Raw genomic sequence first — 41,087 nt, 5'->3', positions numbered from 1 at the left:
GCTCTGACGAACATGATCGCCACTGTCGTCTCCACCTCACCCGAGCACGTCGCGACAGCGACGTATATTGCGCCCTCAAACCAATCGGAACGCAGGGCCGATGCCGCTTTTGCCGCTGCAGGTTAACGTATTTTACTACTTTATTCTAGTTAGTATGTTGGCTGGCATCGCTCATCGAAAACAAAAGGAACAGTAGGATGGTGAGGTCTTCCATGGTCAGGGTGAAGGCTTCTCGCGCCATCTAAGCTGGGGCAACCGAAACGGTCGAACGCGGGAAAGCGGGCGCGTCAGATTGCAGCGTCGACCGCTGATCGGGCCGCACGACTACCCAGTCGAAAATATTGGGTCGAGCAGATCATCACCCAGGATCTTAGTCGATCGCTACGCATGAGCGGACTACGTCTGGCAAAAAGATACTGATGGTTTTGCTTGGGTCTAGCCGGAAGGCTAACTGCACCGGCAGTCGAGCACACCACGGTCTGGAGGGGAAGCGCCAGGAGTCGGGACGCTGCTTATGGCAGCTTGTCATCAACTGCTCCTCGGCCATAAACGACACGGGCGGCATCAACCGGAATTCCGGTTTGCTGCCGGATGCCCTTTGTTGACTTCGACGACGACGCCAGTGTCCGCGGTCAGCGTGGTGATTCAGTCGCCGCAGTTGACGCAATATTCATGCGTATCGAAATCGATCTCGAGACCGTCCAGCAGATTGATGCTGAAGCGCCTGATCTCTTTCTCGCCGGCTGGATGATCGTGAAGCTCTTGCGAAGCGGTTTCAGAGACGACGAGCCGAAGCAGCAAGCTTGGTATAGGGCATCAGGCTTAGATCGGTTGTCATAATGTGACATCCTTCGTTGATGGCGGAGATTGGCCACTCCGTTGCAGAGAGGGTCAAGGACCGCGGACGCGGCTCGCAAGCGGGAGAACCCATTTTTCTAAGAAGCGCAGCTGCGGAAAAATGCGGAGAGCCCGGGCCGTCCTTGACGCCGGATTTGCTGGAGTAGAATAGGACGCCAGAGAGAGAAGAGACCCGCGTCCCTGAAGGGAACGCGACCCTATCCGGCGCGAGGTGGCGGGAGTGTCGAGGGGTGGAAACCCCTGACAGCCTGGCGGCCGGTCGATCTGGCCGGTCAGGCTCATGGACACGGCGATAAGCCTCCGTCAGAACGGAGGCTCGACGTCGATGCGGCCATCCTGTTCGGCCTCGATGATTTCCCGCTCGGCCAGTGCCAGTTCGAGTTCGCTCTCGATCTGCCGGCGCTCGACAGGATCGGCATTCCCGAGTTCTGCGCGCAGCAGCTCGATGACTTCGTCGATGCAAATGGTCATTGTCGTCTCCTTGACGTTGTGAAAGACGAGCGTCCCGGTCATGGCGGGATGGAGGGGTCAAGGATCGCGTCAGCGACCGGCGAAGCCGGCGAGTGGGGGAGCCGATTTTGTCGGAGTGGAGGGAACCGCAGCGGAGGCAAAATTGGGGGAACCACGAAGTGCTTGAGGCATTTATGCCGCCATGGCACCCTCGGATCGACTGAGCAGACTTTCCCTCTCCGTATGGCACCAGAATAGCCGTCAATGGGCTCGACGCCCTTGACGGCTCGAACAACAACAAGGCTCGCGGCAGAGACACGCTCGGAGCCGGCCCCGCTTTCGGGGCCGGCCTGTAGGCCTCAGGCGGGGCTGTTCCAGAGGATAACCTTCCGGTTCGGCTCGCCGCCGGGGGCTTGTGCGAGATTGCCGAAGATTACGCCGATCTCCGGAGCCTCCAGCTTGACCGAGAGGTATTCCTCGCCGGTCAGGCGAGCGATGCGGTTCCAGCCCGCGCCGATCTCGAAGCCGGTCTTACGGTGGATGATGCGGTAGTCGGGTGCTTCATCGTTCGCCTTGCTGGCGTTCGGGACGATGGCGATCGGGGCGTTGACCCGGATGGTGGCGAAGATGCCTTCGAGGGTGCCGTCGCTCTTTGCGGTGAGGGTTGCGATCGTGGTGGCCATGGTATTGTCTCCTTCGGTTGCTCGGGACCATTCCCGATGGCGCCCGAAGAAGGGGCCGAGCCGCAGGCGTCACCGGAGCGCAGCGCAGGGGAACCCCTTGCGGGTTGACGCTGATGGCGGCCGGTCCCTTAGAAAGGCGGCATGGTGAACGGGAATAGTCCTGAACAGCGACCGTAAACGGAGACAGCAATCCATGGCTATCCGATTGCCGTCTCGTGCGGGAGCCCTGCCCCGGATGTCCACACGAGCTGGATGGGTCTTCCTTCCGCGTATCTGCGTCGGGCAGCAAGCCATCTCGCGCGCGACAGCCGGCTGCGATCGGTAAGATCGGTTCTCTCATCGCCATCGTCGGCAAGAGCTCTTCACAGGGTGTTGAAGAAACCGTCAGGCGGTAGCGTGCATCAAGAACATGAATCGATCCGCCACGACCGATTCAGGAAACTCGTTGGACGGCCAATTGGTGAGCGCGCATGATCCGATCATGGATACAACGGCTGACATTATGCTGCTCTATCGGATCGATCCGTCCCGAAATATGGCGCGTTTCTATCGTCTGTCGATCCAGCCGACGTTGCTCGGAGGCAGCTCTCTCGTGCGCAATTGGGGCCAGATCGGTACCGATGGCCGGCTAATTGTGGAACTGTACGATATGCCCGAAGAGGCTGATACTGCCTTTGAGCGCGTGATCGGCCGCAAGCTACGTCGGAGCTATCGGTACGACGGTGCACCATGCTGCGCCCAGGAGATCGTCACGCCGAAAGGTGCGAAGACTGCTTCAGCAGGTTTCGAAGCTACGGCGACGGCGACGCCGGCGGAATGGAGCCCTGTCCGGACGATATGCTCCCAGCGGGCCTGGAAATTCCTGAGAGTAAACCAGGGCAGCCCCAGTGCCTCGGCGAACCTTAAGCCTGCGTCGGCAGGGCCGACTAAAGTGCACTTATTCCGACGCAAACCTAGGGTCGTACAATGTGAAATCTGCGGCTGGACGGTGCAGGATCTTTCGCCTATCGATTGCTCATGAAGTCGTCGCTCGATCATATGCCGCTTCGCAAGCAGCGAGAAATAGGCCGGGTTCTCGAAATCCTCCACGAGGAGTTCGAGGATGCGCTGAAGGAAGGCACGGCCGATTTCAAGAAGCGCGGCAGGATCTTGAAGATCATCCTCTTCGGCTCCTACGCCAAGGGTGGATGGGTCGATGAACCTTTTACCATGAAAGGTTATCGGTCGGATTTCGATCTCTTGATCATCGTCAACAACCGCAAGCTCTGCGAGTTCGCCGAATATTGGCACAAGGCGGCAGAACGGCTGATCCACGAGGCCTCGATCGAAACGCCGGTGAGCTTCATCGTCCACTCCAGGCGGGAGGTGAACACCTATCTCAAGGAAGGACAGTATTTTTTCTCCGACATCCGCAAGGAAGGTATCGTTCTCTACGAACTGGACGATGAGCCGCTGGCCGAGCCGGAGCCCCTTTCGCCGGCCGATCGGTTTCGGTTAGCGAGAGACCACTTTGAACATCGGTTCAGGAGTGCCTCGAAGCTCCACAAGGTATCGATGTTCTGCCTGAGCGAGAAGGACTACAACGAAGCCGCGTTCATTATGCATCAATCGCTCGAACAAGCCTATTCCTGCGTCCTGCTAACCCTAACAAACTACGGCCCGCCTTCTCACAACATCAAATTCCTCCGTTCCCTTGCCGAAGAACAGGATCGGCGATTGGCCGAAGCTTTTCCTCGCGATCAGCATCGTGAGCGCGCCTGGTTCAACACACTGAACGAGGCCTATGTGAAGGCGCGCTACTCCAAACATTACGAGATCAGTGAGGAGGCTCTTGGCTGGCTTGCAGAGAAAACCGCTTTGCTGCTTGAGCTGGTCAAGACGGCGTGCGCCGAGCATCTGGAGACACTTGAGCGGATCAGTGGCAACGATGTCGAAACGTGAGTCGGCACTACGATTTCCCACGCTCGCCTTGGAGCCGGCTTTTCCCCTTCGGAGACCTATCAGGGCTGAATAGTGGCGCGCACCGTGACCAAGCGAGGATTCTAATAAGCCTGGCTGAATTCATCCGAGATGGCTGGTGGTTTGGAACTTTGAAACGGTCGGAAGACCAGCCGAAGCCGGACAGGCAACGGGGCTAAGCTTATCACAGACCGGCGCAAGGTTATTGGAGTAGGATAAGTCTCCGACCGGCTTTAACCGCCCACCGGTTCCAGATCGACCAGCGCCTTGATCGGCAGGTGATCGGAGGCGATGCGCGCAAGCGGCGTATCATGCGCTTCCACCTGCGAGATAATCCCCTTGCGGTTGGCGATGATCCGGTCGAGCGCCAGAAGCGGCAGGCCGGCCGGAAAACTCGGGACAGCGGGCGGCAGCGGTCCGAAGGCGGATTGGAAGGTATTGAGCGAAGACCGGTCGCCGAGCCGCCATTCGTTGAGGTCGCCGAGCAGGATGGTCGGCATCTCGTGCCTGTCGTTGATGAGTTCGACCAGGGTGCGAGCCTGCTGGGCTCTGCTATGGCGCAGCAATCCGAAATGCGCGGCAATGATGCGCAGCACCCCGCCCTGCTCGAGTTCGATTTCGGCAACCAGCGCGCCGCGCGGCTCCAGCCCCGGCAGCTTGACCAGATGCACGTCGTGCACCAGTCCCTTCTTGAAGAGCACGACGTTGCCGTGCCAGCCATGCGCCTTCGCCATGCCGGCCACCGGCACCGGGATCAGCCCCGTCTCCCGCTCCAGCCGGCCGAGATCGAGAATGCCGGTGCGTTCGCCAAAGCGCGTATCGGCCTCCTGCAGCGCGATCACGTCGGCGCCGATTTCATGGATCACCCGGCTGGTGCGCTCCGGATCGAAGCGGCGGTCGGTGCCGATGCACTTATGCACGTTGTAGGAGGCAATGAGCGTTCCGGCACTGCGCGGCCTTGCCTCGGTATAGGCTGCATCGAGCCGCTTTTTCCTGCTCCTGATCGAGGCGAGAATGCTGGCGGGAAGGCTGTCTTTTCTGGCGTGCATCGGCAGGCGCACTTGTTCCGTTGATCGAAAAGGCTTGTCTCAGCAGTATAGGCAGCCAAGTCGAACTTGCCACGTCCGATCACAAAAAATCAGAGATAGGGCGACCCTAGCCATAGCACCTTCTCGAGCAGCCGCACCGCGAAGGGTCGCGCCTGCAGCCCCTCAAGCGTCACCGGCGTTGCCGATCTCAAGGTTTCCTCGATATGCTCGTCGATCTCGCCGGCGAAGCCCTCATTCAGCACTTCGAGATCGACCTCGAAATTCAGCCGCAGCGAACGCGGGTCGAGATTGGAAGAGCCGACATAGGCCCAGGTGCCGTCGATCGTCAGCAGCTTCGAATGGCTGAAACTGCCGGTGGACCGCCAGATGCGGCAATAATTCTTGAGGATTTGATCGAATTGCCCCGTCATCGCCCGGTCGACCAGCACGAGGTTGTTGACCGCAGGCACGACGATATCGACTTCGACGCCGCGCCGCGCCGCCGTCACCAGCGCACTGATGAGTTCGCGGTCCGGCAGGAAATAGGGCGACATGATGCGGATCGATTGGCGCGCCACGGAAAAAGCGCCCATCAGCATCTTGTGGTTGGTCTCGACGCTGCGGTCCGGGCCGGAGGCGACGACACGCATTAAGATGGGATCACCGGGGCTGCGCTCTGGCGGTTCGATGTGCCAGGGCTCGTCGTTCAACAACTCCTGTGTGGAGAAGCGCCAGTCTTCGGCGGCGAGGTCGAAAAGGTCGGCAACGACAGGGCCGGTGACGCTGAAATGCGTGTCGTGGGCAAAGCTCTCGCCTGTTGCCTCCTCGCTGAAGCCTGCCCTGATGTTCATTCCGCCCGTCAGCGCAATTTTCCCATCGACGATCAGGATCTTGCGGTGGGTGCGCAGATTGGCATAGGGCAGCCGCAAGCCCATGATGACGTTGCCGTTGAAGACGGCAACGGTGACGCCGCCTTCCCTGAGATGGCCGAGAATGCTCGGCACCGAATAACGCGCACCGACCGCGTCGATCAGCACCCGGACTTCCACACCGCGGCGGGCCGCCGCAATCAGCGCATCGGCGATGCGAAGACCGACAGCATCGCGGTCGAAGATATAGGTTTCGAGCAGAATGCTGCGTGTCGCCTCGTCGATATTTGATTTCATCGCCGCATAGGCCTCGTCGCCGGTCTCCAGCACATCGATCGTATTGCCTGTCGTCAGCGGATTGCGCGTCACCCGGTCGCCCAGCGTCTGCAGCGCCGCAAAGCGGCGGCCGAACTGGCTGATCACCGTCTCGGCCTCGGCATCGAATGTCTCCAGTTCGTCGAATTCGGCAGCAAGCAGCAGCGCGTCGCGCCGGACGCTCAGCGATTTGCGGCGGATGCGGTTGATGCCGGCAATTGCATAGAGCAGCGCACCGATGATCGGAGACAGAATGATGACGCCGACCCAGCCGATCGCCGCGCGCACCTCCTCCTTGGTCATGGCGGCATGGATCGCCGCCGCGGCCCCCATGGCGATCGAAACGACAAAGAGGATATGCGGCCAGTAGGTTGATAGGAGATAGAACATCGCAGGCGAATATAGCCGCGAAATGGCGACGTTCAATCACGCCGCCGCTCTCCCATGACGCGAAATTTCTTACCGTGATCATTTTGCCGGCCCGGGATCGATCGCGAAAAGTTCAGGAAGGGGCCTGCGATTTCGAAAGCGCGCGGCCCATTCCCGAACGGGAACAATGCCGGCACAGATGGATTGATCCCGAGGAAATGAGGATCGCCATCATGAACATCGCCGCAAGTGTCGGCCCTGCCTTGGCGCTCGAAGTCGCGGATGCCGCAAGCATTGCCGAACTCCGGCATCAGGCGGAAGGCTGCACCCGTTGTGATCTCTATAGGAATGCCACGCAAATCGTCTTCGGCGAAGGTTCTGTGAAAGCCGAGATCGTCCTCATCGGAGAGCAGCCGGGCGATCAGGAGGATCTGACCGGCAGGCCCTTCGTCGGTCCCGCCGGCCAACTGCTCGATCGCTGCCTGGAAGAGGCCGGTCTCGACCGGCAGCGCTGCTACGTCACCAATGCCGTCAAGCACTTCAAGTTCACGCCGCGCGGCAAACGGCGGCTGCATTCAAAACCGAATGCCGGCGAGATCAGGCGTTGCGCCTGGTGGCTCGGCGCCGAACTCAACATCCTGCAGCCGAAACTTATCGTGACGCTCGGCGCAAGCGCACTTTATGCGGTGCTCGGGCCAAAGGCGAAGCTGACGCCGCAGCGCGGCCATATCCTGCATCCGACAAACCGTCCACCCGTTCTGGTCACCATCCACCCCTCCTATCTCTTGCGCATCCGCGACGAGGCGGAGCGGCGCCGGCAGCGCCGGGATTTCGTGTCAGATCTGCACAAGGCGGGGGAGTTTCGGCCCCAATGAAAGGTCGATTCTCAACCCTAATATGCTGCAACGCGAAATATTCGCGGGTGCAGCGCGATTTCGCTTGAAAGAGTTCCCCTCCTCTGGAACCATCCAAGCAGTATCGCGTTCGAACGACGGCATCATGTGACTGGAGATCAGCGATGGCAGAAACTCGGGAAGAGTGGATCAAAAAACGTGCATACGCCCTCTGGGAAGAAGAGGGCTATCCGACAGGGCGAGATTCCATCCATTGGGAACAGGCACGACACGAGCGCGACAGGCTCGAAGGTTCTGCTGCGTCTTCCGACGGCAAGGAAGTCAAGCCCAAGACGAAGCGCAGCGTGACGGGCAGCAAGACGAACGGCGTCGTGACACCGGCACCGAAACGGACTGCGAGCCGCAAGACGGCGTCCTGAACACCGAAATACCGAGCACGTCGAGAAAAAAGGGCGTCGTCGCGACGCCCTTTGGTCCCCGTTTGTCATATGCCTGAATTAGTTGTGCTTTATGGAATTTCAGAGGTGGGGCTTCCATGCGGGGGTGAACAGAGGCCGGATGACGCTGCAAGCTTTGAGGCTTCCGAAAAAAGTTGAACCTTCGTCCGATAACCGGGAACGAGAAGATATGATGACTGTTTATGGCGGGACGGGGAAGCTGCCATGAACGACGGTCATACCGAAATCCTCTTTTTAGCCAGCAACCGCGCTTCGACTGCGATCGTGTGAGGGATGGAGATGTCGCTCCTCGTCATCGCCGCGCTGCTCTACCTCGGTCTCGCGCTCGGGTTCATCCTTGTCGTCGATAACCTCGTGGGACTGGTTTTCCGCGATCCGCGCGCGCCGGTGCAGTTGGTCTCCGTCTATATCGGCCGTGCCTTCGCCGCATCGCAGAAACTCTATCGAAAATAACAGCCCGCAGGCGCCGTCCGCAGACGGCTAAAAGTGTTGAACGCCCTGGCGCATCGAGCTTTGCGCGTGCGAAAGGACGCACAAAGCTCTGGGTTAAGGATATTTCGACCGCGCCCTTTCCCTGCTATCGGAAGCCTCTATGTTGACGGTTTGGAAGGGCTGAACCCCAGGTGGCCAACACTCCGGCGCAGCGGACGACAAGGAAGCGATTTTGAATGGGAAGCGTCGGGAACGGCTGGCCGAGAGGCGGCGGCGAAATCGGCGAATTGTTACGGCATCCGGCTTTCCACGCCGTCGGTCTCGGTCCGGTCGAAAGCTGGCCCGCTTCCCTCAAACATATCGCCGAAATGGTGTTGAATTCCCGCCAGCCCAAATTCGTAGCCTGGGGTCCGGATCTCGCCTTTCTCTACAATGACGCCTACGTGCCTGTTTTCCCGCAGCGCCATCCCGACGCACTCGGAAGACCTTTCCGCGAGGTCTGGGCGGATATTTGGGAACAGTTCTCGCCGATCGTCGCCAGCACGCTCGACGGCAGTTCGCAGCTGTTCAAAGAGCTGCTCATCCCGATGCGCCGCGACGGCCGCACCGAGGACACCTGGTTCACCTTCTCATACACGCCGCTGCGCGACGATGACGGCACAGTTGCCGGCATCCTCTGTGCGGCCCTTGATGTCACCGACCAGGTGTCGGCCAAGCGCGGCGAAGAGACGGCGCTGGAAGAGCTGCGTGTGAAATCGGAGGCGCTTGCGGTCGTCAACCGGGCGGGAGCCGCCATCACCGCCGAGCCCAGTGTCGAACGCCTTACCCAGATTGTCGTCGATGCCGGCGTGACGCTGACCGGCGCGGAATTCGGCGCCTTCTTCTACAATGTCGACGATGGCGAGGGCGGCAGCTATATGCTCTATGCGCTATCCGGTGTCGATCGGAAGAACTTCGAGAAATTCCCGATGCCGCGCAACACCAAGGTCTTCGCGCCGACCTTCGACGGCGAAGGCATCGTGCGCTCCGACGACATCCTGCTCGACCCGCGCTACGGGCAGAATGCGCCACATACAGGCATGCCCAAGGGGCATCTGCCGGTCAGGAGCTATCTTGCCGTGCCGGTGAAATCACGCGACGGCAGCGTCATCGGCGGCTTGTTCTTCGGCCACGGCCAGCCCGGCCGTTTTTCCCAAGCGGCCGAGTCGAGCCTCGTCAGCCTCGCCGGCCAATCAGCCGTCGCGATCGACAATATCCGGCTCTTCCGTGCTGCCAAAGTCGAAATCGACCAGCGCCGCGGCATGGAAGATCAGCTGCGGAAACTCAATGAAATGCTCGAGGTCCGCGTCGCGGCCGAGATTGCCGAGCGTCAGCAGGCCGAAGCAGCACTCCAGCAATCGCAGAAGATGGAATCGATCGGCAAGCTTACCGGCGGCGTCGCCCATGATTTCAACAATCTGCTGCAAGTGATCTCAGGCAACCTGCAGCTTCTCGGCAAGGACGTGGCAGAGAGCGGCCGGGCCAAGGAACGCATTTCCAACGCGCTTGCCGCCGTCGAACGCGGCTCGCGGCTGGCAAGCCAACTGCTCGCCTTCGGCCGTCGCCAACCGTTGGAACCGAAGGTCGTCAATATCGGCCGTCTCGTCACCGGCATGGACGACATGCTGCGCCGCGCGCTCGGCGAGGAGATCGAAGTTGAGACCATGGTTTCCGGCGGTCTCTGGAATAGCTTTGCCGATCCCACCCAGATCGAGAACGCCCTGCTCAACCTTGCGATCAACTCCCGCGACGCGATGGATGGCGCCGGCAAGCTGACGATCGAGGTCGGCAACGCCTTCCTCGACGATTCCTACAGCCGCACCCATCCCGAAGTCACCGCCGGCCAATATGTCGTGCTGGCGGTCACCGATACCGGTTCCGGCATGATGCAGGAGGTAATAGAACAGGCATTCGAGCCCTTCTTCTCGACCAAGCCGGAAGGCAAGGGTACCGGTCTTGGCCTGTCGATGGTCTATGGCTTCGTCAAGCAGTCCGGCGGCCACGTGAAGATCTACAGCGAGATCGGCGAAGGCACGACCGTCAAGCTCTATCTGCCCCGCTCGTTCCAGAGCGAGGATCGCATCACCAATGTCGACAGTGTGCCGGCAACCGGGGGCACGGAAACCATCCTCGTCGCCGAGGATGACGAGGGTGTGCGCACGACTGTCATCGAGATGCTGACGGATCTCGGCTACCACGTGCTGAAAGCCAAGGATGCGCAAAGCGCGCTCACCGTTATCGAAAGCGGCGCCCATATCGACCTGCTCTTTACCGATGTCGTCATGCCCGGCCCATTGAGAAGCCCGGAGCTTGCGCGCATGGCGCGCGAGCGCCTGCCTGATATCGCCGTGCTCTACACATCGGGCTATACCGAAAATTCGATCGTCCATGGCGGCAGGCTCGATCCTGGTCTGGAACTGCTCTCCAAGCCCTATACGCGCGAGGAACTCGCCCGCAAGATCCGCCACGTGCTTGCCAGCCGGACGCAACGCCGCCAGGGGGTGAGCGATGCCGCAGCGCCCGTTCCCAAACCTCCCGATATCACCGGTGAAAAGTTGAAGCTGCTGCTTGTGGAAGACGACGCCTTCATCCGCATGGATACTGCCGAGATTCTCCAGGATCTCGGTTATGACGTCATCGAGGCTGATAGCGGCGAACGGGGCGTGGAAATCCTCGGACACACCATCGTCGACATCATCGTCGCCGATGTCAGCCTGCCTGGCATGTCGGGTCCGGTCTTTGCCGCCAAGGCGCGCGAGGCCTTTCCATCGGTCGGCCTGGTGTTTGCGACCGGCCACAGCAGCCTGCCGGATGCAAGCCGCCTGTCCGGCTCGGTGCTGCTGTCAAAACCGTTCAGCAGCATCGCGCTCGAACGGGCGGTAAAGACCGCCGTCCAGCAACGGCCTGTTGGCTAGAACAATTCCAGCAAAAGTGCGCAGCAGTTTTGCGTCCGGAATTGCGTGGAAAAAAGGAGGATAGAGCATTTCCGTGATTCGGAGAAAAACGGAAATGCGCTAGCCGTCGAACTCGGGAAATTTGCGCATCAGATCCACCTCGCTGGTGCAGCTGTCGTCGCGCGCCGCCAGTTCGATCGAGATCGTGTCGGCAGGATCGAGCCGGCCATCATCGTGATGACTGTCATCATCGTGATGATTGCCATCATCGTGATAGACGGGAATGCGCGCACCGCTCTGGCTGACCAGCACGGCATCCCGCTCGAAACCCCTCTGCAGCAGCCAGTCGCGCGGCGCCATCAGGCGGATGCCAACCTCGTAGGAGTGCCCCTTCCCTTGCTTGAGGCTGACGGTATAGGTGACCGGCGACACCTGGCCGTTCACGTCGATCGCGCCGTTTCCATCGCCTTTGACGATGTGTTTTCCCATGTTCTCGGCTCCTTCTCATGTGCGGCCTGTGCGCAGGCTTTCCCATCGGGAACCTGACAAAACCGGCTTTCGTTCCCGAATCCGGGCTTGCAAGCCATGCCCGCAGCCGGAACTTTTGGGCGCCGTACCGGTTCAATCCCTTTGAAAACCAGAGGAGGCTGAGATGCCGAAAGGTGACAAATCCGACTATACCGACAAGCAGAAGCGCAAAGCCGAGCACATCGAGGAAAGCTACGAAGAGCGCGGCGTCTCCGACAAGGAAGCCGAACGGCGTGCCTGGGCAACCGTCAACAAGGAAAGCGGCGGCGGCAATAAATCCGGTTCCGGCCGGGGCAAGAAGGACACGCATGAATCCTCCGAAAAGGGCGGCCGCATCGGCGGCGCGGCATCCGCCGCACGCTCGAAAGAGGATCGGTCCACCTCTGCGAAGAAGGCCGCCGCGACGCGCAAGCGCAACGAACACCATACCCACCACTGATTGGAAATAGGACAGGCGGTGACTTTGCCGCCCACCGCACCCGGCAAAAGGATTTTCGACATGGCCAAATCGCAGAAGAAATGGTCGCAGGACATTACCGAACATAGCGATGCGATGGACCTGAAGGAAGGCGTGTTCAAATCGGACGATCCGAAGAAGATTGCCCGTTCCGTCAAGCACTCCGCCGAAGAGAGCGATCGCCGCAATTCGAGCCCTTATCGCGCCGCCATGTCGATGCTGACCTTCTACATCAACCGTGCTGGCGACCAACTGACGAAAAAGCGACGCGGCACTCTTGAAAAAGCCAAGGACGAATTGCGAAAAGACTTCGGTCGTCAACCGAAGGATTGAGCAGCCATGGCATACGAGCTTTATTATTGGGACGGCATTCAAGGTCGCGGCGAATTCGTGCGGTTGGCTCTGGAAGAAGCCTGCGCCGACTATATCGATATCACCCGCCAGCCCGGGCGTGGTACCAGCGCCATGATCGACGTCATGGAGAGTGAAAGCGAACCGCATATTCCTTTTGCACCACCCTTCCTGAAGGACGGCGACCTCATCATCCCGCATGTCGCCAACATATTATTTTACCTCGGTCCGAAGCTCGGCCTTGCGCCTGAGGACGAAGGCCTTCGCCACGTCATCAACGGCCTGCAGCTGACCGTCACCGATTTCGTCGCCGAAGTGCACGATACGCACCATCCGATCGACACGTCGCTCTATTACGAGGACCAGAAGCCGGAGGCAAAAGCCCGCTCAGCCGCCTTCATCCGCGAACGCATTCCGAAATTCCTCGGCTATTTCGAGCGTGTGCTGCGGCAGAACCCGAAGGGTCGCAATCATATAGTCGGCGATGCGCTGACCTATGTCGACCTCTCGCTCTTCCAGGTGATCGAGGGGCTGACCTATGCCTTTCCGAAAGCCATGGCAAACCGCAAGGCGGAATATCCCGCGCTGCTGGCTCTGCATGATGCGGTGGCGAAACGTCCGAACATTGCCCGCTATCTCGCCTCCCCCCGCCGCCTCGCCTTCAACGAGGAAGGGATTTTCAGGCATTATCCTGAGCTCGACAGCGCGGGATGAGGCAAGAGCAATTCCAGGAAAAGTGCGAAGCGGTTTTCCCAGGCAAAGCGCGAAGCGGTTTTGCCGGGAATTGCGTAAAGCAAAAGGATAGAGCCGTTCATTCGAGTGGCACGGCCGTATCAAAGAAATTTCCCCACGGGTCCTTCGGCCGGGTCTGCAGCCGATGCGGCACGTTGCCGAGCGTAAAGGCGGCCGGACCGCTGACCTCGTCCAAATCGGGCCAATCGAGCGGCATCGAAACCGGCGCACCCGATCGTGCCCGCGTCGAATAGGCCGCGACCGCCGTGTTGCCGCGGCCGTTGCGGAGATAGTCGATGTAGATATGCCCGCCGCGTTTTGCCTTCGTCGCGGTTGCCAGATATTTCTCCGGCGCATCGGCCGACATGCTTTCGGCCAGCGAATGGGCGAAATCCTTCACCTCCGCCCAGCCGGCCTTCGGCGCAAGCGGTGTCACCACATGCAGCCCCTTGCCACCTGATGTCTTGACGAAGGCCGCCAGGCCACGGGCTTCCAGCCGCGCCTTCAATTCAAGCGCTGCTGTTATGACAGCGCTCCAGGCTACGTCCTCGCCAGGATCGAGGTCCATGGTGATCATATCGGGTTTTTCCCAATTGTCGGTCGTTACGCCCCAGGGATGAATTTCGAGCACGGCTGATTGCACCAGCGCCACGAGCCCGTTGAAATCGGCGATGCGCAGCAGCTTTTCGCCGTCCGCATCCTGCGGGTCGGCGATCTCCTCGATATGCGGATTCATGCCCTTCCAGGCATGCTTCTGAAAAAACCGTTGTTGGCTTTTTATCCCGTCCGGCAGCCGCAGCAATGCCAACGGCCGATTGACGACATAAGGCGCTATGAATGGCCAGACCGCCGCGTAATAATCCGCCAGCGCCTGCTTGGTCACGCCCTCATCCGGCCAATAGAGCCGGTCGGGATGGGTCAGCGATACATCTACTGCCGGCGGATTTCTGGGGCTCATTCTTCGATCTCGCTTGTGAGGAAATCAAGTAGCCTGTTTTCCTCGGCCCGCAAGCCCCGCAGCGGCTCGTTGCCATTCTCGATCAGCGAATGATCGTTGCCGGCGAGCGCGATGATCGCGGGATGGATATAGCTCGTGCGCGAGATCGCAGGTGTGTTGTGCAGCGCCTCGGCGGCGGCTTCCGACATCTGCTTTACCGTCGGCCGGCCGCCGCCGACAATCGTCTCGCGCGCCGCTCCGAAGGCCGCCAGCGATCCGGCCCAGGTGCGGAAGGTCTTCGCCGAAATGGGAATCCCCGATATCTCGGCCAGATAGGCGTTCAACCGGCCGGAATCGATTGGCTTCAGCGCGCCGCTTTCATCCTTCCAGACGAAGAGCTGGCGGCCGGGCAGGTCCGCTATCTCCTCCAGGATCTTCTGCAGCCTGGGATGTTTGAGACTGCGCTGGACACGCTTGCCACCCTTGGCGCGGAATTTCAGCTCTATCTGCCCGTCGACGATCTTCAGGTGGCGCTTCAGCAGCGTCGTTGCGCCATAGGTGCCGTTCTCCCTGACATAGGCCTGGTTGCCGACGCGCAAATGTGCCTCGTCAAGCAGGGTCGTCAAAGCCGCAAGCACGCCGTTGACATCCTCCGCGCCGGTGTCGAGATGGCGCAACACGGTGCGGCGTATCCGAGGCAGGGCTCGGCCGAACTCGATCAGCTGATGGAATTTTCCCGCACTTCGGAAGGATTGCCATTCCTTGTGATAGCGGTATTGCTTGCGTCCGCGCGCATCGAAGCCTGTCGCCTGCAGATGGCCGTTCTCGTAGAGGCAGATCCAGACATTTTCATAGGCCGGCGGCAGACCGAGCGCGCCGATGCGCGCCCGCTGCAATTCGTCGGCAAGCGTCGTGCCGTCGGGCATCACGTAGCTGAAGCCCTTGCCCTTCCTTCGTCTGCGGATGCCTGGTTCGGTATCGCTGACATAGACGAGACCAAGGTCGGTGATGGCTTCGGCATTCATGGTCTCTGCTACTTGCTCCTGCGGCCGAACTGGAACCAGCGGCGGCGCTCGGCTTTTGTCGCGCCCTTCGGCGGCTCGGTCTGTCCCTTCGGTGCAAAGACCGCCACGCTCTGGGCATAGACGATGACCGGGTTCTCCGGCTCGTGCACCTCGAAGGCATCCGTCTCCGTCCCCGTGTCGAGAACCCTCGACCACTGCTTCAGCCCATTCACGACAGGCAGGTGCACCTCGCAATCGCCGCCGGCATTGAAGATGAGGAAGAGGTCGTCCATCGTCTCGGTGTCTGGGGCATTCACGCTCCTCGAGACATAGACGCCGAGCACCTGTAATCCTTCGTCGTTCCAGGCCCCATCGTCCATGAAATTGCCGTCCGGCTTGTACCAGGCGATCTCGATGCGGCCGTCCTCGGCGGTCTCGCCGGTCAGGAACCGCTCTTGCCGCAGGACGGGATGGGCTTTGCGGAAGGCGACGGCCTGCCGGCAGAAATCGAGGAAGGGGTCGTCGAGCCCCGACCAATCCGTCCAGCCGATCTCGTTATCCTGGCAATAGGCGTTGTTATTGCCGCCCTGGCTGTTGCCCACCTCGTCACCGGCAAGGATCATCGGAACGCCCTGGGAGAGCATCAGCGTCGCCATCATGTTGCGCCGCCGCCGTGCCCGAAGGCTGTTGATGTCCTCGTTATCCGTCACACCTTCGGCACCCATATTGTCCGAATGATTGTCCGAATGTCCGTCCCTGTTATCCTCGCCGTTCGCGTCATTGTGCTTGTCGTTGAAGGAGACCGTGTCCATCAGGGTGAAGCCGTCATGGGCCGACAGCAGATTGATCGATGAGGTCGCGCCGCGATCCGAGTGGTTGAACTGTACCGCCGAGCCGGTGATGCGCTGCGAGATCTCCGACACCATGCCGCCGTCGCCCTTCCAAAAGCGGCGCACGTCGTCACGAAATTTGTCGTTCCACTCGCGGAAGGGATGGGGAAAACCGCCAACCTGATAGCCGCCATCGCCCACGTCCCAGGGCTCGGCGATCAGCTTGACACCGGCGAGGATCGGATCCTGGCGGATGGCGCCGAAGAACAGGCCCTGCCGGTCGAATTCCATATCCTGGCGGCCGAGCGTGCTGGCAAGGTCGAAACGAAAGCCGTCGATATGCATGACGCCGACCCAATAGCGCAGGCTGTCGAGCACCATACGCATCACCATAGGATTGGCGGCATTCAGCGTATTGCCGGTGCCCGTCGTATCGAAGGTGTGGCGTGGATCATCAGGGGAGAGGATGTAGTAGCTGGCATTGTCGAGCCCGCGGAAGGAGAGCGTCGGGCCTTTTTCGCTGCCTTCGGCGGTGTGGTTGTAGACCACGTCCATGATGACTTCGATGCCGGCGGCATGGAACTTCTTCACCATGGTCTTGATCTCGGTGATCTTGTCGCCGGACATGTAGCGCGATTGCGGCGCGAAGAAGCCGAGTGTCTGGTAGCCCCAATAATTGCGTAGGTTGTTTTCCAGGAGATAGCGATCGTCGAGGAAATATTGGATGGGCAGAAGCTCGATCGCCGAGATGCCGAGCTTGACGAGATGGTCGATGATCGGATCGCTGCACATGCCGAGAAAGGTGCCGCGCAGCCGGTCCGGCACCTTCGGATGCGTCATCGTCAGGCCGCGCACATGCGCCTCATAGATGATCGTGTCGGGCCAGGGACGGCGGATCGCCTCTTCACCCGCCCAATCGAAATCCGGATCCTGCACCACGCCCTTGACCGTGAAGGGTGCACTGTCACGCTCGTCGAAGGACAGATCGTCTTCGCCGATCTGATAACCGAACAGCGCGTCATGCCATGTCAGCTCGCCCGTGACCTGCTTGGCATAGGGGTCGAGCAGCAGCTTGTTCGCATTGAAGCGATGGCCGGCGTTGGGATCATAGGGACCGTGAGCGCGATAGCCGTAGACGGTGCCCGGTCCAACGCCGGCGATATAGCCGGACCAGATATCGCCTTCGCGCTTCGGCAGCGGCAATCGCGCCACCTCCTTCTTGCCATCAGGCGAGAAGAGGCAGAGCTCCATCTGTTCTGCATGCGCTGAGAATACCGCGAAATGGGTGCCCGAACCCGTATATTCCGCCCCGAGCTCCGGTTTGAGGAAGTCGAGTTCCGAAAATGAATAGCTCATAATGCCCCGCTCGATAAAAAGACCATGCGGGAAACGTAACGGCGGCTCGAAAGTTCCCTTGGCTCGCAAGGGAAGATCTCTTGAGGAGGCGGAGATTAAGGCATCAACTGTCCGCCATTGACCTCGATAATCTGGCCGGTGATGTAACCCGACAGCGTCGGCGAGGCGAGGAAGAGATAGGCCCCGACGCAATCCTCCGATGTGCCGACGAAGCCCATCGGGATCGATTTGCGCTGCAGTTCCATCTGCTCGTCATTGGTATAACGCTCATGGAAGGGTGTTGCGATAACGCCCGGCGCCACCGCGTTGACACGGATCCTGTCGGCGACGAATTCCTTGGCATGGCCGCGGGTGATCGTCGAGACGAAGCCCTTGGACGCCGCATAAAGGATCGCACCATTGCCGCCGCCATTGCGCGCGGCGATCGAGGTGGTGTTGATGATGAAGCCGCCCTGCTTTTTCAGCCAGGGATGCGCCGCACGCGTGGCCGCCAGCACCGAGCGGGCGTTGAGGTCCATGACCGCGGCATAATGCGCGTCGGTATATTCCGAAGTCGGCTTACGCCCGAGCATGCCGCCGGCATTATTGATGAGCCCGTCGAGATGACCGAAGGTCTTCGCCGTCTCCTCGACGACACGCTCGGTCTCGCCTTCCCTCGACACGTCGCCCTGGATCAGATGCACCGTGCCGCCGGCAGCCCGGATCTCGTCTGCAAGCTTCTCCGCCGGTTCGCGGCTGGCATTGTAATGCACACCGACCTTGGCTCCTTGAGCCGCAAAGGCGCGGGCGAGTGCCGCGCCGATGCCGGTCGAGGCGCCGGTGATCAGCACAGCCTTGCCGGACAGGTCCGGCAGCTTGATGGATGCGAGCGATTGCGCAAGTTCGACCATGGCGACGATAGCCTCCCGAAAAACCAAGGACATAGGTGATGAAACGAATAGGAGAAGTATCTAGGGGAAATCGACGAAGGGCAATGCACGAAAGAGCGAGATTGCATCGCCATAAGAAGCACTACGCGGTCTGCATGCAAGCGGCCATCGTCACCGACGGCCGCCTGAGCTTGCCTGCGAGCACCGGAAGGGGTCTCGCTACGGCGCCACGCCAAAGGCCGGCTGTGGTTTCTGGTGGACGACAGGCGGGAATGCCAGCGCTATTGCCGCAGCCCCCAACCCGACCATTGCGGAGCCAATGAACAGCCAGGAATAATTGCCGAAAGTGTCGAATATCCAGCCGCCGATCAGAGGGCCGAAGGCCATGCCGAGGCTGGAGAGCATCGTTGCAGCACCGAAGACGGTGCCGATGATGCGCGGCCCGAAATATTCCCGCGCCAACACGGCGTAGAGCGGCATCACACCGCCATAGGCGCTGCCGAAGACGATGGCGAGCGCATAGAATTCGCCGAGCTGGCTGACCAAGAGATAGGTGGCAAGTGCTGCCGCCTGCACCAGCAGGCCGGCGACCAGCACCGGCTTCACCCCGATCCTGTCGGCAAGGCTGCCATAGAGAAGCCGGCCGCCCAGTCCCGCCAGGCCCTCGACGCTGTAGATGCTGACGGCCGCCATAGGTGCTACGCCGCAGATGGTCGCATAGTTGACCATGTGGAAGATCGGCCCGGAATGCGCTGCGCAGCAGGCCGAGAAGGTCAGGCCAAGCACGATGAATTGCGGCGATCGAAATACTTTCGACAGCTGCGGCCGGGCGCCGTCGGCTGCGAACTCGGTTCCGGTATCGGCGGTCTCGGCAGGCGGACGCCTGACAAGAAGCGCGGCCGGCACCAGCAGCACCCAGGCCGCGACGCCGATGATCAGCATGGCCGGCCGCCATTCATAGGCCGAGATCAGCCAGCGCGCGAAGGGTGAGATGGTCATCGGCGCGACGCCCATGCCGGCGGAGACGAGCGACACCGCAAGCCCGCGGTTTTCGTCGAACCAAGCGGTCGTCGCCGCGATCATCGGCGCAAAAAACGTGCTGGCGGCCAATCCGACGAGGATACCGTAGGTCAGCTGGAACTGCAGCAGCGTCTCGGCGCGGCTCGCAAGGACCAGCGCCAGGCCGAGCAGCACCGACCCGATCAGCACGACGACGCGGGGGCCGAAGCGATCGCTTGCCGCACCCCAGAAGAATCCGCCGAAGCCCATGACGATGAAGTTCAGCGTCATCGCGCTCGCGATGCCGACATGCGACCAGCCGGTCGCCGTTGCAATCGGCTCCTGGAAAATCGCCAGCGAGAACATCGCGCCGAGCGCAACGCATGTCATCAAAGCGCCCACAGCGACGATGACCCAACGATAGGAAACACTCATGGCTTCATAACCTCCATGCCGACAGAGTGATCGCGACGCATGCGGCAAGCCTGCCACATTTCGCGCCTGCAATCCAAAGACGTTTGAACCGCTGCGAATTCGACAGCGCACTCACATCTTTTTTCGTCGCACTTAGAGGGTACGAAACATCACCAATGCGTCGAGATAGCCCTGCGTAGGGTGAAGGAACACGCCAGGAAGCCGGCCGACAATATCGAAGCCGAGAGACTGCCACAGCGCGACCGCGCGTTCATTGCTGCTGACGACGAAATTGAACTGCATCGCCCGAAAGCCCCGCAAGCGGGCATGCTCCAGGGAATGCTCGTGCATCAGGCGGGCGACGCCCCGGCCGCTCGCGGCAGCGTCGGTCATGTAGCCGCAGTTGCAGACATGCCGGCCGCCGCCTGCCTGATTGGCCTTGATGTAATAGGTGCCGAGGATCACGCCATTCTCTTCGGCGACGAAGGTCTCGCGGTCCGGTCCCATCCAGTAGGCGAGCGCATCGGCCTCAGTCAGATCGCGATCGAGCGCATAGGTTTCGCCGGCGCGGATGGTCGGACCGATGATCCTCCAGATGGCGCCTTGATCGTTCTTGTCTGCGGGTCGGATTAGCATGCCCGATCTCTAACGAAACCGGGCGCCGCGCGCAACGGGTCGGCAGCCTCCGGCAAAAGCTGGAAGCGTCCCGACCTCAAACTCTTTCAAGGGCGATCGCGATCCCCTGCCCGACGCCGATGCACATGGTCGACAGCGAATATTTTCCGCCGGTCTGCAGAAGCTCGAGCGCTGCCGTGCCGGTGATGCGTGCGCCCGACATGCCAAGCGGATGGCCGAGTGCGATCGCGCCGCCATTGCGGTTCACCCGCGCATCATCATCGGCAATCCCGAGCGCGCGCAGCACCGCCAGCCCCTGGCTGGCGAAGGCCTCGTTGAGTTCGATCACATCGAACTGCTCCGCGGTCATGCCGAGCCGTGCCATCAGCTTGCGCGAGGCCGGGATCGGCCCGACACCCATCACCCTTGGCGGAACGGCGGCAGCCGCGCCACCGAGGATGCGCGCAATCGGCGTCAGGCCATATTTCCGCGCCGCCGCTTCGGAAGCGACGATCAGCGCCGCTGCCCCGTCATTGACGCCGGAGGCATTGCCTGCCGTCACCGTGCCACCTTCCTTCTTGAAAGGCGTGGCGAGTTTCGCCAGCGTTTCGATCGTCGTCACGCGCGGATGCTCGTCCTTGTCGACGACAACAGGATCGCCCTTGCGCTGCGGGATGGTCACCGGGGTGATCTCCTTCGCCAGCCGTCCGTTCGCCTGGGCGGCAGCGGCCTTCGCCTGGCTTCGCACAGCGAATGCATCCTGGTCTTCGCGGCTGACATGATAGTCTGCGGCGACGTTCTCACCCGTCTCCGGCATCGAATCGACGCCATATTGCTTCTTCATCAGCGGGTTGACGAAGCGCCAGCCGATCGTCGTGTCGTGAATTTCCGCCGCCCGTGAAAAGGCCGTCTCGGCCTTCGGCATGACGAAGGGCGCGCGCGACATGCTCTCGACGCCGCCAGCGACCATCAGTTCGGCCTCACCAGAGCGGATGGCCCGCGCCGCCGTGATTACGGCATCCATGCCGGAGCCGCAGAGCCGGTTGATCGTCGTACCCGGAACAATAATCGGCAGGCCGGCGAGCAGGGCCGACATCCGGGCGACATTGCGGTTGTCTTCGCCCGCCTGGTTGGCGCAGCCGAAGATCACGTCATCGACAGCTTCCCAATCGACGGCGCTGTTGCGTGCCATCAATGCCTTCAGCGGGATCGCACCGAGGTCGTCGGCGCGCACCTGGGACAGCGATCCGGCGAAACGGCCGATCGGCGTTCTGACATAGTCGCAGATAAAGGCTTCGGTCATGGCTTTTTCTCAGAGTTTGGGCACGACGAGGTCGCCAACCGGCCCTTCGACGTGCAGAGGCGCGCCGGTCATGGCCTGTAATTCCTCTTGCGACATCGCGGCCAGCTTCTCGCGCAGGACGAAGCGTCCCTTCACGATGTCGATGACGGCATGGCTCGTATAGATGCGGGTAATGCAGGCGACGCCGGTCAGCGGGAAGGTGCATTTCTCCACCAGCTTCGGCTCGCCTGTTTTGGTGACGTGTTCGGTAATGACGCAGACCTGCTTGGCGCCGTGCACCAGGTCCATGGCGCCGCCGACTGCCGGCACGCCTTTGCTGCCCACCCGCCAGTTGGCGAGATCGCCATTCTGGGCGACCTGATAGGCGCCGAGGATCGCAACGTCGAGATGGCCGCCGCGCACCATGGCGAAGCTGTCGGCGTGATGGAAGAAGGCGGCACCCGGCTTCAGCGTCACCGCCTTCTTGCCGGCATTGATCAGGTCCCAGTCCTCGTCGCCCGCGGCCGGCGGCTCTCCGAAATTCAGGATGCCGTTTTCCGTGTGGAAGATCGCCTGACGGCCGGGCGGCTGATATCGGGCGACCATTTCGGGAAAGCCGATGCCGAGGTTCACATAGGCGCCATCGGCGATATCCTGCGCGGCGCGCCAGGCGATCTGCGCATTGGAAAGCTTGATGTCTTCACGAGTGTCGATGGTCATACGTAGGCCACTCCGGCTCGAATGAGCTCTTCTTCCTGCTGGGGATTGGGAACAGTGACGACGCGATCGACGAAGATGCCTGGTGTCACCACATGCTCGGGATCGATGCCGCCGGCCGGAACGATGGATGAGACCTGGACGATGGTCTTCGCCGCCGCCATGCACATCAGCGGATTGAAGTTGCGGGCGGCCTTGTTGTAGGTGAGGTTGCCCTGGATGTCGGCGATCGCAGCCTTGACGATCGCGAAGTCGGCCTTCAGCCAGCGCTCCTGCACGTAATGACGGCCGTCGAATTCGGCGATGACCTTGCCGGTGGCCAGTTCGGTGCCGTAGGCCGTCGGCGTATAAAAGGCCGGGATGCCGGCCCCGCCGGCGCGGATGCGCTCGGCAAGCGTTCCCTGCGGCACCAGCTCGAGCTCGATTTCGCCAGCCAGATATCTATCCGTGAAGGCGCGCGGATCCGACGAACGCGGGAAAGAGCAGATCATCTTCCGCACCATGCCGGCATCGATCATCGCCGCGATACCGATGCGCCCGTTGCCGGCATTGTTGTTGATCACGGTGAGGTTTTTGGCACCCTTGTCGATCAAGGCATGAATGAGCTCGATCGGCGCGCCCGAGCCACCAAAACCACCGATCATGACGGTCGCGCCATCTCCGATCACAGAGACGGCTTCCGCCGTGCTCCCGACTGTCTTGTCCATGCGGGATCTCTCCTTGGCTATGCGAGCGGGAAACTGGACCTCCCGTCCTCTGGCGTAGACATAAAGCGCGGCGGGCCAAGCGGCAATGTATTTGTGCGATATTTGACATTTGTTCATATATCGCACAAAATGAATGAATCCATTGGAGACTGGACCCATGCGCGAAACGGATTTCGTCAGCGGCTTCGCCCGCGGCCTGAAGGTCATCGAAGCGTTCGGTGAAACACGGCAGCGGCTTTCCATTGCCGAGGCCGCCAAGCTGACGGAGCTTGACCGCGCCACCGTGCGCCGCTCGCTGCTGACGCTCGCCGAGCTCGGTTATGCCGATTATGACGGCAAGTTCTTCACGCTGACGCCAAGGATCCTGCGCCTTGGCCATGCCTATCTCTCAGCGACGCCGCTGCCGGCGCTGCTGCAGCCACATCTCGATCTTCTCTCGGAAAAGGCCGGCCAGAGCGCCTCGGCTTCGGTGCTCGACGGCACCGACATCGTCTATATCGCCCGCGCCTCGCAGCGCCGCGTCATGTCGATCAATCTCACCCCCGGCAGCCGCCTGCCCGCCTACTGCGCCTCGATGGGGCGCGTGCTGCTCGCAGCCCTTACCGAGAGCGAGGCCCGCGCGATCCTGGCCCGCAGCGAGCTGAAACAAAACACTGCAAATACGAGAACCGATCCGGATGAGCTGATCGCCGAATTCCGCCGCGTCCGCACTGAGGGTTACGCCATCATCGATCAGGAGCTGGAGATCGGCCTCTGCTCCATTGCCGTGCCCATCGACAACGATCGTGGCGAAACGGTCGCAGCGATCAATATCGGCGCGCCGGCCGCCCTCGTCCCGGCGGCGGAGATGAAGGAGCGCTATCTGCCGCTGCTGAAGGAAACGCAGGCGGCATTGCGGCCGCTGCTGCGGCGGTGACGGTAAGCCTGAAGGGAGAGCGACCCCGGCCAGCGCCGGGGCGGCTCATCATCGGTCAATGCGTCAGGTCGAGCGCGGCAGTCAGGTCTCCCATTGGCGGCCGGTCGTTGTTCCGCAGCGCCTTGTCGCGGGCGACGATGCCGGGCAGCACCGGCAGATCGTAGCGCGCGGTAATGAAGCGGATGATCGACGTGGTGTCGTACTGCGTATGATCGACCATGCCGCCCTTGGCGAAGGGCGAGATGATGAAGGCCGGAATACGATTGCCCGGACCCCAGCGGTCGGCCTTCGGCGGAGCGACGTGATCCCAGAACCCGCCATTCTCGTCATAGGTGACGATGACGAGCATATGGCCCCATTGCGGGCTCTTCTCGAGGTGGGAAACGATATCGGCAAGATGCTGGTCGCCGCTCGAAACATCGGCATAACCGCCATGTTCGTTGAGGTTGCCCTGCGGCTTGTAGAAGGAAACCGCCGGCAGCTTGCCGTCGTCGATATCTTTGAGGAAGGCCTCGCCGCCTAGGCCACCATCCCTCAGATGCTCGGCACGCGCCGGGGTGCCGGGCGCAAAATTGGCGAAATAGTTGAACGGCTGATGATGGAACTGGAAGTTCGGTACCGGGGTAGCGTTCTTGCCGTCAAGGGCTGCCTGCCAGGCGCCGCCGTACCAGGCCCAGCTGACGCCTTTCAGCGACAGCAGGTCGCCGATGGTGATTTCATGCTGCGGCGGCAGCGTCGTTGCCGCCGCCGGATCGGCATAGGCCGCGTCACCATCCTTGGCCGGCGGATTGCCGCTCGGCTGGTAGGGCGGCTGCATGGTGTTGACGGCGTAGAAGTCAGGCGTCAGCGTGCCGTCGGAAACGAATTTCGGTGCGCCGTCCAGCGCCGACTTCGGGGCCTTCTCCGCCACGGTCAGCGACGTGCCATCCGCATCCACCTTGGCGATGGTGGGCTTGGCCGAGCTCTTGTCGGCGTTGGGATAATAGGGCGTGCAGGCGCAGACCAGCGCGAAATGGTTGAGGAACGAACCGCCGAAGGCGCCCTGGAAGAAATTGTCGGCAATGACGTATTTCTTCGCGACCTGCCACATCGGCAGGATGGAGCCGTCGTAATGGCCCATGACCAGGCTGCCGGAATCGGCCCAGGCGACGAACTTGTCGTTCTTGCCGCCGTCGATCTGCATCTGCTCCTGGTAGAAGCGATGCCAGAGGTCGCGGGTGATGACCGAAGGCGCCTCTGCGAAGCCCTGCGGATCGTCGATCGCGAAGGAGGCGTTGGCGAGATGGGCCGACTGCGCCTCGGTGACGGCAGGCGAGACACCCTTGGCGGTGAGGCCGCCCCAGGCCGGCGGCAGTTCGGACAGCGGCTGGCCATCGCGATCGAGCTGGCGTGTGCGATCGGCAGTCGCGTTCGAGAGCCCGTCGGCGCCGGGAAAGCTGCCATAGAGATTATCGAAGCTGCGGTTCTCGGCATAGATGACGACGACATTGTCGATCTTGTCGTAACCGGCCGGCGCCGCATGGGTTGCCGTCGCCACCGCAAACGGCACGATGGCCGATCCGGCGAGACAGATCGAATGGAGGAGTTTCAGTCTTTTCACGGGGGTACCTCATGGCTAGGGGGCGTTGGCTAGAGGGAGCGGAGAACGCTCGGGGGCACTTCGACGCTATTCCGGCCGTCTATCAACTTTGTGACATCAGGAGTTGCCGTGATGCCGCAGGAGACTGGCCGTCATCAATTTGTTGCAGCGAGGTTCGATCATGGCGGAAACCAGTACTAACTTATTGGAATCCTTACCATGACGACGAAGATCATCTGGCTTGTGCGCTCCGGCCTGGCCGTCGGCATGGGTGCCGTGGCGCTTGGTCTTGCCATTCTTCCCCTGCGGCAAAGCAGCGCGGCGACCGCTGCAGGCGTTCATCCCGGACCGATGTCGCGCACTGACGCCTTCGCCCGGGCCGAAACGCTCACCGCACTTGGCCGTGAGATATTTTCAGATCCCACGCTGTCAGCCTCGGGGCTCCAGGCCTGCGCGTCCTGCCATGATCCGGCTCATGCCTTCGGCCCGGCATCGGCGACGCCAGTCGAAATGGGCGGCGAACATCTGGACCAGCCGGGGTTGCGCGCCGTTCCGACGCTGCGTTATCTGCAATCGGTACCTGCTTTCACCGAGCATTATTACGATTCCGAGGACGAGGGCGACGAAAGCGTCGACAACGGCCCGACGGGCGGCCTGACCTGGGACGGCCGGGTCGATCACGGCGCCGATCAGGCAAAAATCCCGCTGCTCTCGCCTTTCGAAATGGGCAACAGGGATGCGGCCCAGGTGGTGGCGAAGCTGCGCAAGGCCGCCTATGCCGACGACATCAAGGCGGCCTTCGGCGAAACGGTGTTCGACAATCCTCAGGATGCCTTCGATGCCGCCGCCGAGGCGCTCGCCACTTTCGAACAGAGCGCCCCGGATTTCTATCCCTATTCCAGCCGCTACGACGCCTTTCTCGCCGGCAAGGCGACGCTGACGGCGCAGGAACTGCACGGGCGCCAGCTGTTCGAGGATCCGGCCAAGGGCAACTGTTCGAGCTGTCATCTGAGCGAGCCCGCCCATGACGGCGAGCCGCCGCAATTTTCCGATTTCGGCTTCCTCGGGCTTGCCGCACCGCGCAACATGGCGATCCCGGCCAACAACAATCCGAACTATCATGATCTCGGTCTCTGCGGTCCCCAACGCACCGACTTTGCCGGACGCGGCGAATATTGCGGGCTGTTCCGCACCCCGACGCTGCGCAATGTCGCGCTGAAGCAGAGCTTCTTCCACAACGGCTATTTCCACTCGCTGCGCGACGTCGTCTCCTTCTATGCGACGCGCGACAACGATCCCGGCCGTTGGTATCCGAAAAATTCAGATGGCGCGGTTCGGAAATATGACGACCTGCCGCGGGCCTATTGGGATAACCTCAACCAGGATCCGCCCTTCGGCAGGAAGCCGGGCGACGCGCCTGCCCTCACCGATCCCGAAATCGACGACATCGTCGCCTTCCTCAGAACCCTGACCGATGCCGATCTGCAACCCGAGGCGACCGGGCATTGACCCAGGCCGGTGGACCACGCTTGTGATGGTATTCAGGTCGAGGCGGGGAAACGCATCTCGTGACCCCGATACTGAATGGGCATATGAGCGGCTGTGCCCTGCCATTCGATCGTGACGGCGTCACGACACGAAAGTAGCGAATCCGTCCTACTTTTGAGAATGTATGCGGAACCCATGCTTGCTTGGCAGCGGATGCGGTTAAGCGGTTAATTTGTCAAATGCAGAAGACGGATGGAGCGACTTCCGCTCTCGAGCCGTTTCTGTCGTTCCGGTTTGAGGCTGCTCAGGCGTAGTTGATCCCATTGCGGCTTTTGAAGCTGTAGGCTAGAGACCAGATTCCATTGCTGGTATGAGAATCTGCGGTGCGGAACGAAGATGTGGAGTGGCATTCACATGGAAAGTCGCTTCGGATGGCATGCTAAAAGGGCGTCTGCCGGGTGTCCCATTGTCGGCGTGCTCCTGGCAGGCGACAAAACGTATCCGAGCTTCGCCGCCTTCTGCGAACAGATGCATGAGCTCGGATACAGGGATGGAGAAACCGCCCGGTTCGAAGCGCGCTTCGCCGAAGGCCGCTTGGATGAGCTCCCGGCGCTCGCGTCCGACCTCGTTCAATGCGGAGCCGACGTGATCGCCGTCGTCGGCGCCGTGACGTATTGGGCCGCGCGCAGCGTGGCGCCGGATATTCCGATTGTCTTTGCTATCGTGCTGGACCCTGTTTCCGCAAGTATGGTCGACAAGCCGGAAAGGCCCGGCGGCAGAACGACCGGATGCACCAATTTCGATCCAGGCCAGATACGTGAGCAGATCCGTATCCTGAAGAGGGTAATACCCGGGCTCTGCCGTTTGGCGGTTCTTGGCGATGCCGGTGTCCCAGACATCTTGCCGAACCTTTCGAAGACAGCAGCTCAGGCCGAATGCTTGGATGCGCACATCTTTCTCCTAAAGGGCGAGAATGATCTCGCGCCGGCTTTCGCCGAGTTCGCGGCCGCTGGCACAGAGGCTCTCTTATGCTTGGAAGTGCCGCGAACCACGACATACGGGGCAGAGATCGTTAGGCTGGCGACCGCCGCCCGGCTTCCGGCCATCTTTGGCCGCGATCACGCAAGATACGGCCCGCTGATATCATACGGCACAAGTCTCGCCGCTGCGGCGAGTCAAATGGCCAATCAGGTCGATGAAATCCTGAGGGGGACCGAACCTGGTGACATTCCTGTCCAATACGTTCGCCGTCTCGAACTAGTCATCAATCTGAATGCTGCCCGGCAAATAGAGGTCTCGCTTCCAAGTGACCTGATTGTTTTGGCTGACCAGGTGATCGGATAGAGCCTTACGCAATGTTCCTTTGTGACGCTTTCCTCTCGTTCCGACCACCAAGACAAACGGCAGAAACGGCTCTTCTTCGACGCTGCGCTCCCCGTGCTTGCTGAAGCTCACTCCATTTCTCTTCTGCTCGCTTCAGTTACCTTCTGAATTTCAGATAACTTCTCCGCTTTGAGCGCTTGATAAAAACTGTCTTTTCAAGTTTCACGCGAGCAGCGGCTTCGCGAACACTAAGGTCGGCGGCTGGATGCCATAGTGAGTGGGGATAGCGGCTTGAAACCGCACCGCTATCTTACAAACCGTCGACGCATTCCCACTTGATGTATCATATTTTACGATATACATCATTTCATCGGAAATAGTGGGGGAATGATGGAACGCTCGTTTTTGACCATTGCCGCCGGCGAGAATAATGATGCGATACGCGCGCTTTCGGCGCCGGCGCGGCTGGAGATGCTCAAGCTGCTCTGCGCCAAGGGACCAATGAATATCAACGATATCGCGCGTGCCCTTTCTCTTCCTCAATCGACTGTCGCCACCGGGATCCAGATTTTGGAAGACGCCCGGCTGGTGGATTCCCAGCTGACGAAGGCCCGGAAGGGAAATCAGAAGATCTGCTCGGCGATCTACAGCGAAATTCTGATCAGCTTCGAGGAAAGTGCGGCCCAAAGGGCCAATAATATTATCGAAGTCGAGATGCCGGTGGGGCTCTACACCAGTTGTGACGTCCATGCGCCGTGCGGTCTTTGCTCCACCGAGAGTGTCATCGGCCCGCTCGATGTGCCCGACTATTTCCTCGATCCGCAGCGCATGCAGGCCGGGCTCGTCTGGTTCGGCAGGGGATATGTGGAATATAAATTCCCCAACAACGCCAAGGTGTTGAACAAGGATATCCGCGCCATCGAATTTTCGCTGGAGCTGTCGTCGGAAGTGCCCGGCACCAATCCCGACTGGCCGTCGGATATAACGCTCTGGGTCAATGGAATGGCGATCGGAACCTGGACGTCGCCCGGCGACTATGGCGACAAGCGCGGCGCCTTCACGCCGGCATGGTGGAAGCTCGAGGGCTCGCAATATGGGATGATGAAGACTTGGCGCATCTCCACGCGCGGAACCTTCATCGACGGTATCTCCGCATCGAATGTCACGCTCAGCGATCTCGCGCTTGCCCAGCATTCCTCCATCCGGCTCCGGGTCGGCATCGCAGAAAATGCCGGCCATACCGGCGGCGTCAATATTTTCGGTCGCGGCTTCGGAAATCACGGCCGCGATATCATCATGCGGCTACACGTCTGAAAAATCAAAATCGGAAATCTTGATTTAAATATCACGATTCTTTCTAGTTTCGACGGCCAATTAAGTCTCACAAGTAACTGTAATTAAACCATTTTTTCTGAAATCCATATTAGTATGATTAAAGTCGCAACTTGGTTGACAGAACAACATTCCTGATATCAAGTTAGAGGCAAGAAAACAAAATATCTGATATATAAACGGGAGGATCCGTTGAAGACGAACGTTGTGGTTCACCGCGATTTCCGCATCGCGACCATTGACTCCAGGCTCTACAGTTCATTTCTCGAGCATCTCGGCAGGGCGATCTACGGGGGCATTTATGAGCCCGGACACCCGACGGCCGATGAGGATGGATTCCGCCAGGATGTCCTCGATCTGGTGCGTGATCTTGACACGCCATACTGCCGCTATCCCGGCGGCAATTTCGTCTCGGCCTATAATTGGGAAGACGGCGTCGGGCCCCGTGCGGAGCGCCCGGTTCGCCTCGACCTTGCCTGGCGCACCCGCGAAGCCAATCAGATCGGCGTGAATGAATTCGTCGACTGGTGCAAGAAGGCGAACACCAAGCCGATGCTCGCCGTCAATCTCGGATCACGCGGCCTGGATGCAGCCCGCAATTTCCTCGAATATTGCAATCATCCGGGCGGCACCTACTGGTCGGATCTGCGCCGCAAGCACGGCTGGTCCAATCCGCACGATGTCAAATTGTGGTGCCTCGGCAACGAGATGGATGGTCCCTGGCAGGTCGGTCACAAGTCCGCCTACGAATATGGCCGGCTGGCGGATGAGACGGCGAAGGCCATGCGTGGCTTCGACAAGTCGCTCGAACTCGTGGTCTGCGGCTCGTCCAATTCCGATATGAAGACCTATCCGGAATGGGAAGCCCAGGTCCTCGAGCAGTGCTATGACAGCGCCGACCATATCTCGCTGCATATGTATTTTGCCAATCGCGAGAAAAATACGCTCAACTATCTCGCCCGCGCGACGAAGCTCGATCGCTACATCACCACGATCGGCGGCGTGATCGACTACATCAAGGCGAAAAAACGCTCGAAGAAGACGATCGGCATTTCCTTCGACGAATGGAATGTCTGGTATCATTCCAACCAGCAGGACAAGGAGATCCTGGCGCGCGACGAATGGCCGGATGCGCCGCATCTCTTGGAAGACATCTACAATTTCGAAGACGTGCTGCAGGTCGGCGGCATCTTGAACACCTTCATCCGTCGCTCCGACCGCGTACGCATCGCCTGCATCGCGCAGCTCGTCAACGTCATCGCCCCGATCATGACCGAGGACGGCGGCGCCGCCTGGCGCCAGACCATCTATTACCCCTTCTATTACGCCTCCAGATATGGCCGCGGCTCGGCACTGCAGCTGGTCGTCGATGGTCCGACCTATGACAGCGACGAGGAAAACGACGTTCCCTATCTCGACGTATCGGCAGTCCATTCGGAGGACGGCAAGACCCTGACCTTCTTTGCCGTCAACCGTCATCCGAGCGCGGCGCTCGATCTCGATGTGCGGCTGGAAGGTTTCGCAAATGCCCGCGTGGTCGAGCAGGTGGAAATGACCCACGGTGATCTGGAAGCCGTCAACACGGCTGCGCGGCCGCAAACGGTCGCTCCGGTCAATGTCGAGAGTGGAAAGATTGAGGATGGACGGTTGCGGGCGGCGCTGAAGCCGCTGTCCTACAACGTCATCCGGCTGTCAGTGTGACAGCCGCCGCCGGGTAAGCCACGATTGGCCACCGGCTGAGATTTCGGCTCACTGCGAGGAGGCAGGGAGCCGGAGGGATGGTTCGCCGAAGCTCTGGACCTTGAGTCCCGAGGCCTCTGCGAACCGACAACCGCGACGTGCCCATGCGTGCCTTTGCGGCCGCCGGATCGTCGCTTTCTAGGGAGGAGTTCATGCAACAGTGGAAGAGGCTCGCATTTGGCGTCGCGCTGGCCGCACTCGGCCTGACAGCGACGGCCAAGGCCGATGACTACACCTCCTTGCCGCGCAAGGAGACGCTCATCGTCGAAAATCCGGAAGGGACGATCAAGAATCCCGGCTGGTTCAACATCTGGGTCAATGGCGGCGGCGGCGTTCAGACCGGCCTGCAGCAGCTGACCATGGATACGCTCTGGTATATCGATCCCGAACAAGGGCTTGGCGGCTCGACCTGGGACAATTCGTTGGCTGCCGACAAGCCGCAATATAATGCCGACTTCACCGAGATGACCGTGAAACTGCGCAAGGGGCTCTTCTGGAGCGACGGCGTGGAGTTCACGGCAGACGACGTGGTCTACACCGTCAAGACGCAGATGGATCACCCCGGCATGGTCTGGAGTGCTGCCTTCTCGGTGCAGGTGGCAAGCGTCGAGGCGACCGATCCTTCGACGGTGGTGTTCAAGCTGAAGAAGCCCAACTCGCGCTTCCACGCCATTTTCACCGTTCGCTGGAACGGCGCATGGATCATGCCCAAGCATGTTTTCGAGAAGGTGGCCGATCCGCTTCGCTATGATTTCGCCAATCCCGTCTCGCTCGGCGCCTACAAGCTCAAGGCATATGATCCCCAGGGCAAATGGTATACCTGGGAGAAGCGTGACGACTGGCAGCGCACATCGCTTGCCCGCTTCGGCGAGCCGGCCCCGAAATATGTAACCTATGCCGATCCCGGCCCGCCGGATAAACGCACCATCGCTCAGCTCGAGCACAATCTCGATATCATCCACGACAATACGCCAGAGGGCATGTTCACCCTCAAGGAGAAATCCAAGTCGGTTGAAACCTGGTTCCCCGGTTTCCCCTTCGCCCATCCGGATCCGACACTTCCGGCTGTCATTTTCAACACGCAGGATCCGCCATTTGACAATGCCGATGTGCGCTGGGCTCTTGCCCTGCTGATCGACATCAAGGCGGTTGATATGGCGAGCTACCGTGGCGCTGCCACGCTATCGGCGCTCGGCGTACCGCCGACGGCGGCCACGATGAAAGACTATCAGGCGCCGATGCAGGATTGGCTGAAGGATTTCGAGGTCGATACCGGCAAACGGAAGATCAAACCCTATGATCCGACCATCGGCCAGCAGATTGCCGATATCCTGCGCAAGCAGCCGAAGTTCAAGGACCAGATCCCGACCGATCCGGAGGCGATCAGCACGGCATTCGGCTACGGCTGGTGGAAGCCGGATCCGCAGGCAGCCACCGAGCTTCTGCAAAAGGCCGGGTTCAAGAAAACCGGCGGCAAATGGATGACCCCGGACGGCCAGCCGTTCAGGATCCGGATGACGGTCGAGGGCGACACACGCTCGGTCTTCACCCGGGCCGGAACGCTGATCGCCCAGCAATGGGCCGCGTTCGGTATCGACGCCAAGGCCGTGCCAGCCGCGAAACTGCAGGTGGTAATCCAGCCCGGCGATTTCCAGGTGGCGATTGCCTGGAGCGTCGAGACCTGGGGCGGCGATCCTGACCTGTCGTTCTTCCTCGACAGCTGGCACTCGCAGTTCGTGGCCAAGAAGGGTGACAATCAGCCGCCGCGCAACTGGCAGCGCTGGAGCAATCCGGAGCTCGATAAGATCATCGAAAGCATTCGCGGCATCGGTGCCGACGATCCCAAGGGCATCGAGCTCGGCAAGGATTATCTGAAGCTAGTCGCCCGCGAAATGCCGACGATCCCGCTGATGTCGTATAACGTCTTCACCTCGATGGATACGACCTATTGGACCGGCTATCCGACGATATCAGACCCCTATACCGACCCGGTGCCGAATTGGGCCAACTCCAGGCTGATGATGGTCAAACTGAAGCCGGCACAACCGAAATAATCCTCCCAACGCCGGCGCGAGTGTTGCGCGCCGGCCCCCTAATCGACGGGCATGTGGCATGTCCGTCGATCCTTTCCTGTCGATGAAGGGAACCAGAGAGGAACCACTGCCCTATGACGTCTTATCTGCTCTTTTTGCTGAAGCGGTTCGGTCAGTTTCTGCTCGTCGTATTTCTTGGCGTGACCATCACATTCTTCGTCACCCACCTGACCCCGATCGATCCGGTCGAAGAAAGCATAGGCGCCATCACGCAGATGGGGCAGTCCGATCCCAATGCGATCGAACTGATGCGCCAGTCGCTTCGCGAGCTTTACGGAATGGAGGGCTCGATCTGGCAGCAATACCTGCATTTCTGGCTTCGGCTTGCGACCGGTGATCTCGGTCCCTCGCTATCGGCTTTTCCCACACCCGTTTCCACTATCATCCTCCGGTCCCTGCCCTGGACCATCGGGCTGATGACGGTGTCGACCCTGATCACTTTCGTGCTCGGCAATGCGATCGGCGCGCTCGCCGGCTATTATAGGAAGAATATGGTGACGAAGGCCGTCAGCCTCGTCTTCATCGCCCTGCTTCCCATTCCCTATTACATTCTCGCCTTCGTCCTTCTGATTGTGTTCGGCTATCTCTGGCCGGTGCTGCCGATCAATGGCGGCTACGAGATGAACGCCAATCTGGACCTCTCCTTCGCCCTGGTCCTCGATATACTGAAGCACTCCATCCTGCCGGCCTTTTCTCTCATCCTTGTGGGAACCGGCAGTTGGCTGATCGGGATGCGCGCCCTCGTATCCAACATCATCACCGAGGATTATGTCGTCTTCGCCGAACTCGGCGGTGTTCCCAAACGGAAAATTCTCCGCTCCTACATCTCCCGCAATGCCATGGTGCCGCAATTTACCGGGCTTGCCATGTCGCTCGGCGCGATCTTCAACGGCACGGTCATTACCGAAATCGTCTTCGGCTATCCCGGCATCGGCAACCTGCTGATCGAAGCGGTGCATGCCGGCGATTACAGCCTGGTGCTCGGCCTTAGCGCATTGTCGATCGTCGGCGTTGCCGCGGCCGTGTTCATCATCGACATTCTGAGCCCGCTGATCGATCCGCGTATCAAGGTGGAATAGAACATGTTTACGATCGTCCGCGACCTCGCACGCCAGAATATGGAATTCCTCTGCGGCCTGCTGCTCTTTGCCGTCATCGTCGGATTGATTGTCGTGTCCTATTTCTCGCCTTACGGCGCGACGGACATCTATCTTCTACCGCCCGATATGCCGCCCGACGGCGACTATTGGCTCGGCACGACATCGCGTGGTCAGGACGTTTTCTGGCAATTGACGACCGCCCTTCGCAACACCCTGTTTTTCGGCATCGGCGTCGCCTTCATTTCACGCATCATCTCGCTGGTCGTCGGCCTCGTCGCCGGTTATGCCGGCGGTGCGGTCGACCGGGTGCTGATGGCCATCAACGACAGCGTCATGGTCATCCCGCAATTTCCGCTGCTGATCCTTTTCTATTTCGTACTGAAGGACAGCATGACCTGGACGGCGCTGATCGTCATCATGGCCTCGCTCGGCTGGTCCTATGACGCACGCCTCATCCGGTCGGTGGCGATCAGCCTGAAGACGAGATCCTTCACCACCCAGAGCGTCTATTCCGGCATGAGCATGCGCAAGATCCTCGTCGAGGAGCACCTGCCTTACGTTCTGCCGATCGTCTTTGCCACCACGATGAACAACATGATCTGGTCGATCGGCATGGAGATCACCCTGTCGGTGCTCGGCTTCACCGATATCGAGACGCCGACCATGGGCATGATGATCTATTGGGCCAATGCGCATTCGGCGCTGATATCAGGCATATGGTGGTGGGTGGCCGCCCCCGTCGCCGTCATCGTCGTCCTCTTCCTGGCGCTCTTCCTGCTGTCCATGTCGATGAACGAATACAATGATCCGCGCAGCCGGCTGAACCGGATGGGAAGTTAGTATGGATCCTTTGGTCGAAATTGAGAATCTGAAAGCCTATTACCGTGCCTTCCTCTACGGCGTCGATCGCGAGGTGCGCGCCGTCGACGATATCAGCCTGACGATCGCCCGCGGCGAGGTCTATGGCGTTGCCGGTGAATCGAGCAGCGGCAAGACGACATTGATCAAGACCATCGCCGGCGCAATCCGGCCGCCGCTGAGGGTCGTGTCCGGGAAAGTGACATTCCATTTCAACGGCGGCACCCAGGATATCTACGCGATGAAGCCGGAAGAGCGCCTGGCGCTGCGCTGGCGGCATCTGTCCTATATCATGCAGGGCTCGATGAATGTGCTCAATCCGGTGCGCCGGATCCGTCACTCCTTCACCGATTTCGCCTTTCGCCACATGAAGGTCGGCAAGAGCGAGTTTTTCGAAAGGGTCGCCACCCATCTGCAGCGGCTTAAGCTGGATCCGCATCTGCTCGACGCCTACCCCCACGAACTGTCAGGCGGCATGCGCCAGCGCATGACCATTGCACTGGCGACGATCCTGACGCCGGAATTCATCATCGCCGACGAACCGACGACCGCGCTCGACGTGATCGTTCAGCGCGACGTTCTGTCGATGATCCGCGAAATCCAGCGCGAGATGGGCTCGTCCTTCCTGTTCGTTACCCATGATATGGGGGTTCACGCGACGGTCTCCGACCGCATCGGCATTGTCTATGCCGGGCGTCTTGTCGAGGAAGCGCCGACCGCCAAACTCTTCAACATGCCGCTCCACCCCTATACGCAGCACCTCGTCGGCAGTCTGCCGCGCATCGGCGATGCGACGGCCCGCCCTTCGCTGGAGGGTCGTCCGCCGAACCTCGCCATGCCGCCGGAAGGCTGCCGGTTTCACCCGCGCTGTCCGAAGCGCATGGAGATTTGCTCGCAGAAGGTTCCGCCGCTCGTCACCGTCGAGCCGCAGCGGCGCGTGGCGTGTTTTGCCGTTACGGGAGATCAGGTTTGAGTGCTCTTCTTAGTCTCTCGCATGTGACGAAAGTCTACCGCCAGGGCGGCATGCTCGGCCGGCGCCTGATCACGGCGGTCAAGGATGTCAGCTTCGAACTGGGAGAGGAGCCGGAGATCCTCTCAATCGTTGGCGAATCCGGCTCGGGAAAATCGACGATCGCGGCGATGATCCTCGGCCAGACCGAACCAACGGAAGGCGAGCTTCAATTCAGCGGCAGGACCGTCGCCATCCATAGCAGAGCCGAGCGCAGGGCGTTCATGAAAGAGGTCCAGCCGGTTCTGCAGAACCCCTTCGAAGCCTTCAATCCGCTGAAGCGTGTCGACCGTTATCTCTTCGAGACCGCCCGCAATTTTTCGTTCTCGGGAAAACGGCCGGACCGAGAGCAGGCGGAGCGGATGGCGGATGCCGCGCTCATCCATGTCGGCCTGACCCTTGAAGAGGTGAAAGGCCGGTTTCCCCACGAATTGTCGGGCGGCCAGCTTCAGCGCGTCGCCATCGCCCGCGCGCTGATCCCGCAACCCCGCCTGCTTGTGGCAGATGAACCGGTCTCCATGGTCGACGCATCGCTGCGCATGGCCATCGTCAACCTCTTTGGCCGCTTGAAAAACGAGCTCGGGCTCTCAATCGTCTACATCACCCACGACCTCGCCACCGCCTATTACATCAGCGACAACATCATCATCATGCGCAAAGGCGAAATCGTCGAGCGCGGACAGGCCCGTACCGTCCTGGACAACCCGCAGCATCCCTACTCGCGTGCGCTCAAGGATGCGGTGCTTGCCGCCGACTTCAGCCCGGTGACCTAGAGCAATTCCAGGAAAAGTGTGAAACGGTTTTCCGTCCGGAATTGCGTAAAAACAAAAGGATAGAGCGGTTCTGCGCTTCAGTGAAAAACTGAACTGCTCTAAGGAGCAACGAATAGGCCAGCTTTCCTTTATGAGCGTTGGCAGGTTTAGCGTTGCCTTAAAGAAACTGTGCAAGGATGAGGGCCTGTCATCCACGCCGGCAACCTGATGAAGTTTCGAAGAAATCTCGCTCGCTCCCTAATAAGCCACACCGGCGCATTCGCGCCCGCAATATTTGCGGCAATTATTGCAGCAATCGTCGTCTGGGTCGCAACCAACTGGCGGCTGGAGCGATCGCTGGCCGATGAACGCTCCATCGTTGCCGGCGAGCTTGCCACCATATCCTCCCGGCTTCAGACGAACCTCAACAGCAATGTGAAGTTGTTGCAGGGGCTGGCGGCCGGCATCGCAGTCAATCCAGAGATGGGCCAAAGCGGCTTTTCAAAACTTGCCGCGCAGATCCTGCAGCCCGATTCACAATTGCGAAGCTTCGCCGCTGCGCCCGACATGGTGGTCAGGTGGGTTTATCCGGAGAAAGGAAACGAAAAGGCCATCGGGCTCGACTACCGAACCAATGAGAAGCAACGGGCTGCCGCGATGCTGGCGCGCAACACGCACAATATCGTTCTCACAGGCCCGGTGGAGCTTGTCCAAGGTGGAACCGCTTTTGTGGTCAGGTGCCCGATCTACATCAATGACGGAACAAGCCAGGCTTTTTGGGGCCTGCTTTCGGGAATAATAGACATACCAAAGCTTTACCAGGAAAGTGGCCTTGGTTCGACCGAGCTTGAGATCGCCATCAGCACCGTACCGGAGCCGAATTCGCCCAAACAGGTTTTTTTCGGCAGCCTGGCAACCTTTTCCAGGAAACCGGTCCAGACATCCGTTGATATGGTTTATGGCCGATGGACCCTCGCCGCACTGCCAAAGCAGGGATGGGGCCAAAATAGCGGGATCGGCACTTTTGAGTTCTACGCGAGCCTATTGGCATTTTGCGTCGTTGCGCCGATTGTCTGGATCGGTTTTCTGACCAAATCACGCCAAAGAACGATCGAAAAGCTTCGCCTTCACAAGAAAAAGCTCGTTCGGGCACGACAGAGGCTGGAGTACCTGTCATTGCATGACGCATTGACGGGGCTTCCCAATCGACGATTTGTCGACCAGATGATCTCGCAACCGCCGAGACCTCGTCCACAAGATTGTCTGATACTCATTCATATCGACCTCGATCGATTTAAAGAAATCAACGACACGAAAGGGCACGCCGGCGGTGACGCGGTCTTGCAAGCAACGGCTTCGCGCCTTGCCGATTTGGCTGGTCCAAACGACGAAGCGGCTCGGATCGGTGGAGATGAGTTCATCTTCGCCAGCTGGAGTGCCGATCCGGAGCCGAAGGCAAACGCATTGGCCCGGCAAATTGTCGATGCCCTCGAGCAACCCCTCTTCATTGACGGTGCGGCCTGTATTGTCGGTGCAAGCGTCGGCGTCGCCTGGGAGACTGAAGGTGCTCTCGGGCGGGACCTCGGTCAATTGCTTCTCGATGCCGATTTGGCTCTCTACGAGGCGAAGAAGGCGGGCCGCGGCCGCGCTGCGGTCTTTACAGAAGAGCTTCGCAGCGCCGCGATCCATTCGAAAGAATTGGCGGACGAATTCACGCATGCGCTCGATCGTGATGAACTCGTTGCGTTCTTCCAACCGCAGTTCAATGCAAACACATTGGATATTGCCGGCGTCGAGACACTGGCCCGTTGGGATCACCCGAAAAAGGGTCTGCTCGCCCCGAACAGATTTCTTGACGTCGCGGAAAAGCTGGGGCGCACCGGCGACATGGATAGGCTGATCCTGCAAAAGGCGCTGTTCGAGTTGACAAGATGGGACAGCTTGGGAATGCAAATTCCACGTGTCTCGGTCAACATTTCAGCGCGTCGACTGGCGCAGGCAAATCTGCTTGCCGAGCTGTCCGAGCTTCCCATCGCGAAGGGTCGTCTGTGTTTCGAGCTGCTCGAGACAATCTCCTTCAATGATCTTCAACCTGTTCTCAAGGAGATCATTCCAGCCGTCAAAAAGCTTGGCATCGAAATCGAGATCGATGACTTCGGCACCGAACATGCCAGTATCGTCAGTTTGCTTCGATTTGAGCCGCGACGCCTGAAGATCGATCGCGAAATTATCAAGCCGATTATCGCATCTCCATCTCAGCGCCGTCTGGTCTCCTCCATCATCGAAATCGGCCGATCGCAGAACATCGACATCGTTGCAGAGGGCGTGGAGACCATGGAGCATGCGAAGATCCTGAAAGATCTCGGTTGCCATATATTGCAAGGTTACGCTCTGGCACGACCAATGACCTCGGAGCAGTTGATTGAATTTTGCCGCATAAAGGACAAAGGAATGACCGAGGCAGGCTGATAGCCAAACCCCGCATTCCCTGTATGACTATCTTCCGTCGATCCTAGACTCATCGCCGCTGACGCCCGACGAAGTTCGCAACATGCATACCGAGACCGAACTGCTGTTCATCACCGTTCAGCGGCCAATCGTTGCGACAAAGTTGCGCTATTATGCCGACCCGGAATTTGCCAGATTGTTTGCCAAGCAGGAGATAAGCCAGGAGAGTTGAGTCAAGCGGTTCACATCACCCCGATGAATCGATCGGGCCTGACCGATTCACAAATGTCGTTGGACACCCTCACCTGGTGTTTGCGATCCTGCCGGCATGACAGTTCAGCCCTATCACGTCTATATCGAACGCAGAGAGCGTGCCAAAAACATGGCTCGCTTTTATGCGCTGTCGATCGAGGCGAACCTCTTCGGCGAGACCTCGCTCGTGCGCAGCTGGGGACGCATCGGCAGCCGCAGACAGCAGAAGATCCATGTCTTCGACAGCGAGGCAAAAGCCGTCGATCTCCTGCTCGCCCTTTTGCGCAAGAAGCGCTCGCGAGGTTATGGGCCGCTGCAGTGATCCGCATCCGCGTCTCTCATGGTTGAGTGAAGGAAGAGACGGCTCACGCCGCCGCCTCCTCGTCGAACTCCGGCTGCAAGGAATGCAGGTAGTCGACGGCGCGCTGCGCATGCGCTGCCGCGGAAAAGATGGCGCGCTTGTCGTTGCCAAGAACCTTAAGCCAGCCATCGAGATAGCTTGCGTGGTCGGGGCGTGGTTCGAGCTCGGGGACGATGCCAAGATCGGCGCAGAGAAACGAGCTGCCGAGTTCGGCAATCAGTTCTTCGCGGGCGCGTTCGCTCCTGTCTTTTGCGTAGCGGCTGAGATTACGGTCAAGCCGTCGCGGCGCCCCGGTCCAGTGCGTCATCTCGTGACTGAGGACGGCGACATAGGCGGCATCGTCCCGGAAGGCATCCAAGCATGGCATCTGGATGTAATCACGAATGGCAGCATAATAGGCAGCCGATCCGCCATGCCGGATGAGTGCGCCGGTATTGGCAAAGAAGCGGCCGGCATCGCCGATGCGGCTCATCGGATCCCGGACAGGTGCGATCTCATGAAAGCGGTAAGGAAGACCGGCGATCTGATCAGCGTTGAACACGGTGTAGGTCTTGAGGAATGGAATGTCCTTTTCGATCTCCGTGCCTGTCTCGGTCGTCTCGGTGCGGATGAACGAACTGGCAAAGACTATGGTTGTGCCGGTTTCGCCCTTGCGGACGGCGCCGCCGAGTTCGATTGCCTGGCGAAACGTCATCCAGCGTGATGAGGCAAAGCCGCGAGCGATGGTTTCGGACCAGAGGAGCAGGACATTGATCCCGGTATAGGGTTGGCCATTGTGGCGCAGTGGCCGGCTGACCTCACTTGCCGCCTGTCCCGTCGTCCAGGGCCTG

At 60.2% G+C, this 41,087-nt stretch carries 38 protein-coding genes and 1 pseudogene; 23 read left to right on the top strand and 16 right to left on the bottom strand.

Annotated elements, in window-relative coordinates:
- The first annotated feature begins 672 nt into the window (after positions 1-672).
- On the top strand, positions 673-840 hold the full coding sequence (locus MOV76_RS21860) for a hypothetical protein (protein WP_165505704.1): 168 nt from the start codon (positions 673-675) through the stop codon (positions 838-840).
- Positions 841-1,161: 321 nt separating this feature from the next.
- Here the strand turns inward: MOV76_RS21860 and MOV76_RS21855 are convergent, their stop codons facing one another.
- Positions 1,162-1,329 (bottom strand): hypothetical protein, encoded by a 168-nt coding sequence (locus MOV76_RS21855; RefSeq protein WP_164903098.1) that lies wholly within the window; start codon positions 1,327-1,329, stop codon positions 1,162-1,164.
- 338 nt (positions 1,330-1,667) lie between these two features.
- On the bottom strand, positions 1,668-1,991 hold the full coding sequence (locus MOV76_RS21850) for a DUF736 family protein (RefSeq protein WP_131606896.1): 324 nt from the start codon (positions 1,989-1,991) through the stop codon (positions 1,668-1,670).
- 445 nt (positions 1,992-2,436) lie between these two features.
- Between MOV76_RS21850 and MOV76_RS21845 the strand changes: the two genes are divergently transcribed.
- A complete protein-coding gene (locus MOV76_RS21845; protein ID WP_246726401.1) occupies positions 2,437-3,012 on the top strand; it encodes a WGR domain-containing protein in 576 nt (191 codons plus the stop codon).
- Positions 3,009-3,932 (top strand): nucleotidyltransferase and HEPN domain-containing protein, encoded by a 924-nt coding sequence (locus MOV76_RS21840; protein ID WP_168299735.1) that lies wholly within the window; start codon positions 3,009-3,011, stop codon positions 3,930-3,932. Before MOV76_RS21845 ends, MOV76_RS21840 begins: the two co-directional genes overlap by 4 nt.
- Before the next feature lie 251 nt (positions 3,933-4,183).
- Here MOV76_RS21840 and MOV76_RS21835 read toward each other — a convergent pair whose 3' ends face one another.
- Together MOV76_RS21835 and MOV76_RS21830 are read right to left on the bottom strand one after the other, a co-directional pair.
- Positions 4,184-4,999: an endonuclease/exonuclease/phosphatase family protein gene (locus tag MOV76_RS21835; protein ID WP_182565577.1), complete on the bottom strand. Its 816-nt coding sequence runs from the start codon at positions 4,997-4,999 to the stop codon at positions 4,184-4,186.
- A gap of 89 nt (positions 5,000-5,088) precedes the next feature.
- A complete protein-coding gene (locus tag MOV76_RS21830) occupies positions 5,089-6,552 on the bottom strand; it encodes a phosphatidylserine/phosphatidylglycerophosphate/cardiolipin synthase family protein (protein WP_182565632.1) in 1,464 nt (487 codons plus the stop codon).
- Between the two features lie 212 nt (positions 6,553-6,764).
- Between MOV76_RS21830 and MOV76_RS21825 the strand changes: the two genes are divergently transcribed.
- From MOV76_RS21825 to MOV76_RS21810, 4 genes are all read left to right on the top strand, one after another.
- Entirely contained in the window at positions 6,765-7,406 is a 642-nt protein-coding gene (locus MOV76_RS21825) for a UdgX family uracil-DNA binding protein (protein ID WP_020493448.1), read from the top strand.
- A 143-nt stretch (positions 7,407-7,549) separates the two neighbouring features.
- Positions 7,550-7,804, top strand: coding sequence for a DUF2934 domain-containing protein (locus MOV76_RS21820; protein ID WP_026188763.1), 255 nt, complete (start codon positions 7,550-7,552; stop codon positions 7,802-7,804).
- 318 nt (positions 7,805-8,122) lie between these two features.
- Positions 8,123-8,296 (top strand): hypothetical protein, encoded by a 174-nt coding sequence (locus MOV76_RS21815; protein ID WP_003548963.1) that lies wholly within the window; start codon positions 8,123-8,125, stop codon positions 8,294-8,296.
- A 215-nt stretch (positions 8,297-8,511) separates the two neighbouring features.
- A complete protein-coding gene (locus MOV76_RS21810; RefSeq protein WP_247265266.1) occupies positions 8,512-11,229 on the top strand; it encodes a response regulator in 2,718 nt (905 codons plus the stop codon).
- Positions 11,230-11,328: 99 nt separating this feature from the next.
- Here the strand turns inward: MOV76_RS21810 and MOV76_RS21805 are convergent, their stop codons facing one another.
- Positions 11,329-11,697 (bottom strand): hypothetical protein, encoded by a 369-nt coding sequence (locus MOV76_RS21805; RefSeq protein WP_247265265.1) that lies wholly within the window; start codon positions 11,695-11,697, stop codon positions 11,329-11,331.
- A 163-nt stretch (positions 11,698-11,860) separates the two neighbouring features.
- Here MOV76_RS21805 and MOV76_RS21800 point away from each other — a divergent pair, with 163 nt between their 5' ends.
- From MOV76_RS21800 to MOV76_RS21790, 3 genes are read left to right on the top strand one after another with little or no spacing between them, the layout of a single operon-like run.
- Positions 11,861-12,175, top strand: a complete 315-nt coding sequence (locus tag MOV76_RS21800) for a plasmid stabilization protein (RefSeq protein WP_115156808.1) — start codon at positions 11,861-11,863, stop codon at positions 12,173-12,175.
- A 60-nt stretch (positions 12,176-12,235) separates the two neighbouring features.
- Entirely contained in the window at positions 12,236-12,526 is a 291-nt protein-coding gene (locus tag MOV76_RS21795) for a DUF3175 domain-containing protein (RefSeq protein WP_115156809.1), read from the top strand.
- A 6-nt stretch (positions 12,527-12,532) separates the two neighbouring features.
- Positions 12,533-13,258: a glutathione S-transferase gene (locus MOV76_RS21790; RefSeq protein WP_115156810.1), complete on the top strand. Its 726-nt coding sequence runs from the start codon at positions 12,533-12,535 to the stop codon at positions 13,256-13,258.
- A 97-nt stretch (positions 13,259-13,355) separates the two neighbouring features.
- On the opposite strand, the gene ligD is transcribed toward MOV76_RS21790, so the two are convergent.
- The 9 genes from ligD to MOV76_RS21745 all read right to left on the bottom strand — a co-directional run bounded on the left by ligD (position 13,356) and on the right by MOV76_RS21745 (position 23,006).
- A complete protein-coding gene (ligD, locus tag MOV76_RS21785) occupies positions 13,356-14,234 on the bottom strand; it encodes a non-homologous end-joining DNA ligase (RefSeq protein ID WP_115156811.1) in 879 nt (292 codons plus the stop codon).
- Entirely contained in the window at positions 14,231-15,238 is a 1,008-nt protein-coding gene (locus tag MOV76_RS21780) for a DNA topoisomerase IB (RefSeq protein ID WP_115156812.1), read from the bottom strand. Before MOV76_RS21780 ends, ligD begins: the two co-directional genes overlap by 4 nt.
- 8 nt (positions 15,239-15,246) lie before the next feature.
- The gene (gene glgX, locus MOV76_RS21775; RefSeq protein WP_222286392.1) at positions 15,247-17,403 is read right to left on the bottom strand and encodes a glycogen debranching protein GlgX; all 2,157 of its coding nucleotides are present in this window, start codon (positions 17,401-17,403) and stop codon (positions 15,247-15,249) included.
- A 95-nt stretch (positions 17,404-17,498) separates the two neighbouring features.
- On the bottom strand, positions 17,499-18,293 hold the full coding sequence (locus MOV76_RS21770) for an SDR family NAD(P)-dependent oxidoreductase (protein ID WP_024319955.1): 795 nt from the start codon (positions 18,291-18,293) through the stop codon (positions 17,499-17,501).
- Positions 18,294-18,491: 198 nt separating this feature from the next.
- Positions 18,492-19,706 (bottom strand): MFS transporter, encoded by a 1,215-nt coding sequence (locus tag MOV76_RS21765; protein ID WP_247265264.1) that lies wholly within the window; start codon positions 19,704-19,706, stop codon positions 18,492-18,494.
- A 132-nt stretch (positions 19,707-19,838) separates the two neighbouring features.
- Positions 19,839-20,321: a GNAT family N-acetyltransferase gene (locus tag MOV76_RS21760; RefSeq protein WP_018246429.1), complete on the bottom strand. Its 483-nt coding sequence runs from the start codon at positions 20,319-20,321 to the stop codon at positions 19,839-19,841.
- Positions 20,322-20,397: 76 nt separating this feature from the next.
- Positions 20,398-21,603 carry a 3-oxoadipyl-CoA thiolase gene (gene pcaF / locus MOV76_RS21755; RefSeq protein ID WP_247265263.1) on the bottom strand — a complete coding sequence of 402 codons (1,206 nt, stop codon included), beginning with the start codon at positions 21,601-21,603 and terminating at the stop codon, positions 20,398-20,400.
- A 9-nt stretch (positions 21,604-21,612) separates the two neighbouring features.
- Complete coding sequence (locus tag MOV76_RS21750) at positions 21,613-22,302, bottom strand: CoA transferase subunit B (RefSeq protein ID WP_247265262.1); 690 nt, start codon at positions 22,300-22,302, stop codon at positions 21,613-21,615.
- The gene (locus tag MOV76_RS21745) at positions 22,299-23,006 is read right to left on the bottom strand and encodes a 3-oxoacid CoA-transferase subunit A (protein WP_247265261.1); all 708 of its coding nucleotides are present in this window, start codon (positions 23,004-23,006) and stop codon (positions 22,299-22,301) included. The genes MOV76_RS21750 and MOV76_RS21745 overlap by 4 nt, the downstream gene beginning before the upstream one ends.
- Before the next feature lie 157 nt (positions 23,007-23,163).
- Here MOV76_RS21745 and MOV76_RS21740 point away from each other — a divergent pair, with 157 nt between their 5' ends.
- Positions 23,164-23,922 (top strand): IclR family transcriptional regulator C-terminal domain-containing protein, encoded by a 759-nt coding sequence (locus MOV76_RS21740; RefSeq protein WP_247265260.1) that lies wholly within the window; start codon positions 23,164-23,166, stop codon positions 23,920-23,922.
- A 55-nt stretch (positions 23,923-23,977) separates the two neighbouring features.
- Here MOV76_RS21740 and MOV76_RS21735 read toward each other — a convergent pair whose 3' ends face one another.
- The gene (locus MOV76_RS21735) at positions 23,978-25,522 is read right to left on the bottom strand and encodes an acid phosphatase (RefSeq protein WP_247265259.1); all 1,545 of its coding nucleotides are present in this window, start codon (positions 25,520-25,522) and stop codon (positions 23,978-23,980) included.
- A 198-nt stretch (positions 25,523-25,720) separates the two neighbouring features.
- On the opposite strand from MOV76_RS21735, the gene MOV76_RS21730 reads away from it, so the two are divergent.
- From MOV76_RS21730 to MOV76_RS21675, 12 genes and pseudogenes are all read left to right on the top strand, one after another.
- Positions 25,721-27,010, top strand: a complete 1,290-nt coding sequence (locus MOV76_RS21730; RefSeq protein ID WP_247265258.1) for a cytochrome-c peroxidase — start codon at positions 25,721-25,723, stop codon at positions 27,008-27,010.
- A gap of 375 nt (positions 27,011-27,385) precedes the next feature.
- A complete protein-coding gene (locus MOV76_RS21725) occupies positions 27,386-28,333 on the top strand; it encodes an ABC transporter substrate-binding protein (protein WP_309506349.1) in 948 nt (315 codons plus the stop codon).
- Between the two features lie 366 nt (positions 28,334-28,699).
- Positions 28,700-29,626, top strand: a complete 927-nt coding sequence (locus tag MOV76_RS21720; RefSeq protein WP_247265257.1) for a transcriptional regulator — start codon at positions 28,700-28,702, stop codon at positions 29,624-29,626.
- Between the two features lie 210 nt (positions 29,627-29,836).
- Entirely contained in the window at positions 29,837-31,345 is a 1,509-nt protein-coding gene (locus tag MOV76_RS21715) for an alpha-N-arabinofuranosidase (protein WP_131606916.1), read from the top strand.
- Positions 31,346-31,536: 191 nt separating this feature from the next.
- Positions 31,537-33,438: an ABC transporter substrate-binding protein gene (locus MOV76_RS21710; protein ID WP_247265256.1), complete on the top strand. Its 1,902-nt coding sequence runs from the start codon at positions 31,537-31,539 to the stop codon at positions 33,436-33,438.
- Between the two features lie 113 nt (positions 33,439-33,551).
- The gene (locus tag MOV76_RS21705; protein ID WP_247265255.1) at positions 33,552-34,556 is read left to right on the top strand and encodes an ABC transporter permease; all 1,005 of its coding nucleotides are present in this window, start codon (positions 33,552-33,554) and stop codon (positions 34,554-34,556) included.
- Between the two features lie 3 nt (positions 34,557-34,559).
- Positions 34,560-35,417: an ABC transporter permease gene (locus tag MOV76_RS21700; protein ID WP_247265254.1), complete on the top strand. Its 858-nt coding sequence runs from the start codon at positions 34,560-34,562 to the stop codon at positions 35,415-35,417.
- A 1-nt stretch (position 35,418) separates the two neighbouring features.
- Positions 35,419-36,408, top strand: a complete 990-nt coding sequence (locus MOV76_RS21695) for an ABC transporter ATP-binding protein (RefSeq protein ID WP_115156823.1) — start codon at positions 35,419-35,421, stop codon at positions 36,406-36,408.
- Entirely contained in the window at positions 36,405-37,217 is an 813-nt protein-coding gene (locus MOV76_RS21690) for an ABC transporter ATP-binding protein (RefSeq protein WP_018246416.1), read from the top strand. The genes MOV76_RS21695 and MOV76_RS21690 overlap by 4 nt, the downstream gene beginning before the upstream one ends.
- 207 nt (positions 37,218-37,424) lie before the next feature.
- Entirely contained in the window at positions 37,425-39,665 is a 2,241-nt protein-coding gene (locus tag MOV76_RS21685) for an EAL domain-containing protein (RefSeq protein WP_247265253.1), read from the top strand.
- 58 nt (positions 39,666-39,723) lie between these two features.
- Positions 39,724-39,876: pseudogene (locus MOV76_RS21680) on the top strand (type IV secretory system conjugative DNA transfer family protein); the annotation flags it as partial.
- A 96-nt stretch (positions 39,877-39,972) separates the two neighbouring features.
- Positions 39,973-40,218, top strand: coding sequence for a WGR domain-containing protein (locus MOV76_RS21675; RefSeq protein ID WP_247265252.1), 246 nt, complete (start codon positions 39,973-39,975; stop codon positions 40,216-40,218).
- A gap of 43 nt (positions 40,219-40,261) precedes the next feature.
- Here the strand turns inward: MOV76_RS21675 and MOV76_RS21670 are convergent.
- The coding region (locus MOV76_RS21670) for an ArdC family protein (RefSeq protein ID WP_247265251.1) at positions 40,262-41,087 on the bottom strand (826 nt) is incomplete at its 5' end.

Origin of the sequence: Rhizobium sp. PRIMUS64 (assembly GCF_023006465.1) — a bacterium.
Classification (GTDB): domain Bacteria; phylum Pseudomonadota; class Alphaproteobacteria; order Rhizobiales; family Rhizobiaceae; genus Rhizobium; species Rhizobium leguminosarum.
This window is presented reverse-complemented; position numbering and strand designations above follow the sequence as displayed.

Coding starts and splice junctions, on each gene's coding strand:
- MOV76_RS21860 (WP_165505704.1), top strand. CDS start 673: ATGCGTATCGAAATCGATCTCGAGACCGTCCAGCAGATTGATGCTGAA.
- MOV76_RS21855 (WP_164903098.1), bottom strand. CDS start 1,329: ATGACCATTTGCATCGACGAAGTCATCGAGCTGCTGCGCGCAGAACTC.
- MOV76_RS21850 (WP_131606896.1), bottom strand. CDS start 1,991: ATGGCCACCACGATCGCAACCCTCACCGCAAAGAGCGACGGCACCCTC.
- MOV76_RS21840 (WP_168299735.1), top strand. CDS start 3,009: ATGAAGTCGTCGCTCGATCATATGCCGCTTCGCAAGCAGCGAGAAATA.
- MOV76_RS21835 (WP_182565577.1), bottom strand. CDS start 4,999: ATGCACGCCAGAAAAGACAGCCTTCCCGCCAGCATTCTCGCCTCGATC.
- MOV76_RS21830 (WP_182565632.1), bottom strand. CDS start 6,552: ATGTTCTATCTCCTATCAACCTACTGGCCGCATATCCTCTTTGTCGTT.
- MOV76_RS21825 (WP_020493448.1), top strand. CDS start 6,765: ATGAACATCGCCGCAAGTGTCGGCCCTGCCTTGGCGCTCGAAGTCGCG.
- MOV76_RS21820 (WP_026188763.1), top strand. CDS start 7,550: ATGGCAGAAACTCGGGAAGAGTGGATCAAAAAACGTGCATACGCCCTC.
- MOV76_RS21815 (WP_003548963.1), top strand. CDS start 8,123: ATGTCGCTCCTCGTCATCGCCGCGCTGCTCTACCTCGGTCTCGCGCTC.
- MOV76_RS21810 (WP_247265266.1), top strand. CDS start 8,512: ATGGGAAGCGTCGGGAACGGCTGGCCGAGAGGCGGCGGCGAAATCGGC.
- MOV76_RS21805 (WP_247265265.1), bottom strand. CDS start 11,697: ATGGGAAAACACATCGTCAAAGGCGATGGAAACGGCGCGATCGACGTG.
- MOV76_RS21800 (WP_115156808.1), top strand. CDS start 11,861: ATGCCGAAAGGTGACAAATCCGACTATACCGACAAGCAGAAGCGCAAA.
- MOV76_RS21795 (WP_115156809.1), top strand. CDS start 12,236: ATGGCCAAATCGCAGAAGAAATGGTCGCAGGACATTACCGAACATAGC.
- MOV76_RS21790 (WP_115156810.1), top strand. CDS start 12,533: ATGGCATACGAGCTTTATTATTGGGACGGCATTCAAGGTCGCGGCGAA.
- ligD (WP_115156811.1), bottom strand. CDS start 14,234: ATGAGCCCCAGAAATCCGCCGGCAGTAGATGTATCGCTGACCCATCCC.
- MOV76_RS21780 (WP_115156812.1), bottom strand. CDS start 15,238: ATGAATGCCGAAGCCATCACCGACCTTGGTCTCGTCTATGTCAGCGAT.
- glgX (WP_222286392.1), bottom strand. CDS start 17,403: ATGAGCTATTCATTTTCGGAACTCGACTTCCTCAAACCGGAGCTCGGG.
- MOV76_RS21770 (WP_024319955.1), bottom strand. CDS start 18,293: ATGGTCGAACTTGCGCAATCGCTCGCATCCATCAAGCTGCCGGACCTG.
- MOV76_RS21765 (WP_247265264.1), bottom strand. CDS start 19,706: ATGAGTGTTTCCTATCGTTGGGTCATCGTCGCTGTGGGCGCTTTGATG.
- MOV76_RS21760 (WP_018246429.1), bottom strand. CDS start 20,321: ATGCTAATCCGACCCGCAGACAAGAACGATCAAGGCGCCATCTGGAGG.
- pcaF (WP_247265263.1), bottom strand. CDS start 21,603: ATGACCGAAGCCTTTATCTGCGACTATGTCAGAACGCCGATCGGCCGT.
- MOV76_RS21750 (WP_247265262.1), bottom strand. CDS start 22,302: ATGACCATCGACACTCGTGAAGACATCAAGCTTTCCAATGCGCAGATC.
- MOV76_RS21745 (WP_247265261.1), bottom strand. CDS start 23,006: ATGGACAAGACAGTCGGGAGCACGGCGGAAGCCGTCTCTGTGATCGGA.
- MOV76_RS21740 (WP_247265260.1), top strand. CDS start 23,164: ATGCGCGAAACGGATTTCGTCAGCGGCTTCGCCCGCGGCCTGAAGGTC.
- MOV76_RS21730 (WP_247265258.1), top strand. CDS start 25,721: ATGACGACGAAGATCATCTGGCTTGTGCGCTCCGGCCTGGCCGTCGGC.
- MOV76_RS21725 (WP_309506349.1), top strand. CDS start 27,386: ATGTGGAGTGGCATTCACATGGAAAGTCGCTTCGGATGGCATGCTAAA.
- MOV76_RS21720 (WP_247265257.1), top strand. CDS start 28,700: ATGATGGAACGCTCGTTTTTGACCATTGCCGCCGGCGAGAATAATGAT.
- MOV76_RS21710 (WP_247265256.1), top strand. CDS start 31,537: ATGCAACAGTGGAAGAGGCTCGCATTTGGCGTCGCGCTGGCCGCACTC.
- MOV76_RS21705 (WP_247265255.1), top strand. CDS start 33,552: ATGACGTCTTATCTGCTCTTTTTGCTGAAGCGGTTCGGTCAGTTTCTG.
- MOV76_RS21700 (WP_247265254.1), top strand. CDS start 34,560: ATGTTTACGATCGTCCGCGACCTCGCACGCCAGAATATGGAATTCCTC.
- MOV76_RS21695 (WP_115156823.1), top strand. CDS start 35,419: ATGGATCCTTTGGTCGAAATTGAGAATCTGAAAGCCTATTACCGTGCC.
- MOV76_RS21685 (WP_247265253.1), top strand. CDS start 37,425: ATGAAGTTTCGAAGAAATCTCGCTCGCTCCCTAATAAGCCACACCGGC.
- MOV76_RS21675 (WP_247265252.1), top strand. CDS start 39,973: ATGACAGTTCAGCCCTATCACGTCTATATCGAACGCAGAGAGCGTGCC.